The sequence below is a fragment of the Komarekiella delphini-convector SJRDD-AB1 genome (genome assembly GCF_014831675.1).
Taxonomy (GTDB): domain Bacteria; phylum Cyanobacteriota; class Cyanobacteriia; order Cyanobacteriales; family Nostocaceae; genus Komarekiella.
This window is the reverse complement of record NZ_VJXY01000035.1, coordinates 1-57,671: the sequence shown is the minus strand read 5'-3', so window position 1 is coordinate 57,671 and position 57,671 is coordinate 1. Positions and strand designations below refer to the sequence as shown.

Genomic DNA, 57,671 nt, shown 5'->3' with positions numbered 1-57,671 from the left:
TTGTTAGTGGAAACTTTATTGAAGCTAGAACGTAAAGAAATTGAACCAATTCCCCAAGATAATTCAGAAGCTACTTATGCACCTTTAATTCAAAAACAAGATTATGTGTTGGATTGGTCAAAGAGTGCTATCGAATTACACAATCAAATTAGGGGCTTTTACCCTAACTGCACTGCTACCTTTCGCAACAAACCGCTAAAAATCACCGCTTCTGTTCCCTTTGGTTCTGCTTGCGATCGCGAGCTACCATCAGAATTACAAGAAATAGCTACTAAATTGTCGAATCTGTCAACTGTATCAGACAACCCTGGAGAAGTAGTAAGTATTGCTAAGGGAATTGGAGCGATCGCCCAAACTGGAGAAGGTTTTCTGCTGTTACGAGAGGTTCAGCTAGCTGGTAAACGTCCCCAGTCGGGATGGGATTTTGTGAATGGTACTCGCTTAACTGTAGGAGAAGTCTTTGGCTCTGGTAATTAAAGAGTGGGAGATAGACAAATGGAGAGATGAGGATTAATAACTCTTAACTCGTGACTTCTAAGTTTTCATAGAAGCGACAAGACTTGCAAGGGCCATCAGGGTTGACAGCACAGCGAATAATTTCTGAATGAGCGTTATACCTGCAAGTGGCATCACCAATTACCCAACGTCCCTGTACTAAACTTTTTTCAGATGGTCGTTTAGCAGATTGCACGTAAATGGCAATATTATGCAAGCGGTATCGCCCCGCCTTAAATTGATATCTATGGCGGCGCTCTAAAACCGCGTAGGTTTTACCTTGAAAATCGAGATAGTTTCCGGGTTGGGGTGTCCAATCAAGTTGCACTCTGCCGAGGGACTCACGCGGATACGTCAGAATCACCTCGGTTTGTAAAGAGTCTGGCTCCATAAGCTTATGTGATTTGATTTACATTTATAAGGATGGTATCGTAATAGCTTACTTTAGCTTACCGGATTTAGATTATAATTAATGACTGACTAGGTTTGCTAGAAATCTATACATAGCAGTTATTACTTTAATTTAAGTAAATATTTATACTATATTTTGGATTTGAAAAGAAAATAAAGACTAGCAATAATTATCCATATTAATAGAAAAGTAGAACAGACTTCTCGCCTGTTCTACAATCAATGACTAATTTTAATTAGCCTATCTAACTGTCCTGTTTACAGCATCAGATGCATCTTCAGCTGTCCGCTGAATATTTTTCCCAGCATCTTCACCCGCACGTTGGGCATTTTTTGTCAAGCTTTTAGCAGCGTTCTGAGTGTTTTCCTTGATATTTTCGATTCCGCGCTTAGTTCCCTTAGCGACTCCTTCCCCCAATTCTTCAGCAGAACTGCCAACATCTTCACCTAAGTTCTTCGCTCTTTCGCCTAGGGGTGTCCCTTTTTGAAAATTTCGCCCATATTGCTCTGTGCTGTCAATTCCTTTTTGCTCAACATTCCTTTGAGCATTTTTCGACAGCGCTTCAGATTTATCGTTTGCTGCCTTTTCAGTTCCTCTGGCTCTGGGGTCTACATCACTAAAGTTATTCATCCCGCCAGCAGGAGCAGAGAGAGGATAATCTTTTGTGGGATCGTATCGTTTGGTATAAGGTGATTGAGCATCAGGCTGTGGTGGTTGTTTTGCTATTCCTGGATCACCACAAGCTTGGGTCAAAAAGATGAAGATTCCTGCTAGAAAGACAGTTAAAATCTTTACGGGACGAATGTTATTTAGCCAAGCGCTTATTTTTTTCATAGTCCTAGTCCTTGCATTTTTGTGTCTAAGTTAAACGTTAGCCAAGGGGCATTTAGAGTTAATTTACCATCTCGTGTATTGAGACGAAATAAAAGTTCTATCTGCCTACCGCTGGATTTTTTTGTAATTCCGGTCTGGCACTTGCCTCATCTGATTTTTCTTTCAAAAAGCCGGAAGCTTCTTCAAATTCTTCTTTCACAGTCTCAAGTCGCTCTTGAACTCGAGTTCCTAAATCTGGTTCACGTTGAATTAAACCACCTGGTTCAGACTGGCGAAAATCTTTATCAGTGATGATTGGCAGTTCTGCTTCTTTGTTTAATCTACCTGCTGGTGTCTCAGCACCAGGATAAAGTAGCTCGGATTCTCTATTCGTGGCAATGAGCAATTGTGAGTTTAGCTGTAAGCTAGCTTGGTCTTGTCCTTTATTGGCTTTTGTATTCGTTACTTTTGGATCTGTAGACATCCTATATTTGGTATATTTGTCTCCACCACCCTTGTAAGGATTGTTTGCGCCGCCAGCTTGCACAGCAGGATTTTGCGGATTTGCACCTGTAGCATTTGCCCCACTACAAGCAGTGCTAACTATCAACAATAGTCCAGCTAAAAAGATAGTTAGCATCTGGCGTAGTCGTAGTTTTTTCAAGAAACTTATCAAAACGTTCACTTAGTCCTCCTTTCAACTAAAAATGAGCGATTAATTTTGCTGAATAATCGGGTTGATCGGCAAATTATTATGCTTTTCTTAGTTGGCTAATCTTTGAATAACCCTAGTCAAGGATAAGAGGACTAAAACGACCTTTACATCTAGCGTAGGTAACATTCTACTTAGTACTAAACCACTATTTTTATCTAACTCTAGAGAGATATAATTTAATGTAATAATCTATTGATTCTCTATGAGAAAATTAAGGCTATTTTGAGTAATGTATAAATTCAATTATAATTTGGGGATCAATTTATGTTAAGTTATATCAGCCTTAAATCAGCCTCAAGAAAGATATTAAATATGTAAATAGATGATGATAATTTTAGTACAAATAAACATCAATAGTCAACAGTTAAGAACCAATATAATATCTGTCTTGGACAATATACTGTAGAGTCTAGAGTGTCTAAAAACTCCAATATCAATGTAATTTTTATGTGACAGTAAATTATATTAATTTAATAAAAAAGTAAATAAAGTTACATTAGTTTTTTCGCAAGTCAAGAATATTTTCTCCAAAGCTTTGGATATGTAGCTGATATATCATAATATTTGAGGTATTTAGCTTTAGTTGCTTTAACCGTTAAATTACCAAAATCATGAAGCAAATTTTACGCTGGATAATTTTGGGTGGGACGCTGTTTTTTTTAGCGAAAGCTTTGAAAGATAATTGGCTTGAGGTGACTGCTATCCACATTGATAGTATAGGATGGGCAATTCTTGCGATCGCTACAGGCATAACTTTACTAGCACATACTTGGGCAGGTTGGATTTGGACTTGGGTTCTGCAAGATTTAAATCAACCTGTATCAACTTCCCAGTTCATTCAAGTTTACTTAAAAACAAATATTGCCAAGTATTTACCAGGTAACGTCTGGCATTACTATGGACGAATTGTAGCAACGAAAAATGCTAATATTTCTAGCGGTGCAGCCACCTTAAGCGTTTTGCTAGAACCGCTACTCATGGTAGCGGCTGCTTTAATCATCATTGTTTTATTCGGTAGTCAATTTACAGCAGCGAATACCACTCTGGTTGTGAAAATCTTACAATTGCTGAGTTTAGCTGTGGTGCTTTGTGCAGTTCATCCCCTGTTTTTGAACCCAGCCATTCGTTTTTTATACAGACTGAAAGCAAAAAAATCTGCTAATACGACTCAGCCTACTGTTCCCTTTAATATAGAACGCTATCCTTTACGACCTTTATTAGGAGAATTAGGCTTTTTGGGATTGCGTGGTGCTGGCTTTATATTAACTATTTGTGCTTTAAGTTCTTTGGATTGGAGTCAAATTCCTTTGTTACTGGGAGCTTTTAGTTTTGCTTGGTTGGTAGGGTTAGTTATTCCGGGTGCGCCTGGTGGATTGGGCGTGTTTGAAGCAACTGCTTATGAACTTTTACAGCACCACTTTCCAGGGGCCTTAGTATTTGGTGCGATCGCCTTATATCGCCTGATTAGTATCCTAGCTGAAACTATTGGTGCTGCTTTAGCTTGGTTCGACGAGCGTTTTGCTCAGTCTTAAGTTTTGATTTCTGATTTTTATCCATCTCCCAAACAAATAAATTTCAGGCCATATTCATTTTTGTGGATTCGCCTTCAACTGCGAAAACACACGATAAGTATCCAGATTCAACTGTGGATTACAATCTTGGTCTTCTTTCATCTGAATTAAATTGTATTCTACATTGTCTGCATAGATTGCAAAGGTAATATTAAAAATTTCAATAAAATTAATCACCCACTTACATTCATCTGCGGAATACTTCTCATAGTAATAAATCAAATGAGCAATACGAGCTTCCAAATGTATACGAGAGTTTCTACAAATCAAAATAATCTTCAGTAGTATAATCACTAATGTGAGAGGATTTCCTTGTGAAAGCAATAACAGAAACAAAGATGAAGGTTCTTTTCCATTTTCTGTAGTCAGAAAATCGATTACACGGTTACAGGTTCTTAAAAAGAATTTTTTAGTGATAGTTTCTTCATTATGTTCTGTCTTCCATAACGATAACTTATCTACAAACTGCTGCTTCAAACTTTTTGCTAATTCTTGATGTTCTACTGAAAAAAATAGATATTTTATAATGCTTCCTTTAAATTCTTTAAGAATTTGATTTTTAGTTTGTTGGACAAATATATTAGCAATATTCTTATGGCTAAATACACCCTTTTTTAAGACAATTACCTTGATCAAATGTAAAACATTATCTCCCAAAATACTAGGATTATTGTAACGTGTTGTACTTGAAGCAGCAGACTGACAACGAGCAATATACATTGCTAGTTCAAACTTAAATTTGTCTTTTATCTGTTTAGAAAGCTTTCTAGCAGCCTCTTGTTGCTCTTTTGAATTGTTTTCATTCAAAGATTGAGCAACTAATAAATAAGAAGTGTAGCGATGAGTCCAAAAATTTTTGTCTGGTTCATTATATCTAGCAGCAAATAATTTAATTTCTTTATAATCATTACTGTTGATAAAATTGTCTAACCAGCATTTACATATATTAATTATTGGAGAATTAATTGTCTCAGTTCTCAGGTTTTTGGTAGTAAATAAGTTAACTAATTCTTGGATATATTTGTATTTTCTATTAGTTTCCCAGTTATTAATTATGATGTAGCAACATCGTTTAAGTGTGTTGCGAAACTCTTGTTCTTTATCATCAAAGAATATTCCGTATATTCCTGGAACATAATCAGAAGTTGGTGAATCCAGGCCATCTATAAATAAACTTTTAAATTCTCGCAAAACATCCTCTGGTGGAGATTGTTTGACAATATCCGCCAAGAAACTGTAAACCCTCTCTTGTGCAATTTCCGCATTAAGCTGTCTAGAGTTGGACGTAACAAAATGCTGATATCCCTGACTACTTGGTAAACTATTAGCGGTCATTCCAGTTCTCAAGACAAAAGAGCTTCCTGTTCATATTGTTATCAGCTTAACCTTGCCGAACAGTAGTATCAATCTATTCTTCAAAGATTCAGCAGTTTTTTTACATAAAGTTGGATAAATAAAATATTAAATTTAAAGTATTCGATAATTAAGAAAAATTACTTAAGATGTAAGGTAATAATGATAACATAAATTTCCAGATCTCTTAACCCAACACACTATGAAACCCACCTGTGCTTGGTGGGTTAGTTTTTTCATTTTTGAATTTTTTAGTGGGGGTGGAGGGACTTGAACCCTCACGACCTTTTACGGTCAACGGATTTTCATTCTCTCGTAGCTTTCACTACTGCCTGATATCTTTAAGCAATTACAGGCTTTGAGAATTGGACTCTCCCTTTACCCTCGACTTAACGTTAGGGTAGCTCCCGTCGGGTCTCTGCACCTTCCCTCAATTTTGGATTTTGGCTTTTGGATTGCAAAGCAATCACAAATTTCAAATTTAAAATCGATGGGCTTGGCTCAGGATTGCCGTGTCTGTTAACAGATTTAGGTTTCCCTGAGTTTGAGAGCTTCCACTTGAGGGATTTCTCCTTCAAGGCTCAGTTTACTAAGTCCGTAGCGTCTACCATTCCGCCACACCCCCTTAGGTGTTTGGCAAATACTTACTGTGTAAAGGCAGCAAATACTTCCCTATCTATTCCACCATCAATTGTGTCTTTTGTGCAACTAGATTTCAAAAATTTTATCGAGAATCAGTATTTTGTTTCTCTTATTACTTGACTTTGTTGACGAATTCCACAGTCATAAATTTACAGTAGTTCTGGTTTGAATGCAACACGAAGTGTGGGCAAAATGTATTGTGCGCTGACTCAAATGCTGCAAAGTAACTGTCCACCATTGGAGATTACAACTGAATCTCTAGAGGAACCCTGGTATAAGCGAGTACTCCAGTTAACTAAAACGGAACACGCTTTGGTGCAGGGAGAGGCGAATTGGTTGGAGGTTAGTAGTAGCGATCGCTGGGTCGGTGGTATTCGTCTAACCAGGGGTCAACCCGTCTGGATTTGGGATGATCTACGAAATCAAACGATTTTGCAATAGGCAATACTTCCCTCAGATCAAGCATTCAGCCTATGATAAGAAAATAGACGCTTAGACAAAAAAGTATGATTGTCGCCCTGCTTTATCTGATTTTGGCTGGAGCTTATCTTTTAGTAATGCCAATTGCTATCTTGCTGTACCTGAAACAGCGTTGGTATGTGGCTACCGCCATCGAGCGTACCTTTATGTACTTTTTGGTGTTTTTCTTCTTTCCAGGTCTGTTGGTTCTATCGCCGTTTGTAAATTTTCGACCCCAGCGGCGACAAATTGAAGTTTAACAAGATTGGTAGGTCATAAATCTCATGCGACGCGTTGACGCTATTAGTATTGGCTTGGGCGTTTTTCTGGCTGGTGGGTTGGCATATATACTATTGCAGCTAGTCGGGTTAGATAATCAAGAAGCTGGCATCTGGAGCCAAGTTTTATTAGTCAGTGGATTGGTTGGCTGGTTAGTCACCTATTTTTTTCGCGCAGTGGGACAAAAAATGACCTACCACCAACAGCGGGAAAAGTATGAGCAAGACTTTCTCCAAAAGCGGCTAGAAGAACTTACTCCCGAAGAACTAGCAAAAATTCAAGCTGAAATAGAACAAGAAGAACAAACTCAGGTGTAAAGTTATCTATTAGTCAAGAGTCCAAAGTCTAGATTTTAACTCTTGACTTTGGACTCTTGACTCTTAAAATTAATGACTGCGATTTCTGATTGCTTTGAAACTCTTGTACGGAATCGAGAGTGTGCTCTGATTCCATTTATTACCGCTGGCGATCCAGATCTAGAAACAACAGCAGCAGCGTTGCAAATTCTGGATCGTAGTGGGGCAGATATTATTGAACTGGGTGTACCTTACTCTGATCCTCTAGCGGATGGGCCAGTGATTCAAGCTGCTGCTACCCGTGCCCTGCAAAAGGGAACTAAGTTGGAGCATGTGCTAGAAATGTTGCAAACAACTACTCCCAACTTGCGATCGCCTATTAGCCTATTTACCTACTACAATCCAATTTTGCACCGTGGAATTGAAAAATTTCTCTCTTCAATTGCTGCTGCTGGGGTGGCAGGATTGGTAGTACCAGACTTACCCTTAGAAGAAGCCGCAGGTTTGCTTCAACCAGCTGGTGAAATGGGAATTGACGTGACTTTGTTGGTAGCTCCCACCAGTTCAGTTGAACGCATAGAAGCGATCGCTCGCTCCTCCCAAGGATTTATCTATTTAGTTAGTGTCACAGGAGTTACAGGCATACGCTCCCAGATGGAAACGCGAGTGTCAGATTTACTTAAACAAATTCGTGGTGTTACTGATAAACCCATCGGTGTAGGCTTTGGCATTTCTCAAGTAGCGCAAGCTCGTCAAGTCAGGGAATGGGGCGCTGATGCGGCGATTGTGGGCAGTGCTTTTGTGAAAAGGTTGGCAGAAGGCACACCAGAGCAAGGACTGAGTGCGATCGCTGATTTTTGTCAAAGTCTCAAGTCAGCCATTAAGACCGACAACAACGGCACAAATACTCATCTTGCTCAGACTGAGAAAGTAGATTAAAAAGTATAACAGCGTAGTTTTTTTGTCCTTAGTTGGTGGACAATTTGACGGTTATAGTCTTGAATATTAACATCAGATATCAGGATGTAAAAAAACTAGCTGATACAGTTGCTTATAGTTTGAGTATTATCTGAAGTTAAGTAGGCAAAAAAATTATGAGTGTGAGAGTGAGTCAGTCACAAATGGTTATAATTACGTCGCAATTGAGGGGCAAAGGCGATGAGTGAAAGTATGGCATTTATCGGCGGGGTCGCCGTAGCTGGACTGGCGGCTCTCGTATTACTCAAAGGGACAAATACTCCTCTACAATCTAACTTTGCTGTTGCCCCACAAATGCCCGCCACTGTAATGCCACCCCAGGTTATGCAGCCACAAGCGCAGTATCCTTATGGGCCTTATGGGCAACCAATGTATCCCAATCAACCGCCTGTAGCTCCCAATTCTGAACAGCGCGTCGAATGGGAAAAGCTGAAAGTAGAATTTGATCGTTTAAAAAGCGACAACGAACAGCTAAAAACTCAAAACCAACGACTTCTCGATAATTACAACACCCAGCAGCTACAATTAGCCCAGAACAATCAACCAAAAGCAGCATTAGCGCCATCGCAACCGGAAAATCCCTGGTGGTCTTCACCCATAGTGTGGGCGGTAGGAGGCATGAGTCTGACTATTGGCGGTGGTGTTGTAGTCGCTGGGGTATTAGCTTTGTTCTCACCTCGGCAACGTCCAGCCCGTACTGTACAAGTTATTCATCCCTATCAAGGAGCTACACCGCCTTTGGTTCCTGTGCGTCGCGCTGAGTTTCTTCCACCTTCTCGGCTAGAAGCAAGACGAGTTGAAGCCCCAGAATACGACGAAATGCATTGATAGTGAAGTGGAATATTTGTTATTAGGGCTAGCAAATACTATTTATGTCTAATCACTGCAAGATGACACACTTGTATTGAATTTTGTATTGGTGTTGCGATCGCCTACGGCGGGGCGTAGCCCATCGCACATGTTAAACCGAGGTATGAATATCTAGTTGAAACCTAGTAGTTCACCAACCCAATTTTGCCGTGTAGGCAAAGCAGGGGGAGAGGTGCAGCAGGGGGAGCAGGGGGAGAAAGAATTCTTTTTCAATAATGCTTTTTCTCCCCCAGCCTCTCCAGCTTCCTCAGCCTATCACCATGCAAAGTTTCCTTGGCAGACTACTAGGAAAGTTATCAGGGTTTAAAGAATTCTGTCGGGTGATTATCAGCGATTTCTCGCCAATTCAGTTCTATATAGAACAAATTTATAGAGATATAGGACACTCTACTGGACGCCTAGCAAAAAATTGCCAAATGAATTGGCGAGTCTTTAAGTTGACTTCACTGCCAAATTTTTTTAGTGTTTACCCCTTGTGGCAAACGCTATTTTAGTCTGTTAAATGTTAGTTAGTGATGCCTGAAGCAATCGCTTGACAATTGGACAAAACTCTACATCTAACAATTAAGAATTAAAACTTGGTATTAATACTTATAATTTTATGACGCTTTCTATGATGATAACCTTCTGGGTGGTTAAAGTTAAATAAAATCTAAAAAACCTACTCTAAAATTTATAAATTTTGTAAGAAACTCAAATAATATGAACTCATTTTTAACCTTTGCCAAATTATTGCTCATATCGTTTTAGGCAAAGTTAACAACGACAGTCTGTTAGCAGACATCAGTCTCGCGGATTTTAATACACCAAAATTATATATAGATTAAGTGTTAAGACTGAAGTGACCTTCATTCCAGATTCGGTATACTTGATTGCAATATAGTCTTGAAGTGAAGATAAGGAGCGATCGCCTTCACAAACCGGTTGTGTTGCAAGAGCCTATTGAGGATAAAAGATCCGCTTGAGTTAGATTCAGTTTATGCAACCACACGGATAGGGTTCATAAACTGTGATTTTCATGCTACTAATATGCCTCAAGCTTTTTTACCAGACTAACGTCTGTTTTTGCAAAACAACCGGGAATTCTCTGCTAGTTACCACCCTAATCGGGCAACTTGCGAATAAGCTCTCTAATTACATCTGTTTTTGCTCTCCCTGTCTGGTTACAATATGTTTCAAGTCTTTTGACTTCATCTAATGCCAGGTTGAGGCTAATTTGCTTGACGGTCAATTTTTTACTCATAATCTCACCCACTAAGTGTAATATTTGCCCTTGTACTTTAGAAACCTTTAACAGTTTGCTATCTTGCTTTACTTACGTATCAGCTTTTAAAACATAGTGCTTGCCTACCTTAACTAGTCTTCTATCAGCATACCGCTATAGTGGTATTATTAAACCCATATCTCTAGTATTATGTTGTTTATAACTTAATATAGTTTAGTTAGCGTGAAAAACATCAAATTACGTAGGTTGGATTAAAGAACAAAACTCAACACCTATTAAAATGTTTGTTGGGTTGCGTCCGCTTAAACGCTATTATATTCAAGCCAAGAAACTCACCCATACAAGTGGCTCCCTAAACCATAATTCTTTGTTAACTGAACTGTATTGATTTATAATTCTGGGTTAAGAGCCAGATGTAGAAACTTAGTCGATTTAAAAATATAGATTATTCTAAAGCTGTAGATCTTTTACCCTCAACAAGCTTTTGCAACACAAGTAGTACAAGTACACCCAATAAGTAGATAGACGTAATTAAATGTAAAATAGAACTTTTGTTCGTAGTAAACGATTTATCAGTATATACAAGGTTCTCAAGGATTAAAGCCGCTTACCCTTCTCTTAATGGAGACTCTGCTTTGTAGCTTGCTTAAGAGTAGGTATATAGGTGACGTTCGTTTGCAAGTGTGCCGTAGGTAAGACTCGCTCTAAGCGTTCGCGCAGCCACTGTCTACGACATACTATGCCAACGTAGAGAAGGCCTTACCCTGTACTATCGTTAGTCGCTCATGTCTATAATGTTAGTCTTAGAAAGCACTTTAGCTACCTTTTGTATACTTATCTAGTGCATCATCCTGTCACTGATTGGTATGAGAGATAGCTGATTTAGTTAACTGAATTGCAGCCAAACGAGCCTTTAAAACTGACATATTAGTTTCATCAACACTGAAATTAAAAACCATAACTTCCGATGGTTGAAGACTATACTGTCGTACCCAGTTTTCAACATGTCTTGAAGCACAAACTGCATCAGCCTGCTCCAAAATTTTCTGGTTTTTTTGAAGGTACTCTAAATCTAAAGTTTGAAAGTTTATGTGGGAAATTCCGGCTTGCTGTAGCATCTGTTTCATCACTTTACAGGTAACTTCTTCTTGACAAATAAGCAGCATTAAAGCATTACGAGGTAAAGATGAAATTTGTGCCAATAGTTGCAAGTCAGGCTTGAGGTTAACAGTAATAACTTCTTGCTCTGGAGCAGTCAATCTAGTGACTTCCCACTGATGTTGTGCAGTTGTAATTATAAGGTCAGCGGTTAACAGTTCTTTTAAGACTTTTGATTTATTAATCTTGAAATCTTCCAAACAGAGAAACAATAAAGGAAGTTTTATTTCTGATTGAATAGTTTCGTATACACCTGTACTGTGTTGCGAGTATTCTATAAATACTAATTTTAATGGGGCAACAGCGTGCCGATTCAATATTGCAGCTTGCGCGTAGGCCGCCGCACCAAATTCAGATGGAGATAATCCAGTCATTACAGCAGCATTAAAAGCTTGCCCTAGCAGATTATAAAATTCTTTATGGATAATAATATTTTGTACAACTTGAGTATGAGCAACAAAAGTTCCTTTACCTCTTTGGGCTACCAAATAACCTGATTCAATTAAATAGTTATAAACTGCTGCAATGGTATTATGATTTACTTTTAAATGTTTGGCTAATTGAGTAACAGTAGGTAAAGTATCACCTGGTTGCAAATCCCCTATAGCAATTAATAGCTTAATTTGTTCAGCAATTTGAGCGTTAATCGTTATCGGCGCTTGGGTATCAACAAAAAGAGGAAACAAAATTGTATTAGGCATTACCATAACGGATTGGCAACAGTAACTACGAAGATTTCCCTAAAATCGCATTACTTACTCCTCAATCATTACTTAGATGTAATCCATAATAAAACTTGGTGGTATACAAGTAAAGAGAATAAATAATGAAAAAAATAATAATCTCTCTACAACTTAGTATGTATGCGAGATATTATGATTAGCAGGAAAAAGCAAAATTTTATTTCCAATATCTATCAATGTTTTCGATTGATAGCGATCTGTTATTTCTCGAAATTTCCAAATTCTTCCTACACATTCATCTTCTAAGTATTGAGGTAGTGAACAACGCTCAAACATGCGGCCATCCTTTAATTTAAAAGTATCATAAGCTTCTAAGTCTGTATGCATGTAAATCTCTTGAATTCTGTGAAGAAACAGGTCGGAGTTCTCAACTAGACTAGAAGCCAATTCTAGTGCTTGTCCCTCATTTTGTGAGACTATAATGTGTTGAGGAAAACTCCACATTTCTATAAACCTTCGATTCAGGCTCACCATCCTTCTGCTACTATCAACAACAACTATGCCAGCGTTAGCTCGAATCCTACCCTGACTCAAGAGGCGTATCATGCATTTTGTCCTTGATTTGGTTGTTAATTTGTTTTTATACTATGGTATATATGATATAACGAATATAACGCGATGTACGATTTAGAACAAGACTACTAAAATTCATCATCAAGATTAGAAAGCTGATTGATCTGGCGATGAGATTTTGCTCCTTTGATAACACCATGTGAACATTAAGAGGGTGTAAAGCCGTATATATGATTCGCAAGGGACAAGTTGAAGGTGATGAGATTAGGAGACACTTAAACTACTGTTAAATTTGTTGCTCCAATTTCCAGCATGGCTGCGTAAATTAAATCTCAACACAAGTAGATATTTTGTACTCAACAAGTTTTTACTATACAACTATATGGGGATCTGAAAATGGAAGAAGTCCTTGCATTGCTTGAAAAAAAGAAGCAAGAATTTGCCCAAACGCCATTTATGAAATTTCTTCAGGACAAAAGTATAGACCCAAGACAAAGGTTAGCTTGGGCTCCTGCCTTTGCTCCTTTTGCAATGAGTTTTAAAGATTTCAATAGAATTACACTACGCAAAGAGCCAGCAACTAGCAGGCTACAAGAAATGATTAATCAACACACTTCTGAAGATGGTCGCCACTGGATATGGTTTATACAAGACCTTAAGTTGATGGGATATGATTACTCCATAAACTATACTGATACATTGAAATTCCTCTGGGGTGAGGAAACACAGAAAGTACGCTCTTTGATTAATAACTTATTTGCTATGTGTACTTTTGAAGAGGATATCCTGATCAAGTTGGCGATTATTGAGGCGATAGAAGCAACGGGAACTGTGGCTTTATTTGAGATTGCACAAGTAGGAAAGGAACTTCAACAAATTACTGAGCAGCATCACCCTTATTTTGGTGAGTCTCATTATGCTAAGGAAACAGGTCATATCCAGGCAGAAATGGATGATGTAGAAGATTTTGTTAAAAGCATAAAATTGACAGAAGCACAGAGAGAAAAAGCTTTTACTTGCGTAGAGAAAGTATTTGCAGATTTTACAGATGCGCTGAATGAAATGTTAGAGTTTGCTAACAATCATCCTTATGATAAACCATTTACAGCAATGTATGATATGAGGAAAATTAAAGTCTCTGTATAAATGAGAGTGTAAGCTTTAAGTCTACATACTTTTTATGTTCATCCAAACAATACAGTTCATTTCTAATCTGAGATTAGACACTTTGAAAAATAGGTGGTGATGACTGTATTTTAATTATAAATAGTTAGTGTTTCTCTTTGAGAGACACTAACTTTCTGATTTTGTAGCGCGATCGCTCCTCAAAAGTTGTATGGTTGAGTAAATGCTTGACATAATCAAAGTGCGGGACTCAGCAGCAGAGCAAAGCGATCGCACACCAACAGTAAATATTCCTTACTAACGCTGAGATAACTATTCTCGAAATGGGGCAGAAAATTTTCATCTCTTCATTGCTCCAGCTCTAAGCATTATTCACCAGAATACCAAGTCGGCCCTGTTCTTGCTGTAGTTGCACAAATAGCACCTTAACTTCTGCGTCTGAATCTGCAAGAAAATCTGCATTTCGACACTTGCTTTATTACCTGGGATTCCGCAACAATAAGTCAAAAGCAGGTTGCCTCACATATCTTTATTAATCAGCTTGTTGCCAAAGTACTTTTGGAAAATGATCAGCCTTATTTAATATTGTGACGAGATAATCTTGACGGTGATGCCTCAATTAAGTTGTACGATGGGAACAAACTTATCCAAAACATTTCTTCCCGTACCGCTAGTGATGGGTTTCATGAGTTGACACTACCTACTCTCTTAAAAAAAGGTTATTTTGTTCGTATTCATAGCAGGAGAAATCTAAATATTTTTAGGTAGTTGCAATTGTAATGAAGATAGGTGTTGTTGGTGGTACAGAATGAAAAAATGAAATGGATAACTAGCTAAGCACAAACCTCTCAACAAGGTTGATGGTGTTGCAGTGATCGGAATTGTTATCGTTTCTCACAGTAAACAACTAGCTCTGGGAGTGCGGGAACTGGCCGCGCAAATGGTTCAGGGCAAAGTTCCTCTTGCAGTTGCAGCAGGTATTGAAGATCCCGAAAATCCACTGGGTACAGATCCTATCCAGGTTTATGAGGCGATCGCTTCTGTTTTCAGTGATGATGGTGTTCTAGTTTTAATGGATTTGGGCAGTGCTTTGATGAGTGCAGAAATGGCGCTAGAGTTTCTGCCAGAAACACAGCAGCAGAAAGTGTATCTGTGTGAAGCACCCTTGGTAGAAGGTGCGATCGCTGCTGTCGTTGCTGCTGCTGCTGGTAGAGACATTCAGCAAGTTATTGCGGAAGCACGGGGCGCATTGGTAGCAAAAGCGACTCAATTGGGTATAGCCGATATCTCGCCATCATTTGTTAGTAGTGATAGTTTAACAACGAATGCAGAGTTGCCAACAAAACAAATCCAGCTGATTGTTAGCAATAGACTAGGATTACACGCCCGTCCCGCATCTCAGTTTGTGGCAACCGCAGCTCGGTTTCAATCCCAAATTCAAGTACGAAATTTAACTAGAAATACTGGGCTAATTCGAGGTGACAGTATTAATCAAGTCACAACTTTAGGCGTGCGTCAAGGACACGAATTGTTGATTACCGCTACTGGCCCTGATGCAGATGAGGCATTGGCAGCATTGCAAGCATTATTTGCAACCAACTTTGGTGAAGATAATACTACTCTGAATTCTCCACCAGTATTTCAGCATCAAATTACTCCACCAACTCATGGTGAACTTTCGGGGATCGCAGCTTCTCCAGGAGTGGCGATCGCTCCGGTTGTTCATTATCAACCTACTCCAATTACTATTACGCAATGCCACGTAGAAGATGTTGAAACAGAGTGGCAAAGATTACAAACAGCAATTCACACTGCCCAACGTGAAATTCAAGCAGTATTCTCACAAGCATCTATTCAAATTGGTGACGCTGAAGCCGCTATTTTTGATGCCCATCTATTATTTTTAGAAGATCCAGTATTGCTAGAAGCGGCTCATCAGCGCATCTTAGAACACCACATAAATGCTGAAGCTGCTTGGCAAGCTGTAGTTGATGAGGTGGCAACTTCCTATCACACGCTTGAAGATTCTTACCTGCAAGAGCGAGCTGATGATGTTATAGATGTAGGGCAAAGGGTGCTGCGGTTACTAGTTGGGAATGCTCCAACAGAGCTGAATCTCTCCAAACCAGCGATTTTGGTGGCAACTGATTTGACTCCCTCAGACACCGCTGGGCTAGATCCAACAAAAGTGCTGGGCATTTGTACTACTTCTGGAAGTGCAACTTCTCACAGTGCAATCATCGCTCGTACATTGGGTATTCCCGCAGTCTTGGGGATAGGTGCGGAAGTGTTGCACCTAGAAGATGGTACACTCATGGCACTCGACGGTGAGAGTGGCAAAGCGTGGGTAGAGCCAGAACCAGATACTCTAGGTGTGCTGGAGGCCAAGAGAGAAGCTTGGCAAACTTCCCAACAGCAAGCATTAGCCATAGCACACCAACCAGCGATTACCCGCGATGGGCAGCAAGTTCGTATTTTCGCCAACATTGGTAGCGTAGCTGATGCTCAAGTGGCCGTAGCTGGGGGTGCAGAAGGTGTGGGGCTGCTTCGTACCGAATTTCTCTATCTTGACAGGACAAACGCTCCCACCGAAGATGAGCAACTTGCAGTTTATCAGGCGATCGCTCAAACTCTAGATACCCGTGCGTTGATTATTCGTACCCTAGATGTAGGTGGTGACAAGCCACTTTCTTATCTCAAAGTAGCACCGGAAGCCAATCCTTTCTTAGGCTCGCGGGGAATTCGCTATTGTCTGGATCATCCAGATTTGTTCAAAACTCAGTTACGGGCAATTTTGCGAGCCAGCTTTGGACACCAAATTAAGATCATGTTGCCGATGATTGCTAGTGTGACAGAAGTACATGCAGCTAAGACAATTCTGGGTGAAGTGCAGACTGAACTTTCCCAAGTAGGTATCCCCTTCGATGCAGCGATGGAAGTCGGTATTATGGTGGAGGTTCCATCAGCAGTGGTACTCGCTGATCGCTTAGCAACAAAAGTGGACTTTTTTAGTATTGGTACTAATGACCTCAGCCAGTATATTATGGCTGGCGATCGCACTAACCCACGAGTGGCAAATTTGGTTGATGCACTGCATCCGGCCGTGTTGCGGATGGTGCAACAAACTGTCCAAGCCGCTCATGCAGCTGGGATTTGGGTGGGGTTATGTGGCGAGTTGGCAGCCGATCCTTTAGCAACGCTGATTTTATTAGGGTTAGGGCTGGATGAGTTGAGTGTGAATCCCCAAGCTATACCTATAATCAAGCAGACGATCGCTCAGTTAACCGTAGTTGAGGCTCAGGCGATCGCAGCATTAGCATTGCAACAAGATTCCGCAGATCAGGTAAGAGGGCTAATTTTAAATCAGTAAATAGTTAACAGTAAACAGTAAACAGTTATCAAGGCGGATGGTGGGGGATTTAAACCTGCCAGATAGCGCCTGCTAGTAATCGACTTTCAGTTATTAGTTTTCAGTTGGAAGTGATCACCGATATAGTGGTTCTCTTTAAACCCAATTATCTTGACTGTTTACTGTTTACCGTTTACTGATAAATGTAGGTCGATGCAATCGCAATGCAAGCCGATGCATTAACAGTTTTCATCTGATACATTTTGAAAAAAGAATGCTACAGATATAGGACTTACGCACTGAAGGCTGAAACCTAGATCCCCCCTTAAAAAGGGGGAATCTATAAAGCCCCCTTTTTAAGGGGGTTGGGGGATCTGAGTGCGTAAGTTCTGAAATAGACTACTGTAGAGACGTTGCATTGCAACGTCTCTACCAAAGAATTTGTTGCAATCATTAATTGAATCGGTCTGATATTACAAAAAAATCTGCCAAATTTTGATTGTTTTATCAGCGCTACCGCTGGCGAGGAACTTCCCATCTGGACTTAGAGCAACAGAATTCACTGTTCCTGAATGTCCAGTCAACGTTTGCAGTAATTCACCCGTGGAAATACGCCAAACTTTGATAGTTTTATCAGCACTACCGCTCAACAGGATTTGTCCATCAGAACTCATAGCCAGAGATTTTACTTCATCTAAGTGTCCAGTCAACGTATGCAGGACTTTACCTGTAATTAAATGCCAAATTTTGATAGTTTTGTCAGCACCACCGCTCAAAAGTAGTTGTCCATCGGGACTCATGGCTAAAGATTTTACTTCACCGTCGTGACTATTGAGCGTACGTAGGGGATCGCCTGTACTTGGATTCCACAACCTAATTTTATTGTCAGAACTACCACTGGCAAGGATTGTACCATCAGGACTAATAGCGATCGCATGAACGGCGGATGAATGCCAAAGGGTACAAATGCGATCGCCTTTGTGTAAGTTCCAAATCTTAATTTTATTACTGCCACTGGCGAGAATCTGCCCATCTGGGCTGATTACTACAATATTTACTGGCTTTTGATGTCCCAAGAGTGTGTGCAGTAGTTTGCCTGTTTTGAGATGCCACACTTTCACATTACTTTTAGGATGTTCGCAGCTGCCAACAGCAAGGAAATTTCCATCGGGACTAATTGCTACGGATGAAACTTCTCCTAAATTCTCTGTGATAGTGCGGAGTAATTTACCAGTTTTCAGATTGCATACATTAATGATTTTATCTACACACCCACTTACTAAAATGTTTCCATCAGGACTAATGGCAACAGACGTAACTTTGCTTGAATGTTTGAGCAGGGTATAGCTGGGATCAGTCGATTCCAGAGGGTGTTTGTGTTTGAGATTGGCGATCGCATCCAAAAGTTTTTCAGCCTCAAGAACACTTAGGCGATCGCCTACTGTCATAAAGTATTCTCTTAGCTTTTGCACATATTCCTCATCTTCTATCCTGATGACTGAGTGCATTGCCTCTAAGAGGTTAGTGAATTGTTGCGGTGATTGACGTAGTTCCAACCATGTGTTTATCGAGTAATCAACCTGCTCCTGTGCCCAAGAGCGATCAGTTAAATGAGATAAACTTTGAGCTAATTGCAAAGCCAACTCTGGAACCCAGTAACGCCGCTCTTTTTCTAAAGCTTGGTAGACTTGCTTATAACCGATGATAATTGCTTGCACTGATTGTAAATCAAGAGCATCTTCAAGCAAACTCGGTAGCAATTCTGGTAATAAAGGAGGTACATCATAGTGAACTAGGTGATAAACGTCTGCTACCCAAGCAGCAACCAGAAAGTGACAGGTAGTTAACACATCGCAAAGTTTTTCAAAATCTTGGTGATTAACTTGGTATTGCAAAGATAATTTGCTAATATCAATCCCCTGAGCTTTCCATTTTTCTGCCTTTTCCAAAAGTGCCAAATTAAATACATTATCTCTACCCAACTGCTCAATTTCTTCTAAATTTACCCCTTGGGCTAGCAGTTCATCTCTAATTTTTTTCCACTCTAAAGCGCGACTTTTGGCAGACTCCTGAACAATTTCTCTATGAGATAACCGAGCAATTGTTTTGTAATAGTAGTTTCCTTGTCCTAATCCCCAATAAGCAATACGGAAATTTAGATAATTTCCATCCTTTTCCGATTCTAAAATTAGAATAGGCTCTGTCTTTAATATGCCAAACAGAGCCTTGATGCTAGATTCACTATGAAAACGTTTACTATCCCAGGCTCCTGCTAAAAATTCTGTCGGTCTAATTGGACTATGAAGAGAGTAATGCTTGTTGATAAATGTTCGTAAACCTTCAGCCAACATTAACTCTATTTCTAATGTTCCATCATTACTATAATCAAATTGGTCAAACTTAACTTGCGGAGGAGCAATAAAAATTTTGAGTGGGATACGTTCATTACTAGTGTGATCTAGAATTTGTAAAGGATATAATCTCAAAGGCCAGCTATCAAGAACTTTATTAACTTCTGGTAGCTTTAGAGTTGTATCTTTCTCTTGCTCTGCTATTTTTATCTGTGTCTCACGTTGGTAAATGGCTAATTGCTGTTGCAGGAGTTTTTGTTGTTCAACTCTGGCCACAGAACTATTTGACTGATTTGAAATATTTACATCAAGGAAATCTTGAGTTTTTTTCGGAAGTTGGTAATTAGTTATAGCCATTTCTTCCGTTCTCTTTTGTATTAGAGTTACAATTACAGGTGCGAACTCTAGTACTAGTTGAATGAGTAATTTTAATCCTTGCTCCATAAGGAGATGCCCGTTAAACAAATAAAATTAATAGAATGCGGCAAAAGTATGCATTATGTCATGAGAAATTTAATGCCTTGCTCACTCCTGCCATGCTTCTATTAAAAGATTAGCAGAGCAATTAGAATCTTACTCCCAGTTGTCCGTTGAGTCCTCGCACAGAATTGTAACCAGCACCTACAAAAAAGTTATCAGTAGCGCCTACTTGAACCCCGCCGGAAACTGCAACACCTTTATCTTCTGAATAGTATCCAACTCCTATATAAGGTGAAATCACTGGTAAACTTAGAAATTTCAGAACATCTACGCCAGTAGCGCCATCAGGCCCACTTCCTAACTCAACTCCCAAATTTAATGCTCTGGCTCCCACAGCAAAAGTTGTATCACCATCCTTTCCACCAACTGAAATCCAAGGCTGTGGTATAAGTTGAGCAGATGTTTGACTTGGGGCAAATAAAGTTAAAAAACCTAGTGATGTAATGAGTGTTTTGGTAATAACTGCTCTCTTCATACTTTTTTCCTACATTAACTGCCACATTTTAATCAATTTGTCAGAACTATCCCTATTTCAGTCCTGCTGTTAACTAGGGTTTGCCCATGATGACTAATAGTGACGCATTGAATTTACCTTGAGTGCCCTGTGAGTAGATACTTACCGCTATTGTGCTTGCTATATAGTGTTGATTCAGCCAAAACCTATTTAAAGTGAGTGAGAATCTGGGAATTTGTTAAGATCAGAGGATTTGGCATAGTTAGACAATGGTAAAACGCGCAAATGTCAGTAGCAAAAAGTTAATTAGTCTCGCACCGGATAACTGGGTAAAATGGGTAACACAAATACCCGACATCAAAGCCGGAGAAATCCTCAACTCAGAATTTCAATGGATTAGTAGAGAAAGTGATGTTTTAATCCGGGCAGAAAGTCAACAATATGGTAAATTCCTAGTTTCAACGAATTACAACTGCGTCCCTCATTAGCAATGCCGCGTCGGATGCGTGTCTATACAGCCTTGGCAGAAGAAAAATATCAGTTACCCACATACCCAGTATTAATTAACATTTTGAAAATTAGTGATGAGGAAATACCGACTAGATTTGCCTCAAATATTGCCGGGTTAGAAGCAAGGTAAGATTATCGTGAGTGATTGGTAATTACGAATTACGAACTACGAATTACGAATTACGAATTAAGCCGAATTACAGGCTATCTCGTAATCAATTTCAGATAAAACTGATTTTAGGGGTGTTTGACTAGATACTTAAATAAATCGTCAACAACTGCATTCATTGCCAAAACATCAAAAGCGTACCATTGGTCAGAATCTACCAGATAAACCCGATTTTGTTGAACTACCTTCAGTTTTTGCCACAAAGGTTCTTTTTGTAGCTTTTCTAATGCCTCTCTAGCAGCTTTTCCTCCTCTATATGAAAGGAACAAAACATCACCATCAATATCCGACAAATGCTCTTGGGAAATATTATCTCTTGTGAAGAAATCTCCACTTTGTGCAGATGGGCGTTGTAGTCCAATATCATTTAATACTCTACCAGTAGGGTGTTTTGTCCCATATGTGTATATTCCGTAAGATTGATCCACAGTGGCAACTGATACTTGCATTTGGAGACGGCGATCGCCTAATACTTGTTTAAGTTGTTCAATCCTTTGCCAATATTTATTTATTAACTGTTTGCTCTGCTGTTCTTTATCTAGCAACTTGGCAGTATCTTCTAAGTGCTTTTGCCAAGGATGAGGAGGACTAGGATTATCCAAGACAACAGTAGGTGCAATGTCAGACAGTTGCTTATATATATTTTGAAACCGAGTAGTCGATAGAATTAAATCGGGTTTCAATAACAAAATCTTTTCTAAGTTTGGTTGAAATCCAATATTTTCTACTCCATCTGCTTTGCCTTGAAGATGTTCTGGGAAAGAGTCGCCTGCATACCATGCAGTCGCAATAGGCTTGATACCTAATGCTAAAGTACTACGGAAAGTAGCCATCCACAATGTCACTACTCGCTGAGGATTGCGAGGAATGCAAATTTTGCCCATCATGTGTTGCATAACTCGGCAGTCTTCTTTGAGTTGTTTTGGGCTTGTAACACTATAGTTAATGTTTGCGCTACAAGCCGAAGTCAGTGTAAATGTCAAAACTCCCAATAACAATAGATTGCTCAAGCGCCGCAAAGAAGTTCTCATCAACTCACCCCCTAAAACTCCCAGGAAATAGTTCCTTGCACAGTCAATGGATCTCCTGGGAGAACACGATTTCGGTTTTGAGCTGAGACAAAATAATCAACATCGAACAAATTTTGGATATTGAGCGCAGCCCGGAAGTTGTCACGTTTGTAAAATATGGAAGCATCCGTGCGTGTATAACCTGGCAACACAAATGTATTTTCTAAATCACCTTGACGATCTCCATAGTAAAAGACTCCTAGACCGAATCCCAATCCTTTCAAGTCGCCAGATTGAAGTTCATAGGTTGTCCATAGGTTGAGCGCATGTTTAGGTACATTATTCAATTGATTACCAATCGGAAAGTCCTTGTCTTCCGTGATTTCTGCATTGGTGAAAGCATAGCCTGCAATAACATTCCATCCCCGCAAGATTTCACCAGAAATATCAAACTCAATCCCACGACTTCGTTGTTCCCCAACTAAAATGCTTCGGAACGGATTATCAAGATCGGATGTTGGCAGGTTAGAACGAGTTAAGTCATAAAATGCTAGTGTTGCAGCTAATCGATCCGTAATATCAGCTTTCACACCAATTTCGTACTGTGTACCTCGTTCTGGTTCAGCTTCCGCAGGAGCGAATCCACTTGATGTTGAGTAATTAAACGAACGACTATAGCTAGCATAGAGCGAGATTGGTTGAATGGGCTGGTAAACAATCCCTACACGCGGGCTAAAAGCCTCTGTTTGTTTAAAGTCATCTATTTGTTCAAATGGTTCCTGATATTTTTGATTGGCAATATCAAAACGTCCACCCAAAAGTAGCTTCAAGTTTTCTGCTAAGGTGATTTGATCTTGGAGATAAATACCTAATTGCTGCACTCTATCTTTGTTAATGAAGCGCTCAAAATTTTGCTCTATTGGAGTACGCCCATACACAGGGTTAAAGATATTAAGGGGAGTGTAATTGAAATCAAGAGCAGCTTTATAATCAGTATCCGTTCTCCTTAGATTGAATCCTGCTACTATCTGATGCTTGATACTACCCGTAGCAAAGTTACCAACAACGTAATTGTCCAGATTATAGGTATTTGCATCATACTTAGTACCAACCTCTTGTCCTCTGTTTAAGGTACGCCCATCACTTTGCAATGCTAAAGGAAATACAGTGTCGCGTCTTAGGCGAAACAAAGAAGCCCGGAAAACGCTTCTTGCTTGCCAATTGTCACTAAAGCGATGCTCTAAATCATAGCCAATACGAAAGACTTCATTTGAAACCTGATTAAAATCAGGCTCACTCACAAAACGGTTACGAGGAATCCTGCCATTAAGGTTAGGTAAAACACTGCCCCTAGGGGGTATTCCAAAGTCATAGGTTCCTTCTGATAAACCATATTCTGCTGCTAATGTCAACTTAGTTCTATCGCCTAGTTGAAATGCTAAACTTGGTGCAACTAAATAATCTCGGTGGCCATAGAAATCAATAAAGCTTTCCCTAGTTTGAGCAGAAGCATTCAGGCGATACAGTACTGTTTTGCTGTCATTTAATGGCCCAGATAAATCAATCGCACCACGATAAAGATTGTAGCTACCAACTGACGCATCTACTGCGTAGAAAGGATCGGGTAATGGCTGCTTCGTAACCATGTTAACTTTGCCACCAAGCCCACCTTGACCGAATAGAACTGAAGCAGGCCCTTTGAGAACTTCAACCCGCTCAATATTTGCGCCAAACCCTACTTCTGAAGTTGTAGGATCTGGTAAACCATTGATTAAAATATCATTAGATGCATTGAATCCTCGAATGTTGATGATATTGAGAGGATCGCGAGGACTTCGACTGCCTAGTACAACACCAGGGGCATTTTTTAATACTTCTACTAGGCGGGTAGCTTGCTGGTCTTGGATGACCTGTTGGGGAATGACTTGAATTGATTGGGGAATATCACGCAATGGTGTATCGGTTCGCGTTGCTGTGGTTGCATTCGGCACACGATAACTATCTTGCTCACCTGTTACTACTAACTCTATCGGCTCATCACTTTCTGCTGAAGGTGTCTCTGGTTGAGTTTCCCTTGTTGGCTGTTCTGGTTGCTGTTGTGGTGATGTTTCTGGCTGTTGTGCGGAAGTTACAGCACCAGCCACAGAAAAGATTAGACCCTCATCACCGTCAAATAGCTCAACTGTTGGTAATCCTGCTTCACCCGTTACCGTCACCCGGATAGTATTGGCATCCAGATTTGTAACTGTGATTTCAGTAATACCCTCAACAGGCTGTTGAGAACGGAATGTGAAAGCATCGCCAGTTGGTAGACGTAATTGGGCTTTAGGAATATCAACGATAAAGTTATTTCCCTGACTGCGATTTGTGATTTGCAGTTGTTCTCCTTGAGTGGTTTGTAGAATCACCTCCACACCTTTATCGGTGGGATTAGCCTGCACTCTCGTCACTTGTGTAACATCCTCTTGAGAAAGGCGGTTAGTTGGTATTGACGATTGGGAAAGCAAACCTTTAATGTTAGTGGCTGGAAATTTAACCTCACTTAATTGAGGAATATGTGTAGTTAATTTTTTGTTATCTGATTCAACTTGAGCCACAACAGGCTGACTAATCGCAAAGTTGAGAATATATCCTATCAAGCTGGGTAGCAGCCATAAATTTTGTTTATGCAGAAATATCCAACCTTTGATCTTGCTCATCACACCACGCTTACTGAAATTTAAATAAAAATCTGACTTATTGCATATAGTTATTAATTGCAATAAGGCATAGTGTAGAGAAGCACTAGGGTTAGAGTCTATTCCAAAACGGCATTACAGTCGCAAAACGGCATTATGAAGCTAAAATATTTATCTTTCCTGACAAACATTCTCTGGGTGTAATGCCAAATTTTCTTTTAAAGGCAGCAGCAAAGTGTCCTTGCTGAGAATAACCGCTCAAATTGGCAACTTCAGCAACACTCAGCTTACCCTCTCGCAAAAGTTGCTCTGCTTGCTCCATACGTATATTGGAGAGATAGCCAAACACGGTTGTGCCAAACATTTCCTTAAATCCGCGCCGGAGAGTGCGATCGCTCACCCCGACAATCTGCGACAATTCCAGCAATGACGGTGGATTCTCCAACCTGGAAAGTAAAATTTCTTTAGCATAATGAATCCGGGCGATAGTATCTGGCTTCAGTCGTGGTGATGGTTGTAGTTTATTTTGAGCAGATAATATGGGAGCTAATTGTAATGCCACTAGTTCCAACACCTTCGCTTGTAAATACATCCGCTTTGTCATTCCCTGGAAAGGACAGTTAATAATTTGCTGTGCTATTCCCTGAATGGCCATCGTCGTTTCCGGGTAAAGCAAAGTCTGCCAATCGTTACCCTTGTCCAACAGACGCAACTGTTGGGGAATTTCTCCTGTTTCATCGGGGAAAAAAGTTACCAGCACGTCAGGAAGCGTATGTATGCTAACGCCCACACGTCGGGATTTGGGGGACTTTACAATCATTTGGCGTTGAACACCACTACCGGAAATAGAAGTATATCCTTCCCCCAACTGCCCGCCATATTCGTCTATGATTTTTCCTGAAAGGAAGACCCAAAATTCTAGTGGATGATTCCATTCAGAGATTTTCATTAACATATCATCGTGATATTCACAATCCCAAATCATCACCCAGAGTTCTGGATGCACCTCAATATCCCGTATATAGCCTTGACCAAGCTGTTTGGGCATTTGACGAATAATTTCAAATGGCTCTCGTTCCGATGGCTGTAAGCAATTTTGATTAGCTTCTTCCCACAGTTCCCAATCCTCTTGCATCGTCAAGGTAATCGTCATGACTAATGTTGATTAATGAGATTTATTTCTAATAATCTCACAAATGGCGATCGCGCCTACAACACTGCAATTCAAGACTTCTGATTACATCCTCTCCAGTACTTGAATTCCCAGCAAAGATAGTCCTAGCTTGAGGGTTCTAGCTGTCAAATCGCATAAAACTAAGCGGGATGTCCGCAGTGGTTCTTCTGCATCTAGCACGCGAACCCCCTGATTGCGGTCATAAAACTGATTAAACTTTTTACTCAGTTCGTACAAATATTCACATAGCCGATTGGGTAGCAAATCTTGCTCTACAATGCTAATAACTTCATCTAGCTGAAGTAGATACTTTGCTAAAGCTAATTCTGTTTCATGCTGCAATATGACTTTGGCATTTTCTTGCAACTGTTCAAAGTTAATACCACCTTTGCGGCTAATACCTTGAATTCGCGCATAAGCATACAGCATATAGGGTGCAGTATTGCCTTTAAGATCTAGCATTTTGTCGTAGCTGAAAATGTAGTTGCTGGTGCGGTTTTGGCTTAAGTCTGCATATTTAACCGCACTGATCCCAACTACTTCAGCAACTTTATTAATGAATTCTTCTGTTTCTTCGCGTTCTTCTTGTTTTAATCTGATTTCTAAGTCTGCGTGAGCACGAGCGATCGCTTCATCTAACAAATCCCGTAACCGCACTGTATCCCCGGAACGAGTCTTGAATTTCTTGCCATCTTCCCCTAAGACTAAACCAAAGGAAACATGAACCAGTTCCACATCATCAGGAATCCATCCTGCTTTGCGTGCTACTTGGAAGAACTGGGTAAAGTGATTAGCTTGTCCAGCATCAGTTACATAAATTATGCGCTTTGCTTCATCTTGTTGAATTCGGTATCGTAAAGATGCCAAATCAGTTGTAGCGTAATTGTAGCCACCATCAGATTTTTGCACAATTAAAGGTAAAGGCTCACCTTCTCTATTCGTAAAACCTTCCAAGAAGACACACTTTGCTCCCTGGTTTTCTACTAATAACCCGGATTTTTCTAAATCTTCTACAATTCCTGGTAATAAGGGGTTATAGAAAGATTCCCCGCGTTCAATTACTTGGATATTCAGCAAGTCATAAATTACTTGAAACTCCTGCCGCGACTGTTCGCACAGTAATTTCCAAGCATGAAGGGTATCTTCTGCACCTGCTTGTAATCTTACGACCTCTTGCCGTGCCGTCTCTTGGAAAGCTGAGTCTGTATCAAACCGCTGTTTGGCTTGGCGATAAAAGCCGACTAAATCCCCGATATCTAAAGCGTCAGCGGTGGTAAGAGCTTCTGGGTAAACTTCCCGCAGGTAGGCGATTAACATCCCGAACTGAGTACCCCAATCACCCACATGATTTAACCGCAAGACATCGTGTCCCTGAAATTCTAGAATGCGGGCGATGGAATCACCAATAATCGTGGAACGCAAGTGTCCGACGTGCATTTCTTTAGCAATATTCGGACTGGAAAAATCTACAATTTCCCGCTTTGGCATCTTCGCCGCCGGAACTCCTAGCCTAGAGTCTGCTTGAATAGTTTTCAGTTGTGCTTCTAGGTATGTTGTTTTGAGTTTCAGATTGATAAATCCTGGCCCAGCGATTTCTGGCGGTTCGCAGATTTCTGATACATCTAGTTTATCAACGATCGCGCCTGCGATCGCCCTTGGTTGCTTTCCTAACTTTTTACTCAGGGATAAAGCCACATTCGCTTGATAATCACCAAATTGAGGATTGCTAGCAGGAACCAAAATTGGATCTACTCCAGCGAAGTCAGCGCCAAAAGCAGCCGCCAAGGCCTGTTTAAATTTAAGTTTTAGTTGTTCTTGTGTAGCGTTCATATATAAATTTTATCTGCCAGAGGGATAATGTAGTTCTTGATGTTGGGTATTCTGAAAAGCTTGATTATTTAACTCTAAAGTATCAAGGGATTTTAACAACAACCTTGGCAAGGGGGATAATCATTAATGGCGATCGCTGACACAAAATTAAAGCTTATTTGCTCCTTAGTAGGCTCACCAGGAATTCCATGTAAATACGAAAAGTTAAAAAAACAGCTTTCACTAGAAAAAGCAAACTACCCTGGATTTTAGGGCTGTCAAGAGGTGTTGTTATGACTACCTATGTACCCGCAAATCCTTCTCAAGACCTGAGCGTTAACCCTGACCATGACATTGTAAACGTAGAAACTACAGATTGTTGCGTCGTTGGTGGGGGGCCAGCAGGAGCAGTTTTATCCTTGCTATTAGCGCGTCAAGGTATTTCGGTGATGCTGCTAGAAACTCACAAAGACTTTGATCGTGACTTTCGGGGTGACACAATTCACCCATCGGTGATGGAAATTATGGAGGAAATGGGCTTAAGCGATCGCTTGCTACAACTACCCCATGCCAAGATGCACCGCATTAGGGTTCAGACTCCTCAAGATACTGTTACATTAGCAGATTTTAGTCATCTGAAAACGCACTACCCATACATTACGATGCTTCCCCAGGTTAAATTCCTAGAGTTTATTACCCAAGAAGCACAAAAATATCCAAATTTTCGGTTAGTGATGGGTGCGAATGTGCAGGAACTAATCACAGAAAATGGTGTGGTTCAAGGTGTTCGCTATCGCGGGGGAGGCTGGCACGAAGTACGTGCGCTACTTACAGTTGGTGCAGATGGACGCCACTCCCGTTTAAGGCAACTGGGTGGTTTTGAGTCAATTGAAACTTCACCGCCGATGGATGTCTTGTGGTTCCGCCTACCCCGAAAATCAGAAGACCCAGAGGGAGGAGTGGGGCGCTTTGCTCAAGGTCACATTGTAGCGATGCTTGATCGTGGCGACGAGTGGCAACTTGCCTACGTCATCCCAAAAGGTGGTTATCAAAAATTGCGTGCTGCTGGTTTGGAGGAATTAAAAAAATCTGTTGTCGGAGTTATACCAGAATTCAATGAGCGCATCCAAAATTTACAAGATTGGTCACAGGTAGCTTTTCTTTCTGTAGAGTCCAGTCGCGTCAAGCGTTGGTATCTTCCAGGACTGCTACTTATCGGTGATGCTGCTCATGTGATGTCCCCTGTGGGTGGAGTGGGCATTAACTATGCAATTCAAGATGCTGTGGTCGCAGCAAATGTACTCAGCAAACCACTCAAAAACCGACAAGTAGAACTCAGTGATTTAGCAAAAGTGCAACGTCAACGCGAGTTACCCACACGCATCATTCAGGCATTTCAGACCTTTGTCCAGAAGCAGATATTCGCCCCAATTCTCAACTCAAATCGCAACTTTCAGCCATCTATTTTGTTGCGCTTGCCCATCTTGCGCGACCTACCCGCACGGTTGATTGCCTTGGGTGTTTTTCCAGTTCATGTCCAAACTTAACTTGCGTAGAGTATTTTTTCTGCCGAATGATGGTACAATTATACTAGTCTATGCAGAATTCAATGCTCATTTTAGTCAAGCGAAGGTAGAGAGCAGCATGTTAAATGCTGTTCAAAGCGATCGCTTGACTTTTATGCTAGAACTAACTCTAATAAAGAGTTCATATAGAAAATTGATTGCGGAAATATTAAAACCCCCTCTTTCTCACACTTTTTTACTCAGCACTTTTAACAGTCAGGAGGAATTTTAATGAACAGCTGCGTTTTGATGGCGGAAATTATTCAAGAACCGCAACTTCGCTATACAGCGGATAACTTGGGAGTCACGGAGATGCTGGTGCAGTTTCCAAATTCCCAGCGCACAGAAGACCAACTGGCCACTCTAAAAGTTGTCGGCTGGGGAAATTTAGCAATAGAAATACAGCAAAATTACCACCAAGGCGATCGCGTTATCCTAGTAGGACGTTTAAGTATGAATACTATTGATCGTCCAGAAGGTTTTAAAGAAAAACGCGCTGAATTGACAGTGCAACAAATTCAATCTGTAGGTGGTAGTTTCAGCACTGATCCATCGTCTTCAGCAAACATAACTCCATCATTTACAGAAACTTCCTTGCGACAACCTTCCTCAGAATTGTCCTCTCCAGCCGCAGTTCCCAGTTATGAGCCACCACGTCCCGTTACTACTCCAGCTACAAGTAATGTTGGCGTCATTCCCCAAGTAACAAAGTCAGAACCCATATCCCAGCCCACAAATTATGAGCGGCCTACCTATCAAGCAGAGAAGGAGGAAGACCCTAATCAGGACGACATCCCGTTTTAAAGTTTGTAGTTAAGCATGTATTCAATTTGTTAACCATACTTAGCTGAAAATATTACGATTAGATAATTTCCACAAGTAGCCATCCTTCAGGATGTGCTATTTTTTTATTGGTCATTATTTACTCTTGATATTAAGATTTACCTAAGTATCGTATTCTCTCCTAGTAAAAATAAATTTAGATCTTTTTGATAAACATTATGGAAAAATTCGCTCGAACACTTACAGAGCTTAAGGCAAAGGCAGTCTTATTTTGGCCACCTGAAATAATAGAAAAAGAATGTTCTGTTAGTATCCTTCCATTACTTTTAAATACTCAAGGCAAATTTATTAGTGTTTTAAATTTAGCTGATAAATCTCCATAATCGTGGGAGAAGCTGGTTGATGTATCAAATGAAATTACAGGTAATATATTTTTAAAACATTTAATGGTTCTCAGTGATTTAGGAGGAGAGGCATTAAATAAACTACCACCTTTAAAAAGGGATTTTAATAAAAATAAAATGTATTATGTTTGGCACGAACAAAATTACGAATATGAATTTAAAGAAATATATAAAAAAGTTTCACTTACAAACTCTGGACTTAAAGTAGATGGAAAAAAGCTATTACTAGGTTGTACATTAAATCCTAGAATGAAAGATGTGATTATGCTAATACTGCATGGAGCATCTTTGTATAATGATACACTCCCAGCAGATATAAAGGAAAAATGTATCATTGGCAGTTTAATGGGTGATCCTGAAGAATTGCAGAAATTTGTTAAACAAAGTTATATTAGAATTAGTAGACAAATTAGTGGAGCGAAATCTAATGCACTTAGTCAAATCGCTCAAGATTATGTAATTGATAAAATAAAATTAATTCTTCCTACATGGAAAGTGGAAAGGAATGGAACTATTCCAAAAGTTAGTCATACAGGTGGAAAAACTGAAACTACTTTTGATATTGTAGCTATTTCTCCTAATAAAAAATATTTTGCTATAGAGGTAAGTTTTCAGTTTACAACTAATAGTGTAATTGAACGTAAGGCAGGACAGGCTGAAGCAAGAGCTAAAATAATTCATGATGCTGGAGCTTGGATTTGTTATGTAATAGATGGTGCTGGTAATATTAATGTGAAACAATCAGCTGTAAGTACTATATGTCACTATAGTGATTGTGCAGTGGCTTTATCTAGTGAAGAAATAAAATTTCTTACTAATTTTATGGAACATCAAGCAGGTTTTTAACGGAGTAATTATTGATGACACATTTGAGTGAATGCAGTAAAAAATTAATATTAAATACTATTGAAATTAATAATGTTGAACAACTAAAAAAAATAGATAAATTTAATTCAGATGTTTATTTATTCTGGTTGCCTTTCCCCAGAACAAATACAGATGCAATAAAATCGAAAAATATTTTTGAAGTAATAAAAAGTTACTGTGCCCAATTAAGCAATAAATCTACAATTTGTTTTCTAACAACTCCACCCGATGCAGCTGTTCTGTTAGCACATCTAGAATATGCTTTAAATTTTAAGCTTTGGGTAGCTGTAAAAACCTCTGCTGATACTGACTCCACTGAGAAAAAAGTATTATCAAAGAGACATGCTACACTTCTAGTTCTGGCTAAATATTCCGAAGCTTTAATTCATACAAAAACACGCATAAAATATACTTGTTGCCCTGCGTGTCAAAAGACAACAAAAGATTATGGAGGCAAGAAGCATACCTACCATGAATATGGAACACTTATGTCTGACGTCTGGCGTGATATTGAAATTAATCCTAATGCTAATATTAACGTTTTAATTGACCGTGTTAGTGAGATTTTCGGTATTGAAGAATATCAAAATATTTGGCTAATAAATATGCAAAGATTTGAGGAACTTCTACCTGTAAAATCTGAAAACAAAGAAGTACAATTTACAAGAGAAAAATTGATTAAAGTTGAGAATAAAAGCTTTAAAAATCAGCTTTTAAATGAAGATTGCTTATCGGCTTTGCGCTCATTGCCTGATAATTGTATAGATTTCTGCTTCGCAGATCCTCCATATAATTTAAATAAAAAATATGACAAATGGGACGATGCTCTTGAATCCATTGAATATTTTAAATGGTGTGATAGTTGGCTTTCTGAACTTTATAGAGTCTTGAAACCTGGTCATACATTAGCAGTTTTGAATATTCCTTTATTGGCAGCTCGATATTATAATAATCTAAATTCATTCATGATATTTCAAGACTGGATTGTATGGGACGCACTTAGCTTTCCAGTAAGGATGATTATGCCCGCGCACTACGCAATTTTATGTTTCTCTAAGGGTGAGCCTAGACCTTTGCCAGGATTGATTGATGAGAATAAGACTACAAATGATAAATTACTTTTAAATCCCCTTGCTGAGTTTTATTGTATTCGTCCTAATTGCATTAAAAAAAGGAATCGATTCGGCAATATAGACCGCTCTCTTATTAGTAATATATGGTATGATATTCATCGCTTAAAGCATAATAGTCGTCGTGTTGACCATCCGTGTCAATTGCCACCAGACTTAATGAAAAGACTTTTTGCTGTGTATACTAAATCCGATGAAATAATCCTTGATTGTTTCAATGGTGCTGGTACATCTACTTTGACTGCTCATCAAATGGGAAGACGTTTTGTTGGAATAGAATTATCCCAGCAGTATTATGAAATATCATTAAAGCGTCATGAGCAGCTTGAAAAAGGTATAGACCCTTTTGGTAAGATAAATGAAATTCCTCAAGTTAAAAATAGTAATGTTCCACGTCTTCCTAAACAAAAATATAAAGTTAGTAAAAAAGTACTTCAATTAGAAATTAAGCGTATAGCTAAAGATATAGGGCGTATTCCAACTAAAGATGAAGTTAAGAAGTTAAGTGAGTACTCTATTGAATACTTTGAAAATTATTTTATCAGTTGGGGAGAAGCTTGTGCAGCAGCTCGTACTACAGGGATGACAGAGATCCAAACTTAATTTATATAAGTATCAGCTTATAATTTTTAGATTCAGTACTGATTTATTCTATTGACTGTTTTGTTCGTGATGACAAATTTCTGGGTTAATGGTGTTGTGTAAACACTGTAACTCTAATCAGAGAGAATACCACGACACGATTATGATTGTGCTTAAGGTGTAAGCAGCGAAAAACTGCTAAGGAGTAAAAAAGCTAAATTTCTCAACATAGCGTTAAAACTATTGTTAAAATCCAAATAATTTTTCAGACAAAATTCATACCCAACTCCTATGAGAGAAACTGTCCTAGAGGTTCGCAATCTACAAGTTGACTTTTCCAGTGATGGCAACATCGCCAAAGCCGTCGATGGTATTTCATTTCAGCTACATAGAGGTGAAACTCTAGGAATAGTAGGAGAATCGGGGAGCGGCAAATCAGTGACAGCCTTAGCTGTGATGGGTTTGTTGCAGAGTCCTGGTAGAATTACTGGTGGTGAAATCTGGTTTCGCGCTCAGGAGAATGCCAACGCCATAGATTTGGTGAAATTGCCTCCTGAGCAAATGCAGTTACACCGGGGCGGCGACATCGCCATGATTTTTCAAGAACCGATGAGTTCGCTAAATCCAGTTTATGATATTGGGTTTCAGCTAACAGAAGCGATTATGCGGCATCAGAATGTCTCAGCCGCTCAAGCCAGACAAATTGCGATCGCAGGTCTGCAAGAAGTAAAATTACTGCCTAGCGATGAGCAGATCCAGCAGCAGTATATCGAAACCTGGAATCAAACTAACCCAAATTCATCTAAACCAAATGAGCCAAAGTTGGCACAGTTGGTAAAGGAACACAAAGAAGCGATGCTGAAACGCTACCCCCATGAACTTTCTGGGGGACAGTTGCAACGGGTAATGATTGCAATGGCTATTTCCTGCAACCCATTACTATTAATTGCTGATGAACCAACCACAGCCTTGGATGTAACTGTGCAAGCGACAATTCTGGAGTTAATGCGAGAATTGCAGCAAAGCCGTGAAATGGCAATGATTTTCATCACTCACGACTTGGGACTAATTTCAGAAATCGCTGACGAAGTAGCAGTGATGTACAGAGGCAAGGTTGTAGAATACGATACCGCACAGCAAATTTTTAGTAATCCCCAGCATCCATATACTAAAGGTTTAGTAGCTTGCCGTCCCACACTCAACCGTCGTCCCCAAAAACTACTCACTGTCTCTGACTACATGAGTGCAGAGGAGACAGCAACAGGACAGTTAGTAATTCAAGCAAAAGAACCCCCACAACCCCCGGAAGTTTCCAATGAAGAAATTGCTGTAAGATTAGCGAATCTCAACGAACAGCAACCCTTATTACAAATCCGCAATCTCAAGGTTGGTTTTCCGGTGCGCGGGGTATTTGGTGGTACAAAACGCTACACTATGGCAGTTAATGGCGTTTCCTTTGATGTCAAACCAGGGGAAACATTAGGATTGGTGGGAGAATCTGGTTGTGGCAAAACCACCCTCGGCAGAACCTTGCTGCGATTAATTGAACCGATGAGTGGTCAAATTATCTTTGAGAAGCAAGATATTACCACCCTCAAAGGAGAAACGTTGCAGAAATTGCGGCGGGAAATGCAAATAGTCTTTCAAAATCCCTTTAGTTCGCTTGACCCACGCATGAAGGTTGGGGATGCAGTGATGGAACCGTTGTTAATTCACGCCGTTGGCAAGACAAAGCGGCAACGACGTGAACGCGTAGTCGAATTATTAGAACGAGTGGGGTTAAGTGCTGATGCAATTAACCGCTATCCCCATCAATTTTCTGGTGGTCAACGCCAACGGATTTGTATTGCTCGTTCCTTAGCATTAAATCCCAAATTTATTATCTGTGATGAATCAGTTTCAGCATTGGATGTGTCAGTGCAGGCGCAAGTATTGAATCTTTTAAAAGAATTGCAGAAAGATTTTCAACTCACTTATATCTTTATTTCTCACGATTTAAGTGTAGTGAAATTTATGAGCGATCGCATTTTAGTAATGAATCACGGTCAAATTGTCGAACAAGGAACAGCCGAAAGTATCTATCTGGAACCCAAAGAGGAATACACGCAAAAATTAATTGCTGCGATTCCTACTGGTAGTCCCGAACGTGTGCGAAATCATCATCAACGTGCCTTATAGAAAGCGATGGTAGTAACAAGTAACTAGATCATCAATCATCTCCCCTCATTCTCTTTGCGTTCCTCTGCGCTTTACTCCGCGTTCCTCTGCGTTTAAAAACGCTACGAGCGTATTCGCAGCAATTCTGAGCCACGAGATGGAGCAGTTTAAGGCGCATTGCAATTACAATACCCTCTGGGCTATCCTAAGTTTGGCCGATCGCGATCGCGGATTCCTCTGAATCTCCTCTTCTAAAGCAGTAATAGGCTTTTTTGTCAAGACTTTTAACAAAGGTGAATTTCTTAAACCATGTTTCACCGGGCGGTCTTCTAGACTGTGAAAACTGATAATCGCAATTTTGCCACCAGGAACAAGCGCGTTTGGCGCTTTATCTAAAAAAGTTTCTAAAGAATTTAACTCGTCGTTGACGACAATTCGCAGAGCTTGAAAAACGCGAGTAGCAGGATGAATTCTACCATAACGGTATTTAGGCGGGACAGAAGAAGCGATCGCCTCTGCTAACTCAACAGTCGTTTGAAAGGGTCGTCTTTCGACAATGCGTCTAGCAATGCGCCGCGATAGTCGTTCTTCGCCGTATTTAAAGAAAATATCTGCTAATTGGGCTTCATCCCAAGTATTAATTACATCCGCTGCGGTGAGCGATTGTCGCCGATCCATTCGCATATCTAGATTTGCGGTCTGGCGAAAGCTAAAACCCCGTTCCGGCTGATCTAAATGGTAAGAACTCACCCCCAAATCAGCGAGGATACCGTCAAAAGTGTTAGAAGCAAAATGGTAGGCAGCAAAGTTAGTGAGGATAAATTGTACACGTTCTCCATACTCAGCCAAGTACTTCTGCGCCGCCGCTAAAGCATCCTCATCTTGGTCAAGTGCTGTTATTTGCACATCCGCAGCAGCTTCCAAGATCAAGCGACTATGACCACCACCGCCAACCGTCGCATCTAAATAATGCCCACCTGGACGCACCGCCAAACCTGTAACTACCTCCCGACTCAACACAGGCACATGAAAAAATTCCTGCGCCTCAAGTCCCTGATATCGAGCTTCCATATAATAATTGAAGAAGTGCAACAAAATGAAATATCAAGTAAAATCCCTCCTCTGTCCTCCTCTCTCCAACATACCCCTGTATGAGCAATACATGTAGACACCACCGACACTTGCTTTAACTCTGAAAGAGCAACGCAGTGTCCTTCCAAAGGGAGTTTACTCTAAAAGTATTGCACCTACAGTCTCTACTTTAGATTGGCAGACACGATCAATCGGGTCTGGTTGGCATCTTAGCGGTTCAATTCAAAATTTTCACGAACGGAGAACACTAAATCTATGGCCAGACTAGAAACCCGCACTGAACCCATGGTGTTGAATATGGGGCCACACCATCCCTCAATGCACGGGGTTCTGCGGCTAATTGTCACCCTGGATGGCGAGGATGTCGTTGACTGTGAACCAGTCATCGGCTACCTGCATCGGGGGATGGAAAAAATTGCTGAGAACCGCACCACAATCATGTACGTCCCCTACGTCAGTCGGTGGGACTATGCTGCGGGAATGTTTAATGAAGCTGTAACTGTCAACGCCCCAGAACAACTGGCAGGTGTCGCTGTTCCCAAACGTGCTAGCTACATCCGCGTCATCATGCTGGAGTTGAACCGGATTGCTAATCACTTACTGTGGTTTGGCCCGTTCCTGGCTGATGTGGGCGCTCAAACTCCCTTTTTCTACCAATTCCGGGAACGGGAGATGATTTATGATTTATGGGAAGCCGCCACAGGTTATCGGATGGTAAATAACAACTACTTCCGCGTTGGCGGTGTAGCAGCTGATTTACCTTATGGTTGGGTAGATAAGTGTTTAGAATTCTGCGACTATTTAATACCCAAAGTTGACGAGTACGAACGCTTAGTGACTGATAATCCCATCTTCCGCCGACGTGTTGAGGGTATTGGTACTATCACCCGCGAAGAAGCAATTAACTGGGGGCTTTCTGGCCCAATGTTACGTGCTTCTGGAGTGAAGTGGGATCTGCGGAAAGTTGACCACTACGAGTGCTACGACGACTTTGACTGGGATGTGCAGTGGGAAACTGCTGGGGATTGCTTTGCCCGTTACGTAGTGCGGATGCGGGAAATGCGCGAATCTGTGAAGATTATTCGCCAAGCCATCAAAGGATTACCCGGTGGGCCCTACGAAAATCTGGAAGCCAAGCGTTTAGCGGCAGGGAAAAAATCAGAGTGGGATGCATTTGATTACCAATTCATCGGTAAAAAAGTTTCCCCCTCCTTTAAGATTCCCAAAGGTGAAATCTACTCCCGTGTAGAAAGCGGTAAAGGTGAACTGGGAATTTATCTAGTTGGTGATGATAACGTCTTCCCTTTACGGTGGAAGATTCGCCCTGCTGATTTCAACAACCTCCAGATTCTCCCTCATTTACTACGAGGGATGAAGGTCGCAGATATTGTAGTTATTCTCGGCAGTATTGATGTGATCATGGGGTCTGTAGACAGATAGCCGTCATTGGGTGGGCATCGCTCATCCAATAATTCTTGGTTAAGCTTTAACAGTAAACAGTTAACAGTAAACGGTAAACAGTCAAGATAATTGGGTTTAAGGGGAACCACTAAGGGGGCAAGTACCTCCAACAGAAAACTAATAACCCAAAGCCGATTAGTGGCAGGCGCTATCTGACGGGTTTAAATCCCCAACTGTTAACTGTTTACTGTTTACTGTTAACTGGTTTAAGTGATATTGAACAACGTAACGCCGCTCCCTACTGGCATGACGCTTAGAACGATTCGTGAAAAGTTTATCCCCAAGCACTGATCCGAATCATTTAAGTAAACTTCACTATTCAGAAATTAGTAAAATTTTAGGCAAAGATAAGGCTTGATTTTCACCCAAATCACCAGCGGTAATCTTGTCTGCTCCTATTTGTTGTAATGTCTTCCACAGCGCCACGCTTTGACTCAATAGCTCATCGACATCAACGCCGCTGTAACTGGAAGGGTAACGTCGCAGGCGATTGCTACCTTCTCCCAGCAGAATTACTGCTCCTCGCCAGTTACGATTACCCAGATGATACAGCGCCACAGCAATTTGCAGAATACCTTGATAAAAAGTTTTTTCTGGTTCGCCCGCTTCGATCCATAGAGCCTCTAAAGTATCATGACAGGCGTAGAACTGCCCAGAATTGAACAGTTCTACGGCTTGCCAAAACTCTTGGGGGATGGTTTCGCTCATCCCATACTGTCTCTAACTTCTTTAATTGTTTCGAGAGAGATTTCTTGGTTTTCTCCAGCAAACTCGTTTTCAGGGGTGAGGAACAGCATACAGTGGCACTCTTTGCGTTCTCTCATTGGCACACAGGGACAATTCCAATATGTAGCGTGGACTTCAGCTTCTTTATCTTCGTAGTGGCGACAAGGACACAAAGGCGCACCCAGTTCATCTTTATGTTTGGCTAGTCCTTCAATTACAACTGCTGTAACAGAAGGTTCAGCACAGAAGTATGTTCCAGTTCGCTTGGCGTATTGTTCGGAAAAATGCCGCATTGCCTCTAGGCTTTTATCGCTGGATTTTGTGTTAACTCCTGATGTGATCATTTTGATTTGCCGCTCATAATTTAAATATTTCTTTGCATTGTACCTCAGCCTCACTGGCGGATTACTGGGGGTATTTCCCCAACCTTAGCTGCTTAAATTGTCCTCCTTTTGCTTAAAGGCTTGTATGTCTGGTCTGCGGGGAGCAAACAAAATTTAGGAAATCACAGAAACTTAACTTGAATACGACATAAAATTTAAATTGATGATCAACGTAATGTTTTTTGTAGCTGGAGTTGCAGAGCTTGATCACTCTGTAGAATGATGCCAGGGTAGTCCCAGTTGATTATTACTTGTTCTGGTGGGGAAGAAATATTTTGCCACAAAACCCAACGGCTGCCTTGAGGAAGAGAAGAAAGGCTTAGAGAGTTTTGAGTTAGCCAAATCAACGGGTAGGTTTCAGGAACTTTTGTGTTGACATCTTCCAGAGCGGTGGCTGCTGCTAAGGTTTCTAAAATAAAGCGATCGCCTTTGATTAAACCTGTCAATGCTGTCCACAGTTGTACTTGTATTTGCTGACGTTGTGCATAAAAATACAATGACGCTGCGGTAATTACTGCTTGCTCAAAGTTCTCTTCTTCCCAATTAACAGCACTATCAAGGGCAATAATTATCTCTTGTCCACCTGTAACTATCTCTAACTCCCGTACCCTTAATTCTCCATAGCGAGCGCTGGTACGCCAATGGATTAGGCGGGTGGGATCTCCTAAACGATAAGGACGTAGCGATCGCACTAACCCTGCTGTTGCTGTCTGCAAGGGTCTACCACGAGGATCGTCTTTCTTGCTTTCTTCTTGCCCCATTTCATCTACTAGGGGGCACTTAGCAAGGGGTAACACCGTGGGATAAACAATTGCGATCGCGGCACACTCACGCTGACGACGACACCAGAATAATCCTAAAGGCGCACCAGTAGCGAGTTCGACTGTATGCCAGCGATAAACACCCCGACGCTGGGTAGGTTGGTAGTATATCCAGCGATAACTTCCTTGACTAGGAATTGTCTCTATTGCTTTCTGTATCGGTTTTCCCAAGACGAAAGGTAATATATCCTCAATTTGCAATAAGCTTACAGGCTGTTGTGCCTGATTGCAGATTTCTAATTCCACAGTCAATTCGTTGCCTGCTGACACTGGCTGGATAGGACGACGCGTGATCGATATACCTCTGAGCGATCGCGGTGGTAAAAACGCTGCTACACCCAAAAGAGCAAAACTCACGCCACTGATAACGTACAACCAGCCAGCCATCGTATTGATGGCAGCCCCAAAAAAACAAATAGCGGTTCCGGCTAATACCCAACCGCTGTATGCAGGAGCACAAGCGCGGGTTTCTAACCAGTTAGTGATGGGTTTGATGATTTTCATAGTTTCCTTTCTAGCCCAACACCGACTGAAATTCACAGTGTCTCAAGGGTTCGCCAAAAAAGCTTTTAATTGGATTCCTCAAAAAGAGACGAAAAGTTGCGACGACCACTCACAACCCGCAGAATTTCAATACCATCATTTAGCAGTTTGTAGAAAACAATGTAGCTTTCCAAGGGCAATCCTCGGAGGTCTGGACGAATTTCCGCGTAACTTTTACCGCTGTTTGGAAAGGCAACAAGTTGTTGGCACTTGCGTTTGAATTCACTGAAAAATCGCTCTCCTGCTTCAAGATTAGTTTCGGCAAAGTAGTCGGCAATTTCATTGATATCTCGGCTGGCAAGAATGTTGATGACGTAGCGACTCATGCTTGCGCTTGATATCCTTGTCGAAATCGCTCTAAAATTTGGTTTACGAACGTTTCCCCATCAATAGGTGACGTATGGTCTGAAGCTAAAATCGCTGCATCAATTTTTTCTCGCACATCCTCGATCCATTCAGCATTAGCGCGATCATATTCATCCAGTAATCGTAGGGCCATTTCAAGGGCTTCCTCTGCGGAGCGATATTTCCCAGCCTGGAGCTTGGTTTGAATAAAGCGTTCTTGATCGGGTGTGAGACTAATGCTCATAGAAAACCTCTATTCAGATTTTTCACCATTTTAAGTAAAAAAACTCACCCTGCCTTTTCTTGTTAAGCCGAAGGAATAATATCAATTTTTCCGCTGTAACCAAGCAAAAATTTCATCGACAGAGGGTTTCAAATTCATATCTTTTAATACTGGTAATATATCTTTTCCTACTAACAAATCTGGCAAAGAATTAGGCTGATAAACTAAAATAGAGCGTTCACTTGGATCAATTAACCATCCTAACTGACTGCCATTTCTCAAACAGTGTAAAATATTGCCAGTTACTTTAGTTTGACTTTGAGCCGGGGAAAGAATTTCTATTACCCAAGCGGGTGCAAAATCAATACCACTGCTCATAAGATCACCGCTTTCATCCAGTGGTAGTTGATTGGTAGAAATAACAACCACATCAGGAACTACTGAACGATTACCGCAGGTACAGCGCAATTCAGGAAAAGCTTCGTAGTTACTTCCTAACGCATCAATTACTGCTACTAAACGTTTTTGCAATAAGCTGTGTTTACCCCCTCCCATTGGTTTTTGAATTGCTTCTCCGTTAATATATTCCCAAGCTGGTGACTCCTCAATGTATGGAAGTTTTAAGAACTCCTCTAGAGTCGTGCTTTCTGAAACTGTAATGTTTCCTGGGGTTAACCCAATATTTTTCATAATTAGGTTTTTGATTTACATTCAGTTGCGAGCGGAATCTGGTCTAAGACTACACCTTGTGATCATCTGCATAAATTCGTAGTGCAGCAGCCATTTTCTTTTCATAATCCTCGCCTTGAGATTGGAACCAAGCCAGCGTGTCTGGATCTACTTGCATAAAAACATTCAGTGGTGTTATGGGCTTCCACCACCGTGACTTAGTGAAAAACTCCTCAGTTAATGGAGGAATATCAGATGTGTCGATTTCCTCCTCTGTGAGTGAGTCAACTTTGTCCCAGTTCGTCCTTGAGGAATTGTTCATAGCATTTTCGTTCATAAGGCAGAGCTTTGCAAAGTGAAATAATTCGGATTGTTTGCTCGTTTGGTTCTGTAAAAACTACAACCACAACACGTCCATCAAGTATTCCCAACCCAATCCATCGATCTTCCCCATAGTCTTGACTTTCATCTAAAGAAATACAGAGTGGTAGCCTAAAAATTCTAGGCGCATCTGCAAAATCAATTCCGTGCTTTGCAATATTTGCTTAGTTCTTGTGCTGATGCCACTCGAATTTCATACCTTGATTTTACCGAACTTTGATTATCGAGACGAGATTGAGCGTCGCACAGGAGAAGAGAGTGAGCAAAATAAATAACATACGAAAAAGCCCGCTAATGCGGGCTTTCTAAATCAATTAAAAATTCTTAGCTTAGCGTTTCGCTAACTTCTTCGACATCTTCCGCAGACGAATTGATTTAGGTGTGACTTCCACCAATTCATCAGGGCCAATGTATTCCAAAGCACGCTCTAAGCTCATGTCTATTGGCGCTTGCAACTGTACTAATTCATCGCCACCAGCGGCGCGGTGGTTGGTTAACTGCTTGGTTTTGCAGATATTTAGTTCCAAGTCTTGAGGACGATTGTGTTCGCCTACAATCATGCCTCTGTAAACTTTAGTACCAGGAGTAATAAAGAATGAGCCTCTATCTTCGGCGTTCTTCATGGCGTAGAAGGTAGAGACGCCCTCTTCAAAGGAAATTAAAACGCCTTTATTACGAGCTTCAATATCGCCACTGAGTTGACGGTAGTCTAAGAAGCTGTGATTCATGATGCCTTCACCGCGAGTCATCCGCATGAATTCACCCCGGAAGCCAATTAAGCCACGGGCGGGAATGACAAACTCTAGCTGGGTGCGATCGCTACCACCTGGCTGCATATCTTGCATTTCGCCTTTGCGTTGTCCCAGACGTTCGATACAGCTACCAACAGCATCAGCAGGAACGTCTAGTACTAAGAGTTCAAAGGGTTCACAAGGTTGTCCGTTGACTTCTCGGTAAATTACTTGTGGCTGAGATACTTGAAACTCGAAGCCTTCCCGACGCATGGTTTCGATTAAGATACCTAAGTGTAGTTCACCACGACCAGAAACCAGGAATTTATCAGGAGAATCGGTTTCTTCGACGCGCAGGGCGACGTTAGTTTCTAGTTCGCGGAATAGGCGATCGCGAACTTGCCGTGATGTCACCAATTTACCTTCTTGACCAGCAAAAGGCGAATCATTCACCCAGAAGGTCATTTGTAAGGTTGGTTCGTCCACTTTAATTAGTGGCAAAGCTTGGGGTTCATTGGGATCAGTTATTGTTTCCCCAATATAAGCGTCAGCGAAACCAGCCACCGCAACAATATAACCTGCGGTTGCTTCTTCCATTTCTACCCGCTTTAGCCCCTCAAAACCCATCAACTTACTAATTTTGCCTTTGACAATGCTGCCATTTTCTGTTATCAAAGCAGCTTGCTGTCCGGTGCGGATAGTACCGTTATGGATTCTGCCGATGATAATCCGTCCCAGATATTCCGAATAATCGAGGGTTGTGACTTGCAATTGCAGGGGTTTATTACTGTCGCCCACAGGTGGTGGAACATGTTTCAAAATCGCGTTAAACAAGGGTTGCATGTCTACCGATTCTGCTTCCAGGCTTTCCTTCGCATAACCTCCCATACCGGAGGCAAACAAATAAGTAAAATCACACTGGTCTTCATCTGCCCCTAATTCTAAGAACAGATCTAAAACTTTATCAACAGCAACGTGGGGATCAGCTTGGGCGCGGTCGATTTTGTTGATTACAACAATGGGGCGCAGACCTTTTTCCAAAGCTTTTTTCAGCACAAAGCGTGTTTGAGGCATGGGGCCTTCGTTGGCATCGACAATCAGAAGACACCCATCAACCATGCCGAGTACGCGTTCAACTTCGCCACCGAAGTCAGCGTGTCCAGGAGTATCGACAATGTTGATCAGCGTCTCTCTATAACGAACTGCTGTATTTTTGGACAAAATGGTAATTCCCCGCTCCCGTTCTAGAGCGTTGGAATCCATGACACAATCCGGAACGTCTTCGCCTTCGCGGAAAATACCGGATTGTTTGAGAAGTGCATCAACCAGGGTGGTTTTGCCGTGGTCAACGTGGGCAATAATGGCGACGTTACGAATTGGGAGCGTCATAGAAGCTTTTGGTGAACTCTAGAAGGGGTTTTGAGATTTACATTGTGAATGCTAGGCTTTTCTAACAGAATTGGGGATGATCAGCAAATTCTGTAAAGAACCTTTAACAATTCTAGCGTAATCGTCACAATTCCAGGAAGTTTTTGTAAACTCTATAGGTTTAGAAAACTTAGAGAAGCTGAATTGTCTGCTTAGCTTTGAAATATTGACTCTGTAAAGACTCCAGCTTTTTTGGCTCAGCCAAATTTAATTATGCTTACCAATTGCCCCTAGTTATTAGGTTGGGCATACGAAACAATTTGACAAAATTTTCGCCTGTATCAAATAGGTGGTTTACCCTATATAAGAGTTATGTATACTTGGTGCTTAAGTTTGCAAAGATGATTTTGTTGATATTTAAATTATTAAGTCTTTTATTGTGACATTTTACGCCAACTCTCAATTAGCGCCTTTGCACAGAATCCAAAATCAATAAAGCCTTTCTACAAAGGCTTTATTAGTTTTAGAATGGTATCTTTGATTTATGTGACTATGTACTAGTTTGATTCTTAAACCATAGTCTTTTTAGCGTTTTTAAATATTAACTGACGAATTTTTTCTATTGGGTCAGAGACATATTTTATTAATAGAAATGCGGCAAAAAATGATAATACTGTCGCCAACTCACCTCTGTAATCATCAATTCTCAAGCGATCAGTAAGTGGTGTGAGCACTTGAATAACAATCCTATGAACAATATAAATAGGATATGAATACTCTCCAAGACGCATATCAAATTTTGAATCTTTTGTAACTTTAAAAATAAATGGTATTGATAAGCATGAGAATATGTAAAAACTCCACATCTTATAAAAATCTGGAATAAACTGGTAGAAAATAGTAGCCAAAAGGAATGCTACTGTAATTGATAATTCTATCTTTCTAATTTTTTTATTTGCTATTTTTGAGTAAATTCTATAAGAAATAGTTCCCAAAAGAAATAAAGCTAGTTCTGTAGGAAAGAATCTATGAATCCACGGATCATTAGTCAATCCCAGATAAAAATATATGTATACTCTAAGCAACAAGCTAATAAATATCAACGTTAATATTGTCGATGTCTTTCTGCGGACAAGAAATGGAGCAATTAAATAAAATGATAGTTCAATACCTAAAGTCCATGCCTGAGGAATAAATAAAAATCTCCAAAATTCTGGGTCAGTCTTGAAATAATCACTTGTAAAAAACATGTTTCCTGTTTCAGGATTTAACCCTAAGAACATAACAACGTCTTGTCCAAGCAAGATGATATTCGTGATAACTGTAAACAAGAATGTACCAAAGCTCATTTCAGAAAAATAATCAATATAATAAGAAAGAGTCACAGGTTTATCTATGACAAAAACTGCAACTAAATTGACAAGTATTGTGATAATAAGTACTACCCAATAAATAGGATAAAGTCGAAGCATCCTATTGGAAAGAAATAACTTATAGCTACCTTTACCAATATATTTTTTTTCTAAAATCATCGTCATGTAAAACCCAGATATAATAAAAAAGGTCTGAACAGCGACGACTCCTTGTGTAAAATTAAATCCAAAAATAGCGTTTGAGTGAGCTACTACAACTGTCAATGCTAAAAGAACTCTTAATAATCCCATGTTGTTTTCTAATTAAATACTTAGCTGTGGAAATATCCACAATGGTCTAGCACATCTAAATTAATTGCTGAAAATCAGCTTAAATTAGAGCGCGAAGACAATTTTTATATATTGTACGTATAAAAGTTTAAATTTTGCTAATTTGCTGATTTTAAAAAATTTTATATCTGCTCAATTACAAATGAAAGATGGCTATTTGAGAGCAAACTTTTACTGCCATTAGTTTGAATTCAATAGCTTGGGAAATTGTAAAATTTGGCGCTAATCAAAATCTCGCCTCTGCGGTTTGCCTTCAAAATTATACTAAAAGCAGTGCGATCGCATAATTTTCAGTATAAAGTGCGATATCTGACGACAACTATGCATATAATGCTTTCAGAACGCTTTACCGCAGCCCTTGTCTACGCTACACAACTCCACGCCAACCAAGTTCGTAAAGGTTCAGGTGTCCCCTATATCTCCCATTTGTTGGGTGTTACCAGTATTGCTTTAGAATACGGAGCAAATGAAGATGAAGCCATAGCAGCTCTTTTGCACGATGCTGTAGAAGATCAAGGCGGTGCTGCAACACGCGAAGAAATTCGCCGCCGTTTTGGGGACAAGGTGACAGAAATTGTAGATGGTTGTACTGACGCCGACGCAATACCTAAACCCCCTTGGCGAAAGCGTAAGGAAGCATACATTGCTCATATACCTACTGCTTCTTCATCAGTACTACTTGTATCAGTAGCCGATAAACTTTACAATGCTCGCTCAATTCTCAAAGATTATCGCGTGTTGGGCGAATCACTTTGGGAACGCTTTCACGGGGGTAGAGAAGGTACTCTTTGGTATTATCGAGCGCTTGTGGATGCCTTCAAAAAGACTAGAGATGATGTGATCGTTGCAGAATTAGAACGAGTGGTTTCTGAGGTAGAAACATTAGCATCTCATAAAAAATGAAGCATGAAGGCTGAAAAATTTCATACTCCACACTTCATACTTGTTCATGCAAGACTGTAACAATAATCACAGTCTTTTACTTGTTAACGGAACATACTACTGACTGAGGTATCTTCGTGAATCCGCCAAATGGTTTCTCCAAGCAAATTAGCCACAGAAAGCACCACTAGTTGTGGAAAACGATTGTTTTCTGCGATCGGGATTGTATTGGTGACAACGACTTCCTCAAACAAGCCACTAGACAATCTCTCAATTGCAGGTGGTGAGAACACTGCATGAGTTGCACACGCATATACTTGACTTGCTCCCTCCTCACGTAGCAATCGCGCCCCTTCGGCAATTGTTCCCCCAGTGTCGATCATGTCGTCCACTAACACTGCCGTTTTGCCCTTAACATCGCCGATGACATTTAACACTTCAGCAACATTGTGTGCTTGGCGACGTTTGTCAATAATTGCCAGTGGCGCATCACCCAGCTTTTTCGCAAACGCCCTAGCCCGTGCAACGCCGCCGACATCAGGGGAAACAACCACAAGGTCAGATAGTTCTTTGCTTGCTAGATAATCCAGCAGTACTGGCGAACCGTAAACATGGTCAAAGGGTATATCGAAATAGCCTTGAATTTGAGCCGAGTGCAAATCCATTGCCAGAACTCGGTTAGCACCTGCTTCGGTGATCAGGTTAGCAACCAACTTAGCAGTTATTGACTCTCGTCCTGCCGTTTTCCGGTCAGCGCGGGCATAACCATAATAGGGAATTACTGCTGTCACCTGCCGCGCGGAAGCTCGACGACAGGCGTCAACCATAATTAATAATTCCATTAAGTGATCGTTCACAGGCTGACAACATGGCTGGATCAAATAAACATCACAACCACGGATTGATTCCTGGATTTGAACATAGAGTTCTCCATCCGCAAATCTTTTGCGGATCATTGGCCCCAAGTCCATACCCAGATAACGAGAGACTTCTTGAGACAGTTGTATATTCGCAGAGCCAGAAAATAGCCGCAGGCGATGATTATCAGTCAGTCCTGTTGCTGCTGGTTGCACTTTGAAAGTTGCAGAACTGAGCACAGCAGATCCTCGATGTGCATTCATGGCAATATTACCATCAGAGATTTAGTAGATTTAACCGAAAAATAGCCTAAAAAATCATTTGTGAGATTTATTGAAGCTTTTATACAAACTTTAAACATTTCTCCATAAAATTATCATTCACTAATTCTCTAACCCTTATGGCAAACAAACCATTGATAGCTTAACTGACATTAAGTACGTCCACTAGATGTATATTTCAAATTTTTTTCTGCTTGAGGTAAATAATCTCAATATTTCAAAGATGAGTATGGGAATTGCTGCTTCTAACTACTTCATTTATAACCGAGAGGATACTATTCCCAGCTTAAGTAATCTTTAAGTTGGTTCTCAGACAGTAAAACACCCAATGGGGTTCGGTTAAAAGGGAAAGGAAAAAAGGCAAATGTTTGAATTCACTTTTCTGCCTTGCCCTTTGCCCAGACCACAGTAAATGTGGAAGAGTGCTTATACAAACCGTATTGGTAAAACACCTGTGAATAAGGGCACAGAAGTAGCTGATTATTCTATGATACTAGCGGCAAATAAATAAGCTGACAGACTTGTTTAGAAGTTCTAATTCATACAACAAATTTTCAGAGCATCCGCATTTGTCAAACCCTCCCGTGTGTTGGTTAGGGCTAAAGGCGGACGGCAGACCACTATGTGGCATGGCATACCGCTGTTGCTGGGACTTCTTTGTCTTCAGTAAACTAAGTAAAATCAACAAAGCAAGTTTATACCCGCTATTGTTGAATTTCTCACTTTTTTCACACATTCTTACTGAGGGCAGAGTGTGAAAATCAAGTTAAGTATGTCTTTGTATGTAAGTCCGACCTCTACGGAAGACTGCTGACGCCAGTTGTTTCTAAGCAGTGTATTTTATTCTAAGTAATTCAGCTTTGAAAGTTTATACTTCATACTTTAAGTAAGTTACTCCTCAGTTGCTATTACACTTAACCAATTGATCATGCAACCACCCATTACAATTGGCACTGTCCTGCAAAATCGTTATCGAATAATTCAAATTCTCGGACAGGGAGGATTTGGTAGAACTTATCTCGCAGAAGATCAGAGGCGCTTTAACGAACTTTGCGCCATCAAAGAGTTGCTCTCAACGGTAACGGAAGCTTCTGCTTGGGAAAAGGCGCAAGAGCTTTTTCACAGAGAAGCGGCAATTCTGTATCAAATAGAACACCCCCAAGTGCCGAAATTTAGGGAAAGATTTGAGCAAGACCAGCGCTTGTGTTTAGTGCAGGACTACGTTGCAGGGAAGACATATCGAGATTTACTGACTGAGCGCCAAGCTATTAATCAAACTTTCACAGAAACAGAAGTATTGCAGTTGATGCGCTCTCTGTTGCCAGTTTTAGAGCATATTCATAGTAGAGGAATTATTCACCGGGATATCTCGCCAGAAAATATTATTTTGCGGGATAGCGACGCCAAACCAGTGTTAATTGACTTTGGGGTGGTAAAAGAACTAGCAACACGATTGCAATCCCCAGATAGCACATCGCCAGTTACTACTGTAGGAAAATTAGGCTACTCTGCCAGCGAGCAAATGCAAACAGGACGAGCTTATCCTAGTAGTGACTTGTATGCATTAGCAGTCACAGCGATAGTTTTGCTGACTGGTAAAGAACCAAATGCTTTATTTGATGAAAATCAACTAACTTGGACTTGGCAACGCTGGGTAAATGTGAATCCGCGATTTGCTACGGTGTTAAATCGCATGTTGAATCATCTGCCGAGCGATCGCTACCAAAGTGCCACTAGTGTAATCCAAGCATTGCAAGCAGATCAATCCAGTGTCTCTACTCCCGATGTATCCAATTTGCAAACAATGGCTGTTGGCCGCGCCCATAACCCAGTATCACCACCAGCTTCATCAAATAAACCCGATCCTGTAATTCCACCCAGCCGTGCTAGCTCAGTCTTGGATAATCCACTAGCGATCGGGGCTATTGGCAGTGCTGTGGTAATATTAGCGGGATTTGGTTCTTGGGCGCTGGTCAGTTCTATCCGCAGTCAGTCAAATTCTTCCTCAGAAACAGCACCACCACAAACTTTCCCTTCACCAGTGATTTCAGGTGGTACAACATTCACCTCTACACCTACACCTACTAGTGATGAACCTGTTATATCTAATAAGCGTCTCAGGCTGGGAGCATCTAACATAACCACGGTTGAAGATACCCTAAAAGCAAATCAAATAATCCAATACACATTTTTTGGGCAAGAGGGAGCTAAGTTAACAACATTTATTGAGCAAGGAAGCGGTATTTTACTAACAGTATTAGATCCCAATCAACAACCAATTGATAATAGCTCCCAGCAAGTAACATCCTATGAAGGAACATTACCAGTTAGTGGTAGATACACTATTCAGTTAACTCTAGTTACGGGAGTTGCCGAAAGCAACTATAACCTCAATGTGGCATTAGAAAAACCAGTTCAACCAACGCCGACAGAGACATCAACGCCCATAGAGATACCCACGCCAATTTTTACTGAGACACCCACACCAACGCCCATAGAGACACCAACACCTATAGAGACACCAACGCCAATTTTTACTGAGATACCTACACCAATTCCTACAACTGGCCCAGAACAAACTTTTCCGCCTGCGGATGTAACTCCCCAACCGTTTCCTGATCAAAGAAATTAATGTTGAACACACTACTGATTACTGCAACTGATACGGAGGCTGGTAAAACTGTTTTAACCACAGCTTTAGCAGCCTATTTGCAAAAATATTACCCGCAGCGTAACTGGGGAATTATGAAACCGATTCAATCGGGAGTAGGCGATCGCGAATGGTATCAAAACCTATTTTTGTTGAAGCAATCTGCCCAAGAAATTACGCCTTTGTACTTTCAAGCACCGCTAGCACCTCCCATTGCAGCAGCAAAGGAAAACCGTCAAGTTGATTTAGCAGTGGTGTGGCAAACTTTATTAGGGCTGCAAAAACGTCACGATTTCCTGCTCATAGAAGCTTTGGGAGGGTTAGGCTCACCAGTAACCGAGGAACTAACAATAGCAGATTTAGCGGGACAATGGCGTTTACCAACAGTGTTAGTAGTACCAGTGAGATTAGGAGCGATCGCCCAAGCAGTAGCGAATGTGGCATTAGCTAGACAATCAGGTGTGAATCTCAAAGGCATTGTCCTTAACTGTATACAACCCCGTTCCGATGCTGAAATAGCCGACTGGACACCACCAAACTTGATTCAATCACTAACTAACACGCCTGTTCTAGGCTGCTTACCCTATCTAGATAACCCAACTGATTTGGATAAACTCGCCCAAATAGCATCAGATTTAGATTTAGAAATACTTGACACTTTCTGAAAGATTAAACTAGGAAAATAACCTAAGTTAGCAGTGTTCACCTAGCTTGTCTTTATAATGGTTTCTACTTTTCCCAACCCCGCTTCTGTTGATCTGTCTCGCATCCGACTCTCGATTCGCTCATTGCAACCACAGTTGGTAGAGTGGCGGCGGCGATTGCATCAACAACCAGAGTTGGGTTTTCAAGAAAAACTGACTGCTGAGTTTGTCTCGCGCAAGTTGCAAGAATGGGGAATTGAGCACCAAACAGGTATAGCCCAAACTGGAATTGTTGCCATCATCAAAGGTAACAAACTAGATCCACAATCTAATCCAAAATCCAAAATCCGTCTTGAAAAGTTTGCCACGGAGGGAAACCCTCCTCACAACTTTTCGCAAAATCCAAAATTGCCAGTTTTGGCGATTCGGGCAGATATGGATGCTTTGCCAATTCAAGAACTCAACGAAGTGCCCTACCGATCGCAGCATGATGGAGTAATGCACGCTTGTGGACATGACGGACATACAGCGATCGCACTGGGTACAGCTTACTATCTTAATCAGCATCGTGAAGACTTTGCCGGCACGGTGAAAATTATCTTCCAGCCAGCAGAAGAAGGGCCAGGAGGTGCAAAACCGATGATTGAAACTGGGGTACTAAAAAACCCTGATGTTGACGCGATTATTGGTTTGCATTTGTGGAATAATTTACCCCTGGGGACAGTGGGTGTCCGTAGTGGGGCCTTGATGGCAGCCGTAGAGTCTTTTGAATGCAAGATTTTAGGCAAAGGTGGACATGGTGCTATGCCCCATCAAACTGTTGATTCTGTTGTCGTTGCTGCCCAAATCGTCAATGCTCTGCAAACTATTGTCGCTCGTAATGTCAATCCCATTGATTCAGCTGTGGTGACAGTGGGCGAACTTCATGCCGGAACCAGACGGAATGTGATTGCTGATACAGCTAGAATGAGTGGCACTGTCAGATATTTTAATCCTGCTTTTGAAGGCTTTTTTAAACAGCGAATCGAGCAGATTGTTACAGGGATTTGCCAGAGTCAGGGTGCAAGTTATGACTTAGAATATTCGTCACTTTATCCACCAGTAATTAATGATGCTGGGATGGCGGAACTAGTGCGATCGGTGGCTGAAGATGTGATAGAAACTCCTGTGGGTATTGTGCCAGAATGCCAAACTATGGGCGGCGAGGATATGTCCTTCTTTTTGCAAGAAGTTCCTGGTTGTTATTTCTTTTTGGGTTCTGCTAACTCAGCAAAAGACTTAGCTTATCCTCATCATCATCCCCGGTTTGATTTTGATGAAACTGCATTAGCAATAGGTGTGGAAATATTTGTTAGATGCGTGGAGAAATTTTTGAATTAATTGAGTAGGTGAAAATTAGCTATTTTCAATTACAATTTTTTAGCTTGCTTAATTTAAACCCAACTTTCCCAAAAAATTTATCTTACTTACTGCATTTGCTCAAAGTCGCTATCAGATGAGACATGAGTTAATGAATGACGTAAAACTGTAGTGGCTATCTACAAGTCATTTTCACTAATGTCTATGGTATTTAGTTGAGTTGTTTTACGTTTACTTCTTTATTTTGAGCCGAATTGCTTAATAATTTGTGATTTAATATCTTGAAAAAATCCCCCAGTCACAGAAGCCGAGTGCAAACTTATAAAAAGGCGCTAGAAAACCCATTGCTTCTCGGTAGGTGATGAAAGACGACATAACGCCGTTGACAGTTAATAGTCAACTGTCAACTGTCAACACTCAATTCCTCAATAAGCATCTCAAAGTTTTACAATTCAAAAGTAATATACTCAAACACATTAGCGATCGCACGAGCTACCATTCGCCACTACAACTCTTGTTCTTCTTCATAGAACCAAACTTCTGCCAGAAGGGTTAAACCAATTAGCCAAAGAAGGCAGAAAATCAAAAACCAAATTATTCCTGTCATTGCTGGAAATCCTTGATTTTAGCAAAGAACTATTTTTAATTTATCAAGTTGTTAATGATCTAAAAGTATATTGAAACAAAGTGTAAAGTAATCAATCAAGTTCTTAAATATTTTTATCTCAGTTTTTAACCAAAACAATTAAAAAACTTGACTCAACTATTTCTTGTGTATTACAATATACTACAAATGAGATTTAGACCTCTATCTAACTCTCTAGCTATAAGTGAGCAAAAGAGTTCATCTAGTTTGATTCTTAACAATTTAAATGCTAGGAGTGAGTGGACATGTAAAGTTATGTAAAATGCAAAGATTTGAGTTAGCCATGACGTTCTATCTTTTTTGCAAGTTGTAACAGAATATTAAGGCATTGACTGCTCATCCTCACGTATTTAAATGTAGGTAGAAAATATTACTATTTAACCGCTTGCGTGTCTTAAAAGTTCAGATTTTAATAGATAGACGCTTTTATAATGACGACTTGCACGCAAGTAGTTTATATTACAAGAAAACTTTTGAGAATCCCTTGCGTCAGAAAAAATAACTCTGTTAACGCTGCAAAACTAAAAATATGAGTTTTGATTATTTTAGAAGCAATGAAGGCACTCCTACAAATAACAACCGTCAGAGCTTACTTGCTAGCGGTTGGCGACCATTCCATCGAGAATTAGATTGGGGATTTTTGTGGCAACTATTGTATAGTGATACACGCGAATTAAGTCAAAAAGGTTTAAATTTAGCAAGTACCGTTGCTGATACTTTGGGGCGAACTAATTACGCTTGGTGGGCTAATTTATTAAACATTGTATCTGATAACACGCGCTACGAAGTTGACAAATTTTGGAGTTACATTACACCTGATCCTCTGTCACCAGATCATCGGTACAAAGATGTTTTAACAACAGAAACGCCTATTGTACAATTTGTCAGCCGGAGTAGCATTCCCATTGATTACGTTCTTAACCGACTGCAAGAAATTACTGTCTTACGAGTTTTAAAACTATTGGAACGTCCAGACATTATTACCCAGTATTACTCAGAAAGGGATTTTTATTTTCCTGTAGAGAGATTTGTTAACTGGGAACGCCTAGATGTTATCAACACCGTTTATGCCTACTGGTCTAAATATGATATTTGGCTACAAATTGACCCCTACGATCGCGGACGGCGACAGTATACTTTGATGGCGACAAATATCACGCCGTTAATTAACAAAGCAACTTACGACTTAGCAATAATGCTGAGTGGATATCAAAGTCGTGTAGGTAAAGTTCACAGTCAATTTCCGATTCGGACATTCCCGACAGATATTCAGGACTTTACTGACTTAGTCCAGCAAGCAGTTCTTAATCAAAACCAGTTAGCAGTTGTTGTGCATGGTGAACCAGGTACGGGTAAAACTGCATGGACACAAGCAGTAGCAAAAGAAATTCTTGTACCTTTAGGATATGTAATTTTTATTCTAGATCATGATGCGATCGCAAATTTTGTACCACCAACATATCTAGAGCGTATTTGTATTGTTATTAATGAAGCTGATAATTTAGCACAAAACCGTGCTTCCGAAGTAGCTCAATATAATAACAAAACGGAACATATTCTGAGTTTGCTAGATGGTACTTTGTACCAAAGCGTAATTGATGATTCTGGTATTCAGATAAAGCAGCGTTTGGTTATTTTGATGACTTGTAACACTACTGAAAGGTTAGACCCAGCAATGTTGCGTAAAGGCAGGGTAGATTTAATGTATGAGTTTGTGCAGCGATTTGTATAAAATTAACCTGTGTTTAAAGCCGATGTTTGGAAATAAAACTGTAGATGTAGATAAATAGAGGCTTTTCACAGGGTAGATAGAGTATGAATATGAATGGTAGAGGTTATTGTTTAAGACTTTGGTAATTTTTAATTGATTATCTGGAATCTGTTCAAGATGTATTGTAGCCAATTGCTAATATCACGATTCCCACCTTACTACCACCCAAGAGAATAAATCACTGTGAAAATCCAACAATTGATCACAGAAGCACTGAGTTTACCCAATAGTGCGATCGCCTACCACGTCAGTCAAGAGTTAGCAGCAATTTATCCCAAAAAAGTACTACTAGAAAGTAATGATTCTTCGTTTAATTTAGAGAACTATGCCGAAGCAAACCTTTGTAGTATTCAATATGACGCTTATATCCACAACCAGATTATTACTGGTTGGAATGGAATGGACAACAAAGTTTACGAATATACAGAAAATGCCAGCTTTGAAGTGACATGGCAAACAGAGAAATTTGATGTACTCTTAATGAGTTGGCAGGAAGGTTATTGTAAAACTCGTTATTACTGGATTCTGGCTGATAGTAAAGAATTAGCTGAGAGTTTTTTTGCTGCTGTTTGCGAATGGAACTCTGAAATTCGTGATGAAGTTTTAGTTTTTGAAGATGGTTATTGGAATAAAAACCCAGACCTTTTTCAATCCATCAAAGGTGCAAATTTTGAGAATCTGATTTTGCATGGCACTCTCAAACAAGATATTCAAGATGACCTGAGAAACTTCTTTGCCTGTCGAGAAACTTACGCAGATTATGGTGTTCCTTGGAAGCGTGGTATTTTGCTAATTGGCTCACCGGGAAATGGCAAAACGCACACGATCAAAGCATTAATTAATCAAATGCAACAGCCTTGCTTGTATGTAAAAAGTTTCAAATCTGAGTATGCTACTGATAGTGAAAATATGCGGAGAGTATTTAAACAAGCACGGCAGTCTGCTCCTTGTATTTTAATACTCGAAGATATTGATTCTCTGTTAACAGACGAAAATCGTTCTTTCTTCTTGAATGAACTTGATGGCTTTGCCTTAAACCAGGGGATTGTTACCATTGCTAGTACTAATCATCCAGAACGTTTAGATGCGGCAATTTGCGATCGCCCCAGCCGCTTTGATCGCAAGTATCACTTTGAATTACCAGAGATTCTGGAAAGACAAGCTTATATAGCATTGTGGAACAATAAACTTAAAACGACGATGCGCTTGTCTGATGAGGCTTTGAGTCAGATGGTTGCACTGACAGATGGCTTTTCTTTTGCGTATCTCAAAGAACTATTTATCTCGTCGATGATTCGCTGGATGGGAGTAATGGAACCTGGTGCGATGGAGAAAATTATGTTTTCTCAAGTTGTGGTTTTGCGAGAACAAATGAGCAGCACAACTGTTGATGAAGGATTAGGAAAGTGAGATGAAAGCCCATCAATTTCAAGACGCAAGTCAATTTTACGCACAAGTAAAAGACTACTTGCTGAGTCAGGAAGCATTGCATAACCTGCTACTGGCACTAAGCAACGCTTTGATTCAAAATCCTGAACGCTTTAAAGAAAAGCCTTATTTGGCAACCGTGGATGCAGACGGTGATATCGTAGCAGTAGCTCTGAGAACACCACCTAGAAATTTAGTGCTATCCCAAATTAAAGATTTGCAGGCGGTGGAGGTACTTGCTCAAGATTTATATCTCTCCTGCAATTCTCTACCAGGAATAATGGCTCCCATAGATGAAGCTCAAGTATTTGCTTTGGTGTGGCGATCGCTAACTAGTCAATCTTACGAAATGAAGATGACCTTACGTACCTTTAAACTGGAAAAGGTACAGATGATTGCCTCAACCACAGGTTATTTACGACAGGCTACAGAAGGAGACAAAGAACTTCTCAAAAACTGGAATGAAGCTTTTGCACTCGAAGCCTTGGGCAAAATTGAGACAGATCCAGAACACTGGGCTGAACGGGTGTTGCAGCAAGGTTATGCTTACCTTTGGCAAGATGAAGTTCCGGTTTCAATAGCTTGTCGTGGCAGCTTCACACCCAACGGTGTGCGGGTGAATATGGTGTACACGCCTCCAGAGTACCGCCGGAAAGGCTACGCCAGTGCTTGCGTGGCAGCGTTAAGTCAGACTTTACTGAATCAGGGAAATCGATTCTGCTTTTTATTCACTGACTTGGCAAACCCAACTTCCAATCACATTTATCAAAAGATTGGCTACCAACCAGTAGGTGATTGGCAGCAATACTCTTTCGTTTAAGAATAAAGAGCAAGTATCTTTAACATTGCCATCGATGTCTCAGCCTACTAACTCTGTCACGATAACTGACGTGCAAGCAGCGCAAGAGCGGCTTTTGGATATTGCTCATCGCACGCCTGTGCTAACTTCCAGAATCGTTGACCATCGCACCCATAGCCAAGTGTTTTTTAAGTGCGAAAATTTTCAACGCACAGGAGCATTTAAATTTAGAGGTGCGTACAATGCACTCTTCCAGCTATCAATAGCACAAAAACAAAAAGGCGTGATTACTTATTCATCGGGAAATCATGCTCAAGCGATCGCCTTAGCTGGAAAGCTGCTAGATATTCCCGCTACTATTGTCATGCCTGACGATGCTCCCGCAGTCAAGCAGACTGCTACTCGCGGTTACGGTGCTGAGGTGATTTTATACAATCGCCAAGAAACAAACCGGGAGAAATTAACTCAAAACATAGCACGCGATCGCACTCTTACACTTATTCCCCCTTACGATCATCCGCATGTAGTCGCGGGACAGGGGACAACGGCTTTAGAACTGATTGCAGAAGTTGGTCACTTAGACTTGCTGTTAGTTTGCTGTGGTGGTGGCGGATTAATTTCTGGTTGTGCGATCGCAACTAAAGCACTTTTACCCGATTGTAAGAATCTATCCCACTAATAAAATTCTGTGAATCCAAATGTGAATTGTGGCTAAAGAAAGAAAAGCGTTGAAGCAGGCAGAAATTCTCTCCCATCGAACTACCAGCCTGCGATATTTTCGTTGAAAC

At 40.5% G+C, this 57,671-nt stretch carries 45 protein-coding genes and 3 pseudogenes (1 of these 48 running past the window's edge); 24 read left to right on the top strand and 24 right to left on the bottom strand.

The annotated features are described in order from the left end of the window. Positions 1-477, top strand: partial view of a methionyl-tRNA formyltransferase gene (gene fmt / locus FNW02_RS25520; protein WP_191760285.1) — the final stretch only. The gene continues 528 nt to the left of window position 1, outside the view; only the last 477 of its 1,005 coding nucleotides appear in the window; its start codon lies off the left edge, out of view; it ends in the stop codon at positions 475-477. 43 nt (positions 478-520) lie between these two features. On the opposite strand, the gene FNW02_RS25515 is transcribed toward fmt, so the two are convergent. From FNW02_RS25515 to FNW02_RS25505, 3 genes are all read right to left on the bottom strand, one after another. After that, positions 521-886: a DUF6464 family protein gene (locus tag FNW02_RS25515; protein WP_191760284.1), complete on the bottom strand. Its 366-nt coding sequence runs from the start codon at positions 884-886 to the stop codon at positions 521-523. 261 nt (positions 887-1,147) lie between these two features. Continuing rightward, positions 1,148-1,741: a hypothetical protein gene (locus FNW02_RS25510; RefSeq protein WP_191760283.1), complete on the bottom strand. Its 594-nt coding sequence runs from the start codon at positions 1,739-1,741 to the stop codon at positions 1,148-1,150. A gap of 97 nt (positions 1,742-1,838) precedes the next feature. Continuing rightward, positions 1,839-2,405, bottom strand: a complete 567-nt coding sequence (locus tag FNW02_RS25505; protein ID WP_191760282.1) for a DUF6658 family protein — start codon at positions 2,403-2,405, stop codon at positions 1,839-1,841. A gap of 641 nt (positions 2,406-3,046) precedes the next feature. On the opposite strand from FNW02_RS25505, the gene FNW02_RS25500 reads away from it, so the two are divergent. After that, the gene (locus tag FNW02_RS25500; RefSeq protein WP_191760281.1) at positions 3,047-3,967 is read left to right on the top strand and encodes a lysylphosphatidylglycerol synthase domain-containing protein; all 921 of its coding nucleotides are present in this window, start codon (positions 3,047-3,049) and stop codon (positions 3,965-3,967) included. A gap of 54 nt (positions 3,968-4,021) precedes the next feature. Here the strand turns inward: FNW02_RS25500 and FNW02_RS25495 are convergent, their stop codons facing one another. Next, a complete protein-coding gene (locus FNW02_RS25495) occupies positions 4,022-5,341 on the bottom strand; it encodes a hypothetical protein (protein ID WP_191760280.1) in 1,320 nt (439 codons plus the stop codon). An 825-nt stretch (positions 5,342-6,166) separates the two neighbouring features. Here FNW02_RS25495 and FNW02_RS25490 point away from each other — a divergent pair. The 5 genes from FNW02_RS25490 (at position 6,167) to FNW02_RS25470 (ending at position 8,841) form a co-directional block, all read left to right on the top strand. Continuing rightward, the gene (locus FNW02_RS25490) at positions 6,167-6,442 is read left to right on the top strand and encodes a hypothetical protein (RefSeq protein WP_191760279.1); all 276 of its coding nucleotides are present in this window, start codon (positions 6,167-6,169) and stop codon (positions 6,440-6,442) included. Positions 6,443-6,507: 65 nt separating this feature from the next. Then, positions 6,508-6,720 (top strand): NAD(P)H-quinone oxidoreductase subunit L, encoded by a 213-nt coding sequence (gene ndhL, locus FNW02_RS25485; RefSeq protein WP_191760278.1) that lies wholly within the window; start codon positions 6,508-6,510, stop codon positions 6,718-6,720. 24 nt (positions 6,721-6,744) lie between these two features. Beyond that, the gene (locus FNW02_RS25480) at positions 6,745-7,056 is read left to right on the top strand and encodes a DUF3007 family protein (RefSeq protein ID WP_191760277.1); all 312 of its coding nucleotides are present in this window, start codon (positions 6,745-6,747) and stop codon (positions 7,054-7,056) included. Positions 7,057-7,128: 72 nt separating this feature from the next. Then, positions 7,129-7,974 (top strand): tryptophan synthase subunit alpha, encoded by an 846-nt coding sequence (trpA, locus tag FNW02_RS25475; RefSeq protein WP_191760276.1) that lies wholly within the window; start codon positions 7,129-7,131, stop codon positions 7,972-7,974. A gap of 219 nt (positions 7,975-8,193) precedes the next feature. Further along, entirely contained in the window at positions 8,194-8,841 is a 648-nt protein-coding gene (locus FNW02_RS25470) for a heterocyst differentiation related protein (protein WP_191760275.1), read from the top strand. 2,121 nt (positions 8,842-10,962) lie between these two features. Here the strand turns inward: FNW02_RS25470 and FNW02_RS25465 are convergent. Further along, positions 10,963-11,967 carry a GntR family transcriptional regulator gene (locus FNW02_RS25465; RefSeq protein ID WP_191760274.1) on the bottom strand — a complete coding sequence of 335 codons (1,005 nt, stop codon included), beginning with the start codon at positions 11,965-11,967 and terminating at the stop codon, positions 10,963-10,965. Positions 11,968-12,120: 153 nt separating this feature from the next. Beyond that, on the bottom strand, positions 12,121-12,555 hold the full coding sequence (locus FNW02_RS25460) for a PAS-domain containing protein (RefSeq protein WP_191760273.1): 435 nt from the start codon (positions 12,553-12,555) through the stop codon (positions 12,121-12,123). Positions 12,556-12,918: 363 nt separating this feature from the next. On the opposite strand from FNW02_RS25460, the gene FNW02_RS25455 reads away from it, so the two are divergent. Both FNW02_RS25455 and ptsP read left to right on the top strand, forming a co-directional pair. After that, a complete protein-coding gene (locus tag FNW02_RS25455) occupies positions 12,919-13,668 on the top strand; it encodes a hypothetical protein (RefSeq protein ID WP_191760272.1) in 750 nt (249 codons plus the stop codon). Between the two features lie 850 nt (positions 13,669-14,518). Beyond that, complete coding sequence (gene ptsP, locus FNW02_RS25450) at positions 14,519-17,017, top strand: phosphoenolpyruvate--protein phosphotransferase (RefSeq protein ID WP_191760271.1); 2,499 nt, start codon at positions 14,519-14,521, stop codon at positions 17,015-17,017. A gap of 452 nt (positions 17,018-17,469) precedes the next feature. Here ptsP and FNW02_RS25445 read toward each other — a convergent pair whose 3' ends face one another. Together FNW02_RS25445 and FNW02_RS25440 are read right to left on the bottom strand one after the other, a co-directional pair. Continuing rightward, on the bottom strand, positions 17,470-19,791 hold the full coding sequence (locus FNW02_RS25445; RefSeq protein WP_191760270.1) for a WD40 repeat domain-containing protein: 2,322 nt from the start codon (positions 19,789-19,791) through the stop codon (positions 17,470-17,472). A gap of 121 nt (positions 19,792-19,912) precedes the next feature. Continuing rightward, positions 19,913-20,302, bottom strand: coding sequence for a hypothetical protein (locus tag FNW02_RS25440; protein ID WP_191760269.1), 390 nt, complete (start codon positions 20,300-20,302; stop codon positions 19,913-19,915). Positions 20,303-20,550: 248 nt separating this feature from the next. Between FNW02_RS25440 and FNW02_RS25435 the strand changes: the two are divergent. Further along, positions 20,551-20,918 (top strand): annotated as a pseudogene (locus tag FNW02_RS25435) (RpnC/YadD family protein); the annotation flags it as partial. 110 nt (positions 20,919-21,028) lie between these two features. On the opposite strand, the gene FNW02_RS25430 reads toward FNW02_RS25435, so the two are convergent. The 4 genes from FNW02_RS25430 to argS all read right to left on the bottom strand — a co-directional run bounded on the left by FNW02_RS25430 (position 21,029) and on the right by argS (position 27,652). Beyond that, entirely contained in the window at positions 21,029-21,991 is a 963-nt protein-coding gene (locus FNW02_RS25430; RefSeq protein ID WP_191760268.1) for an iron-siderophore ABC transporter substrate-binding protein, read from the bottom strand. An 11-nt stretch (positions 21,992-22,002) separates the two neighbouring features. Then, complete coding sequence (locus FNW02_RS25425) at positions 22,003-24,669, bottom strand: TonB-dependent receptor (RefSeq protein ID WP_191760267.1); 2,667 nt, start codon at positions 24,667-24,669, stop codon at positions 22,003-22,005. A 133-nt stretch (positions 24,670-24,802) separates the two neighbouring features. Then, positions 24,803-25,801: an AraC family transcriptional regulator gene (locus tag FNW02_RS25420; RefSeq protein WP_191760266.1), complete on the bottom strand. Its 999-nt coding sequence runs from the start codon at positions 25,799-25,801 to the stop codon at positions 24,803-24,805. An 84-nt stretch (positions 25,802-25,885) separates the two neighbouring features. Continuing rightward, complete coding sequence (argS, locus tag FNW02_RS25415; RefSeq protein WP_191760265.1) at positions 25,886-27,652, bottom strand: arginine--tRNA ligase; 1,767 nt, start codon at positions 27,650-27,652, stop codon at positions 25,886-25,888. Positions 27,653-27,924: 272 nt separating this feature from the next. On the opposite strand from argS, the gene FNW02_RS25410 reads away from it, so the two are divergent. The 5 genes and pseudogenes from FNW02_RS25410 (at position 27,925) to FNW02_RS25385 (ending at position 35,140) form a co-directional block, all read left to right on the top strand. Next, positions 27,925-29,178, top strand: coding sequence for an FAD-dependent oxidoreductase (locus FNW02_RS25410; RefSeq protein WP_191760264.1), 1,254 nt, complete (start codon positions 27,925-27,927; stop codon positions 29,176-29,178). Between the two features lie 249 nt (positions 29,179-29,427). Next, positions 29,428-30,000 carry a single-stranded DNA-binding protein gene (locus tag FNW02_RS25405; protein WP_191760263.1) on the top strand — a complete coding sequence of 191 codons (573 nt, stop codon included), beginning with the start codon at positions 29,428-29,430 and terminating at the stop codon, positions 29,998-30,000. Between the two features lie 197 nt (positions 30,001-30,197). After that, positions 30,198-31,229: pseudogene (locus tag FNW02_RS25395) on the top strand (restriction endonuclease). 14 nt (positions 31,230-31,243) lie between these two features. After that, positions 31,244-32,983, top strand: a complete 1,740-nt coding sequence (locus FNW02_RS25390) for a DNA methyltransferase (protein WP_191760260.1) — start codon at positions 31,244-31,246, stop codon at positions 32,981-32,983. A 270-nt stretch (positions 32,984-33,253) separates the two neighbouring features. After that, positions 33,254-35,140 carry an ABC transporter ATP-binding protein gene (locus tag FNW02_RS25385; RefSeq protein WP_191760259.1) on the top strand — a complete coding sequence of 629 codons (1,887 nt, stop codon included), beginning with the start codon at positions 33,254-33,256 and terminating at the stop codon, positions 35,138-35,140. Between the two features lie 162 nt (positions 35,141-35,302). On the opposite strand, the gene rsmH is transcribed toward FNW02_RS25385, so the two are convergent. Next, positions 35,303-36,190: a 16S rRNA (cytosine(1402)-N(4))-methyltransferase RsmH gene (gene rsmH / locus FNW02_RS25380; protein WP_191760258.1), complete on the bottom strand. Its 888-nt coding sequence runs from the start codon at positions 36,188-36,190 to the stop codon at positions 35,303-35,305. A gap of 276 nt (positions 36,191-36,466) precedes the next feature. On the opposite strand from rsmH, the gene FNW02_RS25375 reads away from it, so the two are divergent. After that, entirely contained in the window at positions 36,467-37,651 is a 1,185-nt protein-coding gene (locus FNW02_RS25375) for an NAD(P)H-quinone oxidoreductase subunit H (protein WP_191760257.1), read from the top strand. A 336-nt stretch (positions 37,652-37,987) separates the two neighbouring features. On the opposite strand, the gene FNW02_RS25370 is transcribed toward FNW02_RS25375, so the two are convergent. The 10 genes from FNW02_RS25370 to FNW02_RS25325 form a co-directional block, all read right to left on the bottom strand. Beyond that, on the bottom strand, positions 37,988-38,380 hold the full coding sequence (locus tag FNW02_RS25370) for a DUF309 domain-containing protein (protein WP_191760256.1): 393 nt from the start codon (positions 38,378-38,380) through the stop codon (positions 37,988-37,990). After that, entirely contained in the window at positions 38,377-38,742 is a 366-nt protein-coding gene (locus FNW02_RS25365) for a ferredoxin thioredoxin reductase catalytic beta subunit (protein ID WP_191760255.1), read from the bottom strand. The genes FNW02_RS25370 and FNW02_RS25365 overlap by 4 nt, the downstream gene beginning before the upstream one ends. Positions 38,743-38,948: 206 nt before the next feature. After that, a complete protein-coding gene (locus tag FNW02_RS25360; protein ID WP_191760254.1) occupies positions 38,949-40,106 on the bottom strand; it encodes a DUF58 domain-containing protein in 1,158 nt (385 codons plus the stop codon). A gap of 65 nt (positions 40,107-40,171) precedes the next feature. Then, positions 40,172-40,471 (bottom strand): type II toxin-antitoxin system RelE/ParE family toxin, encoded by a 300-nt coding sequence (locus tag FNW02_RS25355; protein WP_191760253.1) that lies wholly within the window; start codon positions 40,469-40,471, stop codon positions 40,172-40,174. Then, complete coding sequence (locus tag FNW02_RS25350) at positions 40,468-40,734, bottom strand: ribbon-helix-helix domain-containing protein (protein WP_191760252.1); 267 nt, start codon at positions 40,732-40,734, stop codon at positions 40,468-40,470. Before FNW02_RS25350 ends, FNW02_RS25355 begins: the two co-directional genes overlap by 4 nt. 81 nt (positions 40,735-40,815) lie before the next feature. Continuing rightward, entirely contained in the window at positions 40,816-41,403 is a 588-nt protein-coding gene (locus tag FNW02_RS25345) for a Uma2 family endonuclease (protein ID WP_191760251.1), read from the bottom strand. Between the two features lie 49 nt (positions 41,404-41,452). Further along, on the bottom strand, positions 41,453-41,719 hold the full coding sequence (locus tag FNW02_RS25340; RefSeq protein WP_191760250.1) for a BrnA antitoxin family protein: 267 nt from the start codon (positions 41,717-41,719) through the stop codon (positions 41,453-41,455). Then, the gene (locus tag FNW02_RS25335; protein WP_348535445.1) at positions 41,667-41,921 is read right to left on the bottom strand and encodes a BrnT family toxin; all 255 of its coding nucleotides are present in this window, start codon (positions 41,919-41,921) and stop codon (positions 41,667-41,669) included. The genes FNW02_RS25340 and FNW02_RS25335 overlap by 53 nt, the downstream gene beginning before the upstream one ends. A gap of 171 nt (positions 41,922-42,092) precedes the next feature. After that, a complete protein-coding gene (gene typA / locus FNW02_RS25330; RefSeq protein ID WP_191760249.1) occupies positions 42,093-43,883 on the bottom strand; it encodes a translational GTPase TypA in 1,791 nt (596 codons plus the stop codon). Positions 43,884-44,431: 548 nt separating this feature from the next. After that, positions 44,432-45,526, bottom strand: coding sequence for an acyltransferase family protein (locus FNW02_RS25325; protein WP_191760248.1), 1,095 nt, complete (start codon positions 45,524-45,526; stop codon positions 44,432-44,434). Positions 45,527-45,895: 369 nt separating this feature from the next. On the opposite strand from FNW02_RS25325, the gene FNW02_RS25320 reads away from it, so the two are divergent. Next, positions 45,896-46,468 (top strand): HD domain-containing protein, encoded by a 573-nt coding sequence (locus FNW02_RS25320; protein WP_191760304.1) that lies wholly within the window; start codon positions 45,896-45,898, stop codon positions 46,466-46,468. A gap of 83 nt (positions 46,469-46,551) precedes the next feature. Here FNW02_RS25320 and FNW02_RS25315 read toward each other — a convergent pair whose 3' ends face one another. Next, positions 46,552-47,568, bottom strand: a complete 1,017-nt coding sequence (locus FNW02_RS25315; RefSeq protein WP_191760247.1) for a ribose-phosphate pyrophosphokinase — start codon at positions 47,566-47,568, stop codon at positions 46,552-46,554. Positions 47,569-48,514: 946 nt separating this feature from the next. On the opposite strand from FNW02_RS25315, the gene FNW02_RS25310 reads away from it, so the two are divergent. From FNW02_RS25310 to FNW02_RS25280, 7 genes and pseudogenes are all read left to right on the top strand, one after another. Next, positions 48,515-50,218, top strand: coding sequence for a serine/threonine-protein kinase (locus FNW02_RS25310; RefSeq protein ID WP_191760246.1), 1,704 nt, complete (start codon positions 48,515-48,517; stop codon positions 50,216-50,218). A 2-nt stretch (positions 50,219-50,220) separates the two neighbouring features. Then, the gene (gene bioD, locus FNW02_RS25305) at positions 50,221-50,901 is read left to right on the top strand and encodes a dethiobiotin synthase (RefSeq protein WP_191760303.1); all 681 of its coding nucleotides are present in this window, start codon (positions 50,221-50,223) and stop codon (positions 50,899-50,901) included. Positions 50,902-50,958: 57 nt separating this feature from the next. After that, the gene (locus tag FNW02_RS25300) at positions 50,959-52,260 is read left to right on the top strand and encodes a M20 metallopeptidase family protein (protein ID WP_191760245.1); all 1,302 of its coding nucleotides are present in this window, start codon (positions 50,959-50,961) and stop codon (positions 52,258-52,260) included. 1,154 nt (positions 52,261-53,414) lie between these two features. Continuing rightward, positions 53,415-54,617 (top strand): AAA family ATPase, encoded by a 1,203-nt coding sequence (locus FNW02_RS25295; protein WP_191760244.1) that lies wholly within the window; start codon positions 53,415-53,417, stop codon positions 54,615-54,617. A gap of 222 nt (positions 54,618-54,839) precedes the next feature. Then, positions 54,840-56,066, top strand: a complete 1,227-nt coding sequence (locus tag FNW02_RS25290) for an AAA family ATPase (protein ID WP_191760243.1) — start codon at positions 54,840-54,842, stop codon at positions 56,064-56,066. A 1-nt stretch (position 56,067) separates the two neighbouring features. Next, positions 56,068-56,904 carry a GNAT family N-acetyltransferase gene (locus FNW02_RS25285; protein ID WP_191760242.1) on the top strand — a complete coding sequence of 279 codons (837 nt, stop codon included), beginning with the start codon at positions 56,068-56,070 and terminating at the stop codon, positions 56,902-56,904. 34 nt (positions 56,905-56,938) lie between these two features. Beyond that, positions 56,939-57,547: pseudogene (locus FNW02_RS25280) on the top strand (pyridoxal-phosphate dependent enzyme); the annotation flags it as partial. Between the last annotated feature and the right edge of the window lie 124 nt (positions 57,548-57,671).

Coding starts and splice junctions, on each gene's coding strand:
- FNW02_RS25515 (WP_191760284.1), bottom strand. CDS start 886: ATGGAGCCAGACTCTTTACAAACCGAGGTGATTCTGACGTATCCGCGT.
- FNW02_RS25510 (WP_191760283.1), bottom strand. CDS start 1,741: ATGAAAAAAATAAGCGCTTGGCTAAATAACATTCGTCCCGTAAAGATT.
- FNW02_RS25500 (WP_191760281.1), top strand. CDS start 3,047: ATGAAGCAAATTTTACGCTGGATAATTTTGGGTGGGACGCTGTTTTTT.
- FNW02_RS25495 (WP_191760280.1), bottom strand. CDS start 5,341: ATGACCGCTAATAGTTTACCAAGTAGTCAGGGATATCAGCATTTTGTT.
- ndhL (WP_191760278.1), top strand. CDS start 6,508: ATGATTGTCGCCCTGCTTTATCTGATTTTGGCTGGAGCTTATCTTTTA.
- FNW02_RS25480 (WP_191760277.1), top strand. CDS start 6,745: ATGCGACGCGTTGACGCTATTAGTATTGGCTTGGGCGTTTTTCTGGCT.
- trpA (WP_191760276.1), top strand. CDS start 7,129: ATGACTGCGATTTCTGATTGCTTTGAAACTCTTGTACGGAATCGAGAG.
- FNW02_RS25470 (WP_191760275.1), top strand. CDS start 8,194: ATGAGTGAAAGTATGGCATTTATCGGCGGGGTCGCCGTAGCTGGACTG.
- FNW02_RS25465 (WP_191760274.1), bottom strand. CDS start 11,967: ATGCCTAATACAATTTTGTTTCCTCTTTTTGTTGATACCCAAGCGCCG.
- FNW02_RS25460 (WP_191760273.1), bottom strand. CDS start 12,555: ATGATACGCCTCTTGAGTCAGGGTAGGATTCGAGCTAACGCTGGCATA.
- FNW02_RS25455 (WP_191760272.1), top strand. CDS start 12,919: ATGGAAGAAGTCCTTGCATTGCTTGAAAAAAAGAAGCAAGAATTTGCC.
- FNW02_RS25445 (WP_191760270.1), bottom strand. CDS start 19,791: ATGGAGCAAGGATTAAAATTACTCATTCAACTAGTACTAGAGTTCGCA.
- FNW02_RS25440 (WP_191760269.1), bottom strand. CDS start 20,302: ATGAAGAGAGCAGTTATTACCAAAACACTCATTACATCACTAGGTTTT.
- FNW02_RS25430 (WP_191760268.1), bottom strand. CDS start 21,991: ATGAGAACTTCTTTGCGGCGCTTGAGCAATCTATTGTTATTGGGAGTT.
- FNW02_RS25425 (WP_191760267.1), bottom strand. CDS start 24,669: ATGAGCAAGATCAAAGGTTGGATATTTCTGCATAAACAAAATTTATGG.
- FNW02_RS25420 (WP_191760266.1), bottom strand. CDS start 25,801: ATGACGATTACCTTGACGATGCAAGAGGATTGGGAACTGTGGGAAGAA.
- argS (WP_191760265.1), bottom strand. CDS start 27,652: ATGAACGCTACACAAGAACAACTAAAACTTAAATTTAAACAGGCCTTG.
- FNW02_RS25410 (WP_191760264.1), top strand. CDS start 27,925: ATGACTACCTATGTACCCGCAAATCCTTCTCAAGACCTGAGCGTTAAC.
- FNW02_RS25405 (WP_191760263.1), top strand. CDS start 29,428: ATGAACAGCTGCGTTTTGATGGCGGAAATTATTCAAGAACCGCAACTT.
- FNW02_RS25390 (WP_191760260.1), top strand. CDS start 31,244: ATGACACATTTGAGTGAATGCAGTAAAAAATTAATATTAAATACTATT.
- FNW02_RS25385 (WP_191760259.1), top strand. CDS start 33,254: ATGAGAGAAACTGTCCTAGAGGTTCGCAATCTACAAGTTGACTTTTCC.
- rsmH (WP_191760258.1), bottom strand. CDS start 36,190: ATGGAAGCTCGATATCAGGGACTTGAGGCGCAGGAATTTTTTCATGTG.
- FNW02_RS25375 (WP_191760257.1), top strand. CDS start 36,467: ATGGCCAGACTAGAAACCCGCACTGAACCCATGGTGTTGAATATGGGG.
- FNW02_RS25370 (WP_191760256.1), bottom strand. CDS start 38,380: ATGAGCGAAACCATCCCCCAAGAGTTTTGGCAAGCCGTAGAACTGTTC.
- FNW02_RS25365 (WP_191760255.1), bottom strand. CDS start 38,742: ATGATCACATCAGGAGTTAACACAAAATCCAGCGATAAAAGCCTAGAG.
- FNW02_RS25360 (WP_191760254.1), bottom strand. CDS start 40,106: ATGAAAATCATCAAACCCATCACTAACTGGTTAGAAACCCGCGCTTGT.
- FNW02_RS25355 (WP_191760253.1), bottom strand. CDS start 40,471: ATGAGTCGCTACGTCATCAACATTCTTGCCAGCCGAGATATCAATGAA.
- FNW02_RS25350 (WP_191760252.1), bottom strand. CDS start 40,734: ATGAGCATTAGTCTCACACCCGATCAAGAACGCTTTATTCAAACCAAG.
- FNW02_RS25345 (WP_191760251.1), bottom strand. CDS start 41,403: ATGAAAAATATTGGGTTAACCCCAGGAAACATTACAGTTTCAGAAAGC.
- FNW02_RS25340 (WP_191760250.1), bottom strand. CDS start 41,719: ATGAACGAAAATGCTATGAACAATTCCTCAAGGACGAACTGGGACAAA.
- typA (WP_191760249.1), bottom strand. CDS start 43,883: ATGACGCTCCCAATTCGTAACGTCGCCATTATTGCCCACGTTGACCAC.
- FNW02_RS25325 (WP_191760248.1), bottom strand. CDS start 45,526: ATGGGATTATTAAGAGTTCTTTTAGCATTGACAGTTGTAGTAGCTCAC.
- FNW02_RS25320 (WP_191760304.1), top strand. CDS start 45,896: ATGCTTTCAGAACGCTTTACCGCAGCCCTTGTCTACGCTACACAACTC.
- FNW02_RS25315 (WP_191760247.1), bottom strand. CDS start 47,568: ATGAATGCACATCGAGGATCTGCTGTGCTCAGTTCTGCAACTTTCAAA.
- FNW02_RS25310 (WP_191760246.1), top strand. CDS start 48,515: ATGCAACCACCCATTACAATTGGCACTGTCCTGCAAAATCGTTATCGA.
- FNW02_RS25300 (WP_191760245.1), top strand. CDS start 50,959: ATGGTTTCTACTTTTCCCAACCCCGCTTCTGTTGATCTGTCTCGCATC.
- FNW02_RS25295 (WP_191760244.1), top strand. CDS start 53,415: ATGAGTTTTGATTATTTTAGAAGCAATGAAGGCACTCCTACAAATAAC.
- FNW02_RS25285 (WP_191760242.1), top strand. CDS start 56,068: ATGAAAGCCCATCAATTTCAAGACGCAAGTCAATTTTACGCACAAGTA.